Source organism: Novosphingobium percolationis, from assembly GCF_020179425.1.
In the GTDB taxonomy this organism is placed as follows: domain Bacteria; phylum Pseudomonadota; class Alphaproteobacteria; order Sphingomonadales; family Sphingomonadaceae; genus Novosphingobium; species Novosphingobium percolationis.
This window is the reverse complement of sequence record NZ_JAILYM010000004.1, coordinates 219868-274381: the sequence shown is the minus strand read 5'-3', so window position 1 is coordinate 274381 and position 54514 is coordinate 219868. Positions and strand designations below refer to the sequence as shown.

The window sequence follows — 54514 nt, the reverse complement described above, 5'->3', positions numbered from 1 at the left end:
TGGTGGGTTGGTCGATGCAGAGCCGGCAGACCACCGATGTGGTGCTGCAGGCGCTGCATATGGCGGTATGGCGGCGCAAGCCGAAGCAGCGGGTGCTGATCCACTCGGACCAGGGCTCGCAGTTCACCAGCATGGACTGGGCTGCCTTCATCCGGGCTCACAATCTTGAGCACTCGATGAGCCGACGCGGCAACTGCCATGACAATGCCGTCGCCGAGAGCTTCTTCTCCTCGCTCAAGCGTGAGCGCATCCGGCACCGCACCTACAAAACCCGCGAGGAAGCCTGGCAGGACGTGTTCGATTACGTCGAGATGTTCTACAACCCGGTGCGCAAGCAGGTCAGGAACGGGATGCTGTCGCCCGTCGAGTTCGAGCGGCAGCAGATTTTGAAAGCAGAAGGCGTCTAGAAAACTAGGGCTATTCAATCTCAATGGCCGGACTAAGATGCCTGCTTTAGCGGTCAACTTCGAAGCAGTTGTGTTACACGGCTGATGGCGAAGAGGTCGGGGATGCCCGGATTGCATCGCCACAATCCCCTTCGTATGCTGTCGAGATTGGGCATCGAGGGGGATTTTCGTGCTGTTGAGGAAATTGGCTTTGGGCCTTGCTGGCCTTTGCGCTGTGGCAATCGCGGGCGTTGCACATGCTGCCGATCCGGTGATGTATCAGGAGATCACCGAAAATAAGCCTGATCTAGGCGCGAACGCAAAAGCCTATGTGGGCGACAGGATGCTCTACTCGCGGAGTGGTCAGTTCAAGCAGTGCATCACGCCACGGTTCGACGCATTGAAAACGATGCTCGGTGCCAATTTCGTCGTCAAATCTGGTGAGCCGCTCTGCAAAGGCGTTCCTTCAGACGAGAAATATAATCCTGAGAACTACATCAATGGTTCGCTGGGCATCACCTATAAGGTGAATTACAAGGTGAAGCCCGATGGCTCGTTCCAACTATGTGGCAACGGAGGCCTTTGCACCGACGCGAAGCCAGCGGATGCCCTGAGTGTCGGTCCAGCGTTCATCAACAACAAAAATTCAGTCAACCAGTCCATCGAATATGCCGGGAAATCGGGTGGATTTTTGAAATTCATCTATGCGGAAACCGGGCCTCAAGGGGAGAGGATCAGGGAGTTTCAAATTCCCGAGAATAGCGCCGAACTGCAATACCGAGGGGCGATAATCCAGATTGCGAAGGCGGGCGATGGTGAGATTGAGTACAAAGTCGTGAGGTCGTTTCAGTGAGTGGAGTTGCGGCCAAAGTTCCCAAGGCTGTTGAGAAAATTTTGTCAGCAAAGTGCCTGAGCAAGCCGGGAGGGGAAGTCTATCGTACCATTTCCTCACTGCCTGCTGGCGTGACGACAGAGAAGATTATCTCGGCAGCCACAGCGATGGGGTATGGCCACCGGATTATGCATGGGAAAATCCAAGTTTTTGCGCCATCCTGACGTCCGCTACATCCCCGAAACAGTCGTGGCACACGACCAATCGCGAGCAGTCAGAGCAGCTCCACAGCCGCGCTGAGTTGACCCGGGTTCACGTCGATATACCGCTGCGTGACCTGAATGGATGATGACGTGACCCCCTGATTTCCACCAGCGGGGTCACGTCATTGGTATGCCGATCGTCCCACCGGCCTGAAGACGTCGTCGTGCTGCATTCCAGCCAACCCTCGTGGTGGGGACGAGGCGGGCAGCTTCGATCCGTGCCAGCCCGAGATCCGCATCGGGCGCAAGGTGCTGAAAGGCGGCTCACACCTGTGTGCCGAGAACTATTGTGTGCGCTATCGCCCGGCGGCGCGCTACGCGCAGCCCATCGACACGTCGACCTCGCACGTGGGGTTCCGCTGCGTCGTGCGTGAAGCCGCGCCCGTGCGGTGCCAGCATTTTGTGCCGTGAAAGGGTAAACAGTGGCAACGGGAAGTCGCGGAAATGCTAAGGCTGATTTTGGCGGGTTAGACAGTCAAGAGCGGCGGATTTCCTCACTTGTGGTAGTCCCTCCTTCGTTGCCGCGGCAGGCACACAACCTAGCATGGCATGGAGCGCCAAATGGATGAAGGATGGTGGTTTGCGCCATTCCCACTTATACAAATGGCGCTGCCCAAGCTGATGCAGGCTGGGACTAACTGACGCACTCGGCTCACCCTCTGAAACTGGCGGAGGGGGCAGGGTTGCGCTATCGGCATGGAGTGATTTGGGGTCGTTTTTAGGGTCTCACTGACTCGATCCTAGAGATTGTCCTTTTGAAACATATCCTTATGAAATTTCGTGAGACCCCCTCCGTCTCCGCCATCATTTCACCATGCTTCCAATCGCAGGGCAGGCCCCATCCATGAGCGTAATCGGCGTCGGTATCGTCGGCAATGGCATGGCGACGCGGGTGTTCCATGCGCCCTACATCGCCGCGACGCCGGGACTGGATTTGCGCGCTGTCGTGGCGCGCCAGCCGGATGCCGTGGTGCCGCAAGGGGTTGAACGGCGTGGCGATATCGCCGATCTGCTGGCCGATCCCGCCATTGCCGTCGTGGCCATCGCCACGCCCAGCCAGACCCATGCCGCGCTTGCTGCGCAGGCGCTCGAGGCGGGCAGGCATGTCGTCGTCGAAAAGCCGCTGGCGCTGTCTCTGGCCGAGGCGCGCGATCTGATCGCGCTGGCGGAGGCGCGGGGGCTGCTGCTCGTCGCGTTCCACAACCGGCGTTGGGACAGCGATTTTCTGGCCGTGCGACAGGCTATCGCCGCAGGGCGGATCGGTCGCGTGGTTCATTTCGAATCGCATTTCGACCGTTTCCGCCCGCAGGTGCGCGACCGTTGGCGCGAGAATGCCGGGGCGGGGTCGGGCGTGTGGTTCGATCTCGGGCCGCACCTCGTTGACCAGGCGCTTTTGCTGTTCGGGATGCCGCTGGGTGTCAGCGCGGACATTGCGGCCTTGCGCGATGGTGGGCGGACCGACGACTGGGCGCACGTCGTGCTGCGCTATTCCGACAGGCGCGTGGTGCTGCACGCCGGGATGTGCGTGGCGGGCGGTTCGGCGCGTTTCACCGTCCACGGCACGCAAGGGTCGCTGATCAAGCAAGGCCTCGACCGGCAGGAAGCGCAATCGGTCGCCGGGTTGCGGCCGGGCGAGGCGGGGTGGGGCGTCGATCCCGATCCGCTGCGCCTGATCGACGGCGAGGGTGCCGAGGCACTGCTGCCGGTGCCCATCGGCGCGCAGCATCACTTCTACGCCGCGCTGGCCGACGCGATCCGGGGCGAGGGGCCGCCGCCCAACACCGGCGCGGAACTGCTGGCCGTCCACGCCGTGATCGAGGCGGCGCAGATTTCCGCGCGCGAAGGTCGGGTGGTCGATCCCGCGCTATTGTAGCGCGGCATCCTTCACGATCATGCCCACCGCCTTGGTGCCGTCGGCACGCATCGGGTCGTGTTTGACATGGGCGCCGCCCAGTTCGGTGGTCCAGGCCGCGAATTCGAGGCACACGCCGTCGGGATCGAAGAAGTAGACCGAACGCACGAACACGCCGTCCTGCATCTGCGGGGCGACCTGCCATTCCGAATCGTCGTGGTTCAGCACCATCGAGGTCTGCACGCCGCGTTCGTGCAGGCGCGCGACGTATTCGTCGAACTTTTCGGCGGGCACGTTGAAGGCGATGTGGTTCATCGATCCGTGCGCGCTCTTCATGTCGCCCATCGCGGGCAGGCCAGAAGGCGCGGCAATGCCGGGGGCGGCGGGTGGGGCATCGGGGAACCAGAAGAAGGCGATGGCATCGCCATTACCGATGTCGAAGAAGAAGTGCTGCCCCATGCCGCCGGGCAGGTCGATCGTCTTGGTCAGCGGCATTCCGAGGACGTCGCGGTAGAACGCCACCGTTTTCGCCATGTCGCGGCAGACGAGCGCGAGGTGGTTGACCCCGCGGATGTCGAAGACCGTGTTCCCGCTCATGCCTGCGTCTCCTGCTTCTTGCGACTGCCGCCAAGGAAGTCCGCCGCGTCGAAGTCCTCGGGCGCTGCCACTTCCACGATCGGCTCCTCGCGGTCGTCGAATTCCATGCGCAGCGCGCGCGTGATCACGGCGTGCATGTCGTAAAGGCAGGTGATGTAGGTGAATTCGAAGATCTGCTGGTCGTCCCAGAAGGTCTTGAGCTTGTCGATCACCGCCTTGGGCGTGCGGCCACTGGCTTGAGCCAGGCAATCGGCATAGGCGAGCACGGCGCGTTCCTGCTCGTTATAGCAATCGGCCACGGCCCAGTGCGGTACGGCGGCGATCTTCTCCTCGCTGCAGCCGAGGCCGCGCAACGACTTGCAGTGCTGCGAGAACACGAACTGGCTGCCCTTGACCCAGCCCGCGCGGGTCTGGCCCAGTTCGCGCAAGATCGGGTCGATGCGCCGTTCAGGGCTGCGATAGAGCGCGAACCCATTGACTGCGTGGCGGAAGATGTCGGGCGAAAGCGCGAAGACGCTCCACCAGTCGCCGGGCGTGCCGGTGGCGGTGCCGGGCTCCACGGTGGGGTCGCGATCCCCGAACAAGTGCTGGAAGTACGTCAGGATCACCTCGTCGGTAATCTCGCTGCGGGGTACCTGGCGCAACAATGGCATGGGTTCGTTCCCTTTCCGGCAGGACGACCGTTTTCCGGCCCGGCCCTGCGCATCCTCTCGCAATCCTATCAATTGACAGGTTGCCGCGTTCGGTGCGGATTGCCAAGCCCTCTTCGGTTGCCTATCGCTCCTTAGCTAATCAGTTAAAGAAGGAGAGAGTACCATGGCAGCCTACGCGATCTTCATCCGCAACTCCGTCAGCGATCCCGCCACGTTCGCCGAATATGGCCAGAAGGCTGGCGGGACGATGGCGGGGCACAACGTGCAGCCGCTAGTCGTCTACAACCCCTGCGAAACGCCCGAGGGCGAGCCGGCCGAAGGTGTGGTCATGGTGAAGTTCGACACGATGGACGAAGCCAAGGCCTGGTACTTCGGCGATGCCTACCAGGAAGTTGCCAAGCTGCGGAAGGCTTCGTCCGACTACCGCGTGATCCTTACCGAAGGGCTCTGATCCTTCGCCGCGACGGGGCGGTTGCTTGCGCGGTCAGCGGGTTCTATCGCTTGGCGATATGGCCGGGTTCCGCACCGCAATTGCTTTCGTCCTGTCGCTGTTGGCGGCTTTTGCGCCCGCGCTCGCAACAGCGCGGGCGCCGGTCGTTCTGGCCGCCGCCAGCCTTCAGGAAGCGCTGACCGCCGCCGCCGGGCAGTGGGCGGCCAAAGGGCATGGCCGCCCGGTGCTGTCGTTCGCCGCGTCTTCGGCGCTGGCTCGGCAGGTCGAGGCGGGCGCGCCGGCCGACTTGTTCATCTCGGCGGACGAGGCGTGGATGGACCACGTCGCCGCTGCCGGTTTCGTCGCGCCGGGCAGCCGTGCGCCGGTCCTCCTCAACGCTCTAGTCCTGATCGCCCCGGCGTCGAGCCGCTTGGCACTGGCGATCCGCCCCGGCTTCCCGCTGGCGCGCGCGCTGGGCGCGGGGCGGCTGGCGATGGGCGATCCCGATGCGGTGCCCGCCGGGATCTATGGCAAGCAGGCGCTCACGCGGCTGGGCGTCTGGCCGCAGGTCGAAGGCAAGCTCGCGCGCGCCGAAAACGTGCGCGCGGCGCTGGCGCTGGTGGCGCGCGGCGAAGCGCCGCTGGGCGTGGTCTATGCGACCGACGCGCGTGCCGAACCGCGCGTGCGCGTCGTCGGCGTCTTTCCGCCTGCGAGCCATGCGCCGATCGTCTATCCGATCGCGCGGCTGAAGCAGGCGAGCAGTGCCGATGCCGAACCGTTCCGGCGCTTCCTGCTCTCGGGCGAGGGCAAGGCGCTGTTCCGTCGCTTCGGCTTTGGCACACGCTGAGGTCGCGATGCTGTCTCCCGACGACTGGGCGATCGTCGCGCTTTCGCTGAAGGTGGGGCTGGTCGCGGTCCTGCTGACGCTGCCCGTCGCCTTCGCGCTGGCGTGGGTACTGGCGCGCACGCGCTTTCCGGGGCGCTTGCTGCTCGATGCGCTGGTCCACCTGCCGCTGGTGCTGCCGCCGGTGGTGATGGGCTGGCTGCTGCTGCTGGGATTTGGCGCGAACGGCCCGTTCGGGCGGTTCTTTGCCGAACTGGGCGTGACGTTCCTGTTCCGCTGGACCGGCGCGGCGCTGGCCGCGGCGGTGATGGCATTGCCGCTGATGGTGCGCGCGATCCGGCTGTCGCTGGAAGCGGTCGACCCGCGACTTGAGGCCGCTGCGCGCACGCTGGGCGCGGGGCCGTGGCGCGCCTTTGCCACGGTGGCCCTGCCGCTGTCCCTGCCGGGCGTACTTGCCGCGACGGTGCTGGGCCTTGCTCGTTCGCTGGGCGAATTCGGCGCGACGATCACGTTCGTGTCGAACATTCCGGGCGAGACGCGGACGCTGCCGCTGGCGATCTATTCGGCGTTGCAGATGCCGGGCGGCGATGCGCAGGTCGTGCGCCTTGCCGCGATCTCAGTCGCGCTGTCGCTGGGCGCGCTGGTCGCGTCCGAGGCGCTGGCGCGCCGTATGGGTGGCACCCGTGTCGCTTGAAGTCGACGTCGTGATCCAGCGAACCACCCGCCGCATCACCGCGCATTTTGCGACCGGCGCGGGGATCACCGCGCTGTTCGGGCCTTCGGGTGCAGGCAAGTCGAGTGTGATCGAGGCGATTGCCGGGTTGCTGCGCCCGGTCGCGGGCCGCATCGTGCTGGATGGCGACGTGCTGTTCGATGTGGCGCAGGGCTTGGACCGCAAGCCGGAGGCGCGCGGTTGCGGCGTGGTGTTCCAGGACCTGCGCCTGTTCCCGCACCGCTCGGTGCGCGACAACCTGCTCTACGGCTGGCGACTGGCCTCCCCCGACCGCCGTTTCCTGACGCTCGACGATGCCTGTGTCTTCCTCGGCATTGCGTCCCTGCTTGATCGCCGTCCGCGCACGCTGTCGGGCGGCGAGGCGCAGCGCGTGGCGATCGGGCGCGCGCTGCTGTCGGGGCCGCGCCTGCTGCTGCTCGACGAGCCGCTGTCCTCGCTCGATGCCGCGCGGCGCGAGGAGATCATGGGCGTGATCGAGCGCATTCGCGACGATCTGCGCCTGCCGATGGTGCTCGTCAGCCACCGCGCCGACGAGGTCGAGCGGCTGGCCGATTCGGTCGTGGCGCTGGGCGACTGAAGAGGGCGCCGCTTTCGTCCGGCACGCGCCCCGCAATGCCGTAGCGTAAGCCCCGAAAACCGCCGCATCGCGTGCTTTTTTCGGTTGACCGGAGGCGCTCGCAGGCCCTTTTCTGGTGGGGAAGGGGCGAGAAGCCCTGCACCCGATGGGAGAGTTTTCCGATGTCGACGCTGGGCCTGCGTGCCGGAGCCGGACGGGCGGCCGCATGACCGATCGCTTGCTGACGCTGGGCGAACTGTCCTCCACGATGGAACGGCGCGGCGACCGCTTCGTGCTGCACGGCGCGGCGGGGTGGATGCAGGGCCGTACGATGTACGGCGGTGCGTCCTCGTTCATCGCCCACGCCGCCGCGCGCACGGCCTTCCCGGATCTTCCGCCCTTGCGTGGGGGCCAGATCGGCTTCGTGGCCCCGGTGGGCGAGGATGTGGAGATTTCCGCGCGCATTCTGCGAGCTGGCAAGAGCGTGTCGCAGGTAGAGACCGAGATCAGCGCGAACGGCGCATTGCTGCATCGCGCGCTGTGGCTGTTTGGCAGTGGACGAGCGGACAACGGTTCGGTGCCGCAGCGACGGCTGGAGGTCTTCGTGCCCCACGATCAGGCCGCGCCCGCCAAGGCGCATCCCGACCCGACGTTCTTCACCCATCGCATGGAGCTGCGCCACGCGGCGGCCAAGGGCGAAATTCCCACGGGCACGATCCGCCGCTGGGTGCGGCTGAAGGACCGTGCGGGCCTCGATCCGGTGGGCGAACTGATCGGCATCGGCGATACCCTGCCGCCCGGCGCGATGACCGTGATGGAGCGGATGGGACCGATCAGCTCGATCAACTGGTCGCTGACGCTGCTGACCGACACGCCCGAAACCGACGACGGCTGGTGGATGCTCGAAACCAGCTCGAACGCGATGGCGCAGGGCTTTTCCAGCGAAACCCTGCGGATGTGGAACAGCGATGGCGTGCAGGTGATGCACGGGTTGCAGTCGGTCGCGATCTTCGGCTGACAGGAAGGAATAGTCCCATGACGGTTCAGCTTACCGATCCCGCCAGCCTTGGCCTCGATGCCGCCCGCCTCGCGCGGATCGAAACGCTGCTCGACGAACGCTACGTGTCGAAGGGCAAGCTCAAGGGCGTGGACGTGCTGGTCGCGCGCGATGGCAAGGCGGCCTACCGCGCGACGCTCGGCGCCATGCGCGACGACGGGACGCCGGTCGGTCAGGACACGATCTACCGCATCGCCTCGATGACCAAGCCGCTGACCTCGATCGCGGTGATGATGCTGGTGGAAGAAGGCGCGATCGCGCTGGAAGACCCGGTGACCAAGGTGCTGCCCGAATTTGCGGGCCTTGCCGTCTATGCCGGCGGCGGCGGCGAAGCGCCGTTCATGCCGGGCCGCCCGGCGCACGGGATGCGCATCGTCGACCTGCTGACGCATATGTCGGGGCTGACCTATGGCATCCAGAACCGCACCAATGTCGATGCCGCCTATCGCAAGGCGCGGCTCGATGGGCACGCCAGCCTGCCCGGCAACGACCATTTCATCGCCGAACTGGCCAAGCTGCCGCTGGAATTCGCGCCCGCCGAGGGCTGGAACTATTCGGTTTCGACCGACGTGCTGGGCGTGATCGTGGCGCGGCTTTCGGGGATGAGCCTCGGCGAATTCTTCCGCACCCGCATCTTCGATCCGCTGGGCATGGTCGATACCGGCTTTTCCTGCCCGCCCGAAAAGCTGCACCGCCTCGCCGATGCCTGGTCCTATGTGCCGGGCGCTGCGCCGCACCTGCTCGACAAGGCCGAGACCAGCAATCTGGTCCGCGCGCCGAAGTTCGAGAGCGGCGGCGGCGGGCTGCTGTCGACGCTGGCGGACTACCACCGCTTCGCCTCGGCGCTGGTCCATGGCGGCGGGATCGGCGGGGTGCGCCTCGTCAGCCCCAAGACGCTGGCGCTGATGGCCAGCAATTTCCTGCCCGGCGGCGCGGACCTGACGCAGATGTCCAGTTCGCTGTTCAGCGAGGCCAACAACGCCGGGACCGGCTTCGGCCTCGGCTTCGGCGTCACCATCGATCCCACGCGCGCGCTGGTGCCGGGGTCGGTCGGCGAGTTCTTCTGGGGCGGCATCTTCTCGACCGCGTTCTTCGTCGATCCGGTGGAGAAGCTGCACATGGTGTTCATGACCCAGCTCATGCCCTCGTCGGCCTATCCCATCCGCCGCCAGTTGAAGACGCTGATCTATGCAGCGCTGACCGACAGCCGCGCCTGACCTGTCCTTTCTTGCCTCCCCTCCGAAAGCATCCCTCAGCCAGCAGGAGCCAGATACCGATGTCCGACCCCATTCCCGGTGCCAAGGAGCACATCGACGCCGCCCGCATCGCTGCGGCCACCATCGACGACATTCCCGCCGATACACAGTTGTTGCCGGTGGGCCGCGTGGGCGTGATCGGCGCCGGCACCATGGGCGGCGGCATCACCATGAACTTCCTGACCGCCGGGATCCCGGTGACGATCGTGGAAATGACGCAGGAAGCGCTCGACCGCGGCGTCGCCACGATGGCGCGCAACTACGAGAACACCGTCAAGCGCGGCAAGATGGACGCCGCGCTGGCCGAGGCGGCGATGGGCCGTCTCAACCCGACGCTCGATTTCGGCGCGCTGGCCGAGGCCGATCTGATCATCGAAGCCGTCTATGAGAACATGGACGTCAAGAAGGAGGTGTTCGGCCGCATCGACAAGATCGCCAAGCCCGGCGCGATCCTTGCCAGCAACACCAGCTACCTCGATGTCAACGAAATCGCCGCCGCCACCAGCCGCCCGGACTCGGTGCTGGGGATGCACTTCTTCTCGCCCGCCAACGTGATGAAGCTGCTGGAAGTCGTGCGCGGGGCCAAGACCGGCAAGGCGCAACTCGCCACGGTGATGGCGCTGTCGGTGAAGATCGGCAAGGTGCCGGTCGTCTCGGGCGTGTGCCACGGCTTCATCGGCAACCGGATGCTGTCGCCCCGGCAGGCGCAGGCGCACGCGCTGATCATGGAAGGCGCGAACTACTGGGACGTGGACGAGGCGCTGCTCGATTTCGGCTTCCCGATGGGACCGTGGCAGATGGCCGACCTCGCGGGCGTGGACATCGGCTGGCACCGCGATCCGAACCGAATCGAGAGCTTGCGCGATGCGCTCTGCGCTGTGGGCCGCTGGGGGCAGAAGACCAGGAAGGGCTTCTACGATTACGACGACAACCGCCAACGCACCCCGTCCGACGAAGTGAAGGCGATCATCGCCGACTTCGCGAAGAAGGAAGGCAAAGTGCAGCGCGTGATCGACAAGCAGGAGATCGTCGAGCGCCTGCTTTATCCCATGGTCAGCGAAGGCGCGCTGATCCTCGAGGAAGGCATCTCGCAACGGGCGAGCGACATCGATACCGTGTGGCTCAACGGTTATGGCTGGCCCGCGTGGACCGGCGGGCCGATGTTCTGGGCCGACCATATCGGGCTGAAGACGGTGGTTGCGGGGCTGGAAAAGCACGGGCTTCCCGTTGCACCGCTGCTGGCGAAGAAGGCCGCAGCTGGAGAGACGTTCAACTGAGGTGGCGCTTGGCGCTGCCCACCCCCGACCCCTCCCGCTGGCGGGAGGGGGGGAAACGGCGGACTTGCTCCCCTCCCGCCAGCGGGAGGGGCTGGGGGTGGGCCGGGCCTTGCACGACGACAAGAACGAGAAACAACGGAGAGGTTCATGGCCCTGACCATCGAAGAGATCGCGGAAGCCGAGTTCATGCCGCTGACCACGATCCTGCGCGAACACGCCGCGCGGCGGGGCGAGGCCGTGGCGCTGGCGGATGAACACGCCCAGGTCAGCTGGCAGGATCTCGACGCCACGATCGACCGCGTCGCCGCCGCGCTCCAGCGCGAAGGGGTGGAGAAGGACGAGCCGGTTGCCATCGCGGCGATGAACTCGGTCGCCACCGGCTTCGCCTTCCTCGGTGCGATCCGGGCAGGCGCGGTTGCCGCCCCGCTCACCTCGACCGCGACCGCCGAGACGATCCTCGCCATGCTGATCGACAGCGGCAGCCGCGTGCTGTTCCTCGATGCCGAGATCGCGGGAAAGCTGGCGGGGCTTCCGTTCCCTGAAGGCGTCAAGCGCATCGCGCTCGGTGCGGGCGACCACGGCGTGCCCTTCGCCGACTGGATGGCGGAGGACGGCGCCAGGCCGGAAGAACGCCTGCCCGCGCCCGGCGATCCGTTCAACATCATCTATTCCTCGGGCACCACCGGCGCGCCCAAGGGCATCGTGCAGAGCCACAAGATGCGCCACGAATACGCGCGGCGCACGATCGTCGGCGGCTATGACGATGCAACCTGCGTGATCTGTTCGACCCCGCTCTATTCGAACACCACGCTGGTCAGCTTCCTGCCCACGCTGACTGCGGGCGGGAAGGTCGTGCTGATGAAGAAGTTCGACGCACGCGGCTTCCTCGCGCTGTCCGAGCGCGAGCGCGTGACGCACGCCATGCTGGTGCCGGTGCAGTACCGCCGCATCATGGACGTGCCCGATTTCGACAGCTTCGACCTGTCGTCGTACCGGCTCAAGTCCTCGACCAGCGCGCCGTTCCCGGCCTGGCTCAAGGCCGACGTGCTCAAGCGCTGGCCGGGTGGCCTGACCGATGGCTATGGCATGACCGAAGGCGGCGCGACCTCGGTGCTGATCGCCCATGCCAACCCCGACAAGCTGCACACCGTCGGCCAGCCCAGTCCGGGGCACATCATGAAGATCATCGACGAGGACGGCAACGAACTGCCGCAGGGCGAAGTGGGCGAGATCGTCGGCCACTCCCCCATCATGATGAACGGCTACCACGGCAAGGACGACAAGACCCGCGAGGTCGAGTGGCACGACAAGGAGGGCCGCCGCTACATCCGCCACGGCGATGTCGGCAAGTTCGACGAGGATGGCTTCCTGATCCTGATGGACCGCGCCAAGGACATGATCATTTCGGGCGGGTTCAACATCTACCCAAGCGACCTCGAAGCCGAACTGACTCGCCAGCCAGAGGTGCGCGAAGCCGCCGTGGTCGGCGTGCCCAGCGATGCCTGGGGTGAAACCCCGCTGGGCGTGGTGGTGCTGGCCGACAAGAGCGCTGACCCGCAGGCGATCCTTGCCGAAGCCAACCGCAAGCTGGGCAAGACGCAGCGCATTTCCGCGATCGAAGTGGTCGACGAGCTGCCGCGCAGCCCGATCGGCAAAGTGCTCAAGCGCGAATTGCGCGACCGCTTCGGCGGCAACCCGATCGCGCCGCAAGGCTACGAAAAGGCCTGAATTCACCCGTTCGCTCAACCTCCCCGGAAAGCCTTGAAGGAGAAAACCAATGCGTGATGCCGTCATCGTTTCCGTCGCCCGGACCCCCATCGGTCGGGCCTACAAGGGCGCGTTCAACGCAACGCCGGGCGCCACGCTCGGCGCGCTGTCGCTTCAGGCCGCCGTTGCGCGCGCGGGGATCGACCCTGCCGAAGTGGACGACGTGCTGTGGGGCGCCGCGCTCCAGCAGGGCACGCAGGCGGGCAACATCGCGCGGCAGGTCGCGCTGCGCGCCGGGCTTCCCATCACCACGTCGGGCATGAGCATGGACCGCCAGTGCTCGTCGGGCCTGATGTCGATCGCCACCGCCAGCAAGCAGGTGGTGATTGACCGCATGGACGTGGTCGCGGCGGGCGGACAGGATTCGATCAGCCTCGTCCAGACCAAGGAGATGCGGGTGCAGCCCGATCCTTCGTTGAAGGCGATGCATCAGGCGATCTACATGCCGATGCTGCAGACCGCCGAGATCGTCGGCCAGCGCTATGGCATCAGCCGCGAAGCGTGCGACGAATATGCCCTGCAATCGCAGCAGCGCACCGCCGCCGCGCAGGCGGCGGGCAAGTTCGATGACGAAATCGTCGAAGTGACCGCCACGATGGGCGTTCAGGACAAGGCGACGGGCGAGATCTCGATGAAGGAGATCATGCTGAAGAAGGACGAGGGCAACCGGCCCGAAACCACGCTCGAAGGGCTGCAGAGCCTCAAGCCCGTGATCGAGGGCGGCATCGTCACGGCGGGCAACGCCAGCCAGCTGTCCGATGGTTCGGCCGCGGTGGTGGTGATGGAAGCGGCGCTCGCCGCCAGCAAGGGGTTGACCCCGCTGGGCCGCTATGTGGGCATGGCGGTGGCGGGCACCGAGCCCGACGAGATGGGCATCGGCCCGGTCTATGCGATCCCCAAGCTGCTGGGCCGCTTCGGCCTGACCGTGGGCGACATCGGCCTGTGGGAACTGAACGAGGCTTTCGCTGTGCAGGTGCTCTACTGCCGCGACAAGCTGGGCATCCCCAACGACCTGCTCAACGTCAACGGCGGCTCGATCTCGATCGGCCACCCCTATGGCATGACGGGCGCGCGCTGCACCGCGCACGCGCTGGTCGAAGGCAAGCGCCGGGGCGCCAAGTATGCGGTCGTCACGATGTGCGTTGGCGGCGGCATGGGCGCGGCGGGGCTGTTCGAGATCTTCTGATCCCGCCAGCGGAAAGGCCCGGCGCGCCCCGTGGCGCGCCGGGCCGGTCCCGCTTTACAGCACGAGGTCGGCGGCGCTTACGCTGTCGACGCCTGCCAGCACGATCGCCAGTTCGGGCGCGGCATTGGCGTTGATGCTGGCGTAGAGCGTGTGGTTCGCAGCGTTGAACCACACCACGCCCGCCGCGTTGCCATCGACCGGCGCCGTGGCCGAGAAGGTGAAAGCCTGGTCGCCCGGCATCCCCTTGACCGCGTCGATCGCCGACAGGTCGATGCGGTCGGCCGCCGCAAAGTCGCTGATCGTGTCGGCCTTCGCGCCCTGCGAGTCCGAAAGCGCGCCATAGACGAAGGTGTCGTTGCCCGCGCCGCCGGTCAGCAGGTCCGCGCCTGCGCCGCCGATCAGCGTGTCGTCGCCATCGCCGCCGACCAGCTTCTGCGCGCCCTTGCCCGCCGTGATCACGTCGGCGAAGGCGCTGCCGATGACCGTCTCGATGCCCGCGATCTTGTCGACGCCGGTGCCCGAGTCGCCCGACGTAGCCATGGCAAGGCCGGTGATCAGGTCGATCTTCATGGCTGCATCGGCGGCGGAATAATCGACCGTGTCGATGCCGCTGCCACCGTTGAACGCGTCGTTGCCCGCATCCTCGCCCGCAACGAACAGGTCGTCGCCATCGCCGCCGCCCAGCTTGTCGTCGCCGGCATCGCCGTACAGAAGGTCATTGCCGTCTCCGCCCGCGATCATGTCGCGCCCGGCATTGCCGTGGAGCGTGTCGGCCCCGGCGCCGCCATTGAGCGAATCGTCGCCATCGCCGCCCTTGAGATTGTCGTTGCCGTCTTCGCCATAGAGGCTGTCGTTGCCCAGTTCGCCCGACAGGTCGTCATTGCCGAGGCCGCCACGCAAGCCGTCGCCGTCGAGCCCGCCCGCCAGCACATCGTCGCCCGCCTGGCCGAACAGGCGGTCTGCGCCCGCACCGCCCGTCAGATGATCGTTGTCGGCGCCGCCATCGAGCAGGTCGCCGCCAGCGCCGCCGGTGAGGTCGTCGGCGCCATCACCGCCGTACATCTTGTCGGCCCCGTCGTTGCCGTCGAGGATGTCGGCCCCGGTGCCGCCGTCTAGCACGTCGTCACCGCCATCGCCCACCAGCACGTCGTCGCCCGAACCGCCGTCGAGCACATCCTTGCCCGCGCCGCCGAACAGGTCGTCGTTGCCCGCATCGCCGTGGAGCGTGTCGGCCCCGGCATTGCCCGAAAGGTGATCGTCGCCCGCGCCGCCGTGCAGCGTGTTCTTGCCATTGTCGCCGCGTACCACGTCGTCGTTCGAACCGTCGCCGTCCTGGTCGGCGGGCACGCCGTCTTCGCCCGCTTCGCTGGTGGGATCGTTGATCACCTTGCCATCGAGCGTGGTGAAAGTGACTGCGCCACGGTTGTAGAAGGAGGCATCGTCATTGGCATCGGCGGTCTGCACGAAGGCGCGGACCTTGACGAAGCTCTGCTCGGTGGTGGTCAGCGTGACGGTCTGCGTCGCCGCGTCATAGCTCAGCCGCTGGTTCGGGCGGAGTACCTGCAGTTCCAGCGTGGTGCCATCGACTTCGTACATGGCGATCGGATCGACGGTCAGGTCGAACTTGAGAATCTGTTGCATGGCGGTCCCCTTCGCATGGTCGGCGCGCCGGGCCTCCGCCGTGCCGCATGGGGAATCGGTAATTACCGCAACTGACAAACCGAAGACGGGTCCGTTCATCCGGCGTACAGCAAATGCAGCGGTTTTCGTGGTTAATCAGCGCCTTCGGTACTTCCGCTGACCCGGGGCCAGCCTGCCTTTTTTCGCCGTTGTGAACCTGATTTCGCAGCCTACCTTGCGGACAAAGCAACAACAGGATGCCGACCATGCAGGTCAACGCGCTCGATCACGTCAACATCATCTGCGCCGATCTCGACGCGAGCGCGCGCTTCTATGCCGCGTTGCTGGGGCTGGAGCGGCGCGACGGGCCGCCACCTTCGGCGCCGCACCAGATCCAGTGGATGCACGATCGGCGCGGCCATCCGATCCTGCACCTGAACTCGGTCGATTGCCCGCGCGCCTATGATCGCGCGGCGATTTCCGGCGCAGAGACCGGGGCGATCCACCATGTCGCGCTCAATTGCAGCGAGCCCGAGGTGGTGCTGGCGCGGCTGGCCGAGATGGGCCGCGATCGCCAGCGCAACCGCATCGATTCGATCGGGCTGACGCAAGTGTTCACGCTCGATCCCGATGGCGTGCTGCTCGAACTCAACTTCTGGGACGCGCAATAAACGCCGCCCACGCCGGGGCGTGGGGGTTGGTGCTGGATTCGGGCGTCCAGTGCCGCTCCATCAGCGCGCGCGCGTCCGCTTCGGCCATGCCCTGTTCGATGTTCCGGCGATAGAAGAAGGCCGAGACGCGCCAGTTCATGATGCAGTGGACGTGGACCGGGGCCGGGCCCTGTTCCAGCGCTTGCGCAAAGGCGGCGTAGTGCGTCTCGTCTGGCGCATCGAACGGCACGGGGATGTGGGTATAGGTGATCCCGGCGGCAGCGCAGCGGGCTGCTTCGTCGGGCAGCGCCTCGGGATGATCGGCCAGCGCGAGATTGACCACGTGGGCGATGCCGATCGCGGCGAGACGGTCGATATCGTGCGCCTCGATCCGGCCCGAGGTGGTGGTGTCGGGGCCGAGGCGATGGAAGGCCCGGATGGATTCAGGATCGGCGCGCGGATCGGCGGTCATGCCGGGCAGGTTGCCCGCCACGACCGCCGTTAGCAAGACGGGATCAGCCGCCCTTCTTGTCTTCCAGCGCCTTGTCGTCGTTGGCGCGCTTGATCAGGAACTGGCGCAGGTCCTCGGCGTCTTCCGGCTTCAGTGCCGACTTGAACGAGACCATGCCGTTCTGGTGCAGCACGCCGTCGATGACGATCGAGCGGATGGCTTCGTCCGATCCGAGTGCGCCCGAATGGCGCAAGTCGGGCACGAGACCGCCCGCGATGGCCGCGTCACCGTGGCAGACGGTGCAATAGCGGCCATAGAGCGCGCCGCCGCGTGCCACCTGGTCTGCCGTGCCGGTGAAGGGCGGCGGATCGAGCACGGCCTGGTTGTCGGCCTTGGGCGCGGCGGGAAGCTGCGCCTTGCCGCCCAGCTTGAAGACCATCAGGCGGCTGATGTTCTTGTAGGCTCCGCCACTGTGGGCAAGGATGCCCGCCGAAAGATCCCACACGCCGCCCCAGCCCACGAGCACGGCGACATACTGCTCGCCATTGATGGCATAGGTCATCGGCGGCGCGATCACGCCGCTCTGCGTGGCGAAGGACCACAGCTTCTGACCCTTGTCCGCGCTGTAGGCGGCGAATTGCCCTTGCGCGTTGCCCTGGAACACCAGGTTGCCCGCAGTGGAGAGCACGCCGCCGTTCCACGGCGACGGCATCGGCACGCGCCACGCTTCCTTCTTGTTGACCACGTCCCACGCGACGAGCGCGCCGGTGGTCGCTGCCTTGGCCGCGGCGCGGCCTTCTGCCGGAAGCGTGGTCTTGGACGGGTCGATGGCGAACTGGTAGCCGATCGCGCTGGGCTTCCAGTCCTTGGCCGCGACGTAGCCTTGCGCCGCGATGTTGGTGGGGATGTAGAGCAGGCCGGTCTTGGGGTTGAAGCTCTGCGCGTGCCACGAATGCGCGCCGATCGCGCCGGGCAGGCCGACGAAGGCCTTGCCGGTCTTTTCATAGCGCGCTTCGGGGGCGATGGTGGCCTTGCCGGTCTTGGGATCGATGCCGGTCGTCCAGTTGACCGGCACCCACGGCGTGGCCGAAAGGAACTGGCCGGTCTTGACGTCGATCACGTAGACATGGCCGTTTTTGGGCGCGTGGATCGCGACATGGCGCTTCTGACCGTCGATGGTCAGGTCGGCGATCGTGATCTGCGCGTCGGAATCGAAGTCCCAGCGGTCTTCGGGCGTTTCCTGGTAATGCCAGGCGTACTGGCCGGTGTCGGCGTTCACCGCGACGATCGAGGAGGTGTAGAGCGCATCGCCATCGCGGCCCGAAGCGGCCGGGTTCCACGGCTCGGCATTGCCGGTGCCGAACAGCACGAGGTTGGTCGACGGATCGTAGGTAATCGAATCCCACACGGTGCCGCCACCGCCCAGTGTCCACCAGTCGCCGCCCCAGGTCTTGGCGGCGGCTTCCATCGCGGCCTTGTTCAGGCCTTCCTTGTCGAAGCCGTCCTTGGGGTTGCCGGGCACGGTGTTGAAGCGCCAGACTTCTGCCCCGGTGTTGGGATCATAGGCGGCGATATAGCCGCGCGCGCGGTATTCGCCGCCGCCCGCGCCGATCACGATGCGGCCCTTCACCACGCGCGGAGCGCCGGTGATGGTATAGTTCTGCTGGTCGGGCACGACGACCTTGGCGAAGACTTCCTTGCCGCTCTTGGCATCGAGCGCAACGAGGCGGCCGTCGAGCGTGCCGACGTAGATCTTGTCGCCATAGATCGCGACGCCACGGTTTACCGCATCGCAGCAGGCGCGGACGACGGTTTCGCGCGGCACCTTGGGATCATAGGCCCACTTGAGCGCGCCGGTGGTGGCGTCATAAGCCTTGACCATCGACCAGGCGGTGGAGACGTAGATCACCCCGTCGTGCATCAGCGGGGTGGCTTCCTGCCCGCGCGCGGTGTCGAGATCGGCGAACCAGGCGAGGCCCAGCTGGCCCACGTTCTGGTCATTGACCGCCGTCAGTGGCGAGAAGCGCTGCTCGCCATAGTCGCGGCCATAGCTCAGCCATTCGTTGTCGCTGCCTTGCGCGATCATCGTGTCGGTCACGCCCGACATGGCCGCACCCGCCTTGGCCGGATCGCCGCTGCCCATCTGGCAGGCCGCGATCGTCAGCGCGACCGCAGAAATCGCGATTGCCGAAACCTGTTTTACCCGCATCGTTCGGATCCTCTCCATCCGTTCCGGTCGCCCACCCCGTTGAATTGGCGTCCGGTCAAATTGTTCCGCCGCGCCTTTCCGGCGCGATCTGTCACAGCATGTAGTAGTCGCCCGCGCCGCGCACGGTGATCTCGCCGATCGAGACGCCCCACGGCTGGTCGATGGCATGGATCACCGCGTCCGCGATGAAGCGCGGTTCGAGATTGGCGTAGTCGATGTTTTCGGGGTTCAGCCGCGCCGGGTCGATCGAACCGTCGGCCATCTGCGCGAACACCGCGTTGGCTTCGGCAGCGTTGAGGCCGAGGATGCCCGCAAGGCCGTCCATGTTGACGACCGTGCCGGCAAGGCCGGTGCCGGCAACGCCCGTGGGCTTCACCGTCGTGACCTTGATCTTTCCGCGCGATTCCAGCCGCAGCGATTCGCCCAGGATGTTCACCGCCGCCTTGGTCGCGCCATAGACGCCCGCGCCCACGGTGGGAAAATTGCCGTAGATCGACGAGACGTTGATCACCTGGCCCTTTCCGCCCGCGATCATCGGATCATAGGCCGCGACCATGCCGTTGAGCACGCCCTTGAAGTTGATGTCGATGCAGCGGACCCACGCATCGTAGGCCGCACCGTGATCGGCGAAGAACGCCAGCGGCATGACGCCCGCGTTGTTGACCATGACGTCGATCCCGCCGTGGTGGGTGACGGCGGCGGCGACCAGCGCCTTCATCGCGGCGAGGTCCGTCACGTCGGTCACAACGCCTTGCGCCGTGCCGCCTGCGCTGCGAATTTCAGCCACGGTGGCGTCGAGCGCCTCGCCCTGAATGTCGCCCAGCGTCACCTTAGCGCCAAGCGCGGCGGCCTTTTGCGCCACGAGCTTGCCGAAGCCGCCCCCGGCGCCGGTGATGACGATCGATTTTCCGGCGATATGGTCGGCCACGCGCATCCCTCGATTGGTTGTTTAACCTATCAGTTAAAAGGGTTCCGGCGCGGGAGCAAGCGGAACATCGGGGCAGCGTTGCAAGGGGGCGAAGGGGCGCTATCGTGGGCGACGACGGAGCGATGCGAGGAGCGATACCGATGTGCGATGAGCTGACCGAGCGCGATGCGGCAAGCTTCCTGCTGGATCGTCGGCGTTTCGCCGCGCTGGGCGCGGGCGCGGCGGTGCTGGCGGTTTCGCCCGGCTGCGTGGGCCGCGAAGCGCCCGATGCGCTGCCGACGGCGAGCCGGGCCGTGACCATCACGACGCCCGATGGCAAGGCCGATGCCTTCTTCGTGTATCCCAAGGCGGGCAGGCACCCGGCGGTGGTGATGTGGCCCGATATCGCCGGGCTTCGCGATGCCTATCGCACGATGGGCACGCGGCTGGCGGCGGCGGGCTATGCGGTGCTGGTGGTGAACCAGTACTATCGCTCGCAAGCGGCGCCGATCCTGCAAAGCCTGTCCGAATGGCGCACGCCGGCGGGGCAGGAAACGCTCAAGCCGATGATCGCCGCGATCACGCCCGAAGGCACGGTGCGCGATGCGGGCGCGTTCGTCGCGTGGCTTGATGCGCAGGCCGAGGTCGATACCGCGCGCAAGATCGGGTCTGCGGGATACTGCATGGGCGGGCCGTTCACCGTGCGCACCGCCGTGGCCAACCCGGCGCGGGTGGGCGCGGCGGCGAGCTTCCATGGCGCGAACCTCGTGGCCGATACGCCCGACAGCCCGCACAAGCTGCTGGCGCGCACGCAGGCGAGCTACCTGTTCGCCATCGCCCAGAACGACGACGAACGCGCGCCCGGCGACAAGGACGCCCTGCGCGCCGCAGCCAGGGCGGCGGGGCGAGCGGCGGAAGTGGAAGTCTATCCCGCGCAGCACGGCTGGTGCACGATCGATGCGCAGATCTATGACGCGGTGCAGGCGGAAAAGGCGTGGGCGCGGATGCTGGCGCTGTTCAAGGGGCTGTAGCGCACGCCCGATCGTCCGGCGGCCAGCCCGGACGTTTTGCCTTGAGGGAACGGACCTGCGCGACCGGCGCGGGCGCCATTGCATGGCTCCTGCGAGGAAGGGCGGTAACGCGTTGGGCGAGTGGCCGGGCGGGGCGTTGTCTCCGTTCCGGCACAGCCTTGATCAGACATGCGGCTCGATCCCGGGCGGCGGCTCGCTTGCGGCCCGGTCCGTAGCGATATGTTCGTGAAGGGAGAGACCGGGGATGGCAGGGGCGATACTGGCCCCTGCGTTGCCCGGTCGGGGCCTTCGCGAAGCGCATGCACGCGGCTGAACCGCCGCACCACATCCGCACATCCGTTGCTCTGGCCTGGGTTTGCCCGGGGACTTGGGGCTTAACGCCCTGTTCGCTGGAAGATCCAGCGCCCCCGCGAAGCGCAAACCCGCGCCGGTCGCGTCGGGGCCAATCCCATCGGCTTGCGCCCATATGGCTGACCCCGAAGGAGCGAGGGCGAAGCCGGCCATGCCTGCTCCCGGTCCGTGGGCGGGGCGTATAACCTATATGGTTTGTTTTGTCAAGGTTCGGGAAGAAGAAGCAGATGCGAGGGGGCTTGCGTTCCCGGGACATCCAGCCGCGACAGCAGCATAATCATAATGTTATTTATATAGTTTCGCAAAATAAAATATAAATATACCCTAAATTCTAAGTGCAGGCTTCTAAAAACCTATCACCGAAAGGTGTCATCGCTATAACACCTTTTTCAAAAACCACATCTCCCGGTATGTGAAAGCGGCGAAAATCTCTGTATGGGGCATTTTGATATATTTTATCAATTTCAGATTTTAGATCGTCATACAGTTTTTGATCTGCAATTTCTTGCGTCATATCTATTTGTATAAGGCCTTTTGATTGCAGGATAGTAAGGTAGAATGGAATGTTTTCCAAGAAAACAACCTCATCTGGAACTTCAAATATCAAAGGGTGAATTACGCGATATCCACCGTTCTCGGAAAATCTTAGTACATTTATGGTGGGGTGCAAATTTGTTTTTTGTAAATCTTTTATTATAAAGGCTTCGTCTGAAGTCATATTTGCTATGATTGAGATGAAGCTTGGGTGGGCTTTGGAGACTTCATCTGAATTAGAGGCTTTGGCTAAAAGCTCTATAAACATGGATTGAAGATTTTCATCGGAGGTTATGCTAATCTTCTCTAGGAGAGGAATGGCAATATCGGGAACTACTTCGCAGATTTGTTCTATTGGTATCTCGGAAAAGCGCCTAGCTATTCTCTCAAAAGCTTTCACTTCGAATTGTCTGGCTGCCTCATTGGCAAGCCGAAGAGGCAATAGAATTGTCGAGCCAAGGCCTAAAACTGAGCTTATGGCCTTGCCCACCTGTTGGACCCCTGGTTTCGCTAGATCGCCATATATTTCTTTAAGTAGTTCTGGGGATTTCCATGCAGCGGTTGCCAATGCTCCCGCTGACCCAATTGCCGAAATTTGGCTGGCGATATCCATTGAAATCCCCTTGTGGGAGCGCGAGGGGGTAACCCCCTCGCATCAATCCCTTCTCTTCCTGCCTTCCCTTAGCCTCCAGAAGTGGGCCCCCGGATCAAGTCCGGGGTGACGGTGGAGAGGGGGCGCGGGCAGGCGCGCGTGGGACAGGGTGGTGTTTACTCCGCCGCGATCCCCGCCGCGCCGAACATGTCGATGTCGGCTTCTTCGCTGACCGGTTCGTTGGCGGCGGTCTTGGCCTTGCGGCGGCTGTCGAAGCTGGACCAGACGGTGTTCCAGTCGCCGCGGGTGGCGGCCTTGGAATATTCGGTCGCGCGGGTTTCGAAGAAGTTGGCGTGTTCCACGCCGTTCAGCAGCGGGGCGAGCCAAGGGAGGGGGTGGTCCTCGATCATGTAGATCGGCTGGAAGCCCAGCTGGCCGAGGCGCCAGTCGGCGATGTAGCGGATGTAGCGCTTGATTTCCTTCGGGCTCATGCCCGGGACCGGGCCTTGTTCGAAGGCGAGGTCGATGAAGGCGTCTTCCAGTCGCACGGTCTTCTGGCAGCAATCGATGATGTCTTCCTTCACCGCCTTGGTCAGGCAGCCGCGTTCGGCGACGAAGGCGTGGAACAGGCGGGTGATGCCTTCGCAGTGGAGCGATTCATCCCGGACCGACCACGAGACGATCTGGCCCATGCCCTTCATCTTGTTGAAGCGGGGGAAGTTCATCAGCATGGCGAAGCTGGCGAAGAGCTGCAGCCCTTCGGTGAAGCCGCCGAACATGGCGAGGGTGCGGGCGATGTCTTCGTCGGTATCGACGCCGAACTGCTGCAGGTAATCGTGCTTGGCCTTCATCTCCTCGTATTCGAGGAACATGCCGTATTCGCTTTCGGGCATGCCGATGGTGTCAAGCAGGTGGCTGTAGGCGGCGATGTGCACCGTCTCCATGTTGGAGAAGGCAGCGAGCATCATCTTGACCTCGGTCGGCTTGAACACGCGGCCGTACTTTTCGTGGTAGCAATCCTGCACCTCGACATCGGCCTGGGTGAAGAAGCGGAAGATCTGCGTCAGCAGGTTGCGTTCGTGCTCGCTGATCTTCTGCGCCCAGTCGCGGCAATCTTCGCCCAGCGGCACTTCTTCCGGCATCCAGTGGATCTGCTGCTGGCGCTTCCAGAAATCGTAGGCCCAGGGATATTCGAAGGGCTTGTAGGTCTTGCGGGCTTCGAGAAGGGGCATCGGGCTGGTCCTTGGGCGAATCGGTTACAGGGAATGTAGGGGGCGGGGCCGGGCGGCGAAAGCGGCGCTGCCCCGTGGGGAGGCGTGCGGAGGCGGTTTTCCACCGTGTCGTCGACTGCGGCGGGAACGGGCGGTGCCGGGCCGCATTGGTTGGGCAGAGGCGCTGCTGCGCAGGTCAGCGGCGCGCGACCTTTCCCAACGAGGAGAAACGCCATGAGCGAGAACCAGCAGGAACAGTTCCAGTCCTCCGGTGGGGGCCAGCAGGGCGACGGCGCGGCGCATGGCATTGGCGAACAGATCCGCGAGCACATGGAAGTGATCGGCGCCGATGGCGTGCATGTGGGCACGGTCGACCATGTCGATGGACGGCGCATCAAGCTGACCAAGGCCGATGGCGGGATGGGCCGCCACGAAGGCCACCACCATTACATCTCGCTGGGCCTCGTCGCGGGCGTGGAGGGCGACAAGGTGCGCCTCTCGGCCAATGGCGACGTCGCCTATGGCATGGAAGAAGAGGAATGAGGGCCTGGCGCCCTGTGCCAAAGCTCCGTCCCCTTCGGAGCCAGGTCGCGCCATGTCGTAACTGGTGAGGCCGGAAGGCGCCCCGTCGCAAGACGGGGCGTTTTTCTGCGTCCGGTCGCCGGAAGGCAAGCCCCCGACGGATGTCAGGGACACACCTTGAGCAGCGCCTACTTCCAGAACCAGCCGGGCTTGAGTTTGCGGCTCGCGCGGTTGCGCCACATCTGGATGTAGAGCCACAGTCCCGAGAAGCTGAAGAACACCATCGCAAAGCCGGAGAGCGTGGCGATCACCACGCCTGCCGGACCGAAGCTTTCGCCTGAATGCAGGTGATGCAGCGTCCCCACCAGCGCGCGCGGATCGCCCGGCTTGGGCTTGGGCCGGCACATGTAGTCCGGCGGGCAGACGAAGGCGGGCTTGGCCGAAGCCTCGGCAGCGGGCTTCTCCGGCGCGCTGCCCAGCAGCGGCACGATCTGGCTGAGCACGCCGGTGACCGCGATCCACAGCAGGAACACCGAGAAGAACACCGAAAGCCAGCGGTGCCATTTGCGCATGAAGAGATCCCCTTTGATAATGCGAATTGATCGCAGTTGTAGCCGCGCTTGTTGGGATCAGGCAAGCGGGGGTCTTGTCGCCGATTGTCGCGGGCGCGCGCAAGCCGCGAAGTGTCGCGGGGTGTAACGGGGCGGCGGGCACGCGCAGATAGCGCTGGTCCCTCCCCGCCGGGGAGGGGGGAAGGGCTCCGGGCGCCGTATCTTGCAGGGGGGCGGGCGGCATCGTCGTCACTTTTCCGCCAGCGGCAGGAGCGGAGCCAGCAACAGGGCGGCACTGAACAGGATCGCCATCCAGCCCTGTTGGCGGGCCAGCGCGAGCTTTTGGGCGGGGTTGGTCACGGGCTGTCCCAGCTGCAGCGTCCGCATCGGGCGCAACGGCGGCTGGCGCAGGCGCACCTGGCGATACCCCCAGTGCAGCGCGAACAGCTCGGCCGGCAGCATGAACAGATAGGCCATGTTCATGCGCCGCCCCGTGTCAGCGGGCCACGTTTGCCATCACTGGCAAGCGAGGCATTCCTCGTAGTCGGTCGGGCTGGCGGCGAGTTCGATGACGGGCGCGCTGGCGGTGTTGTCCGCTTCGACGCCGCCGGCGAACCCTGCGCGCTGCACCGACTTCGAGCGCAGGTAATAGAGGCTCTTGATGCCCTTTTCCCACGCCTGGAAGTGGAGCATCAGCAGGTCCCACTTGTCGACGTCTGCCGGAATGTAGAGGTTCAGCGACTGCGCCTGGTCGATGTAGGGCGTGCGATCGGCCGCGAATTCGAGCAGCCAGCGCTGGTCGATCTCGAAGCTGGTCTTGAAGATCGCCTTTTCTTCCGGGCTCAGGAAATCGAGGTGCTGGACCGAGCCGCCGCGTTCGAGGATCGAGTTCCACACGTTGGTGGAATCCTTCGACTTCTGCTGCAGCAGCTTTTCGAGGTATTCGTTCTTGACCACGAACGAGCCCGACAGGGTCTTGTGCGTGTAGATGTTGGCCGGGATCGGCTCGATGCAGGCGCTGGTGCCGCCGCAGATGATCGAGATCGACGCGGTGGGCGCGATCGCCATCTTGCAGGAGAAGCGCTGCATCACGCCCATGTCGGCGGCATCGGGGCAAGGCCCGCGTTCCTGCGCCAGCAGCAGCGAGGCTTCGTCCGCCTTGGCGGCGACGTGGCGGAACATCTTGAGGTTCCACGCCTTGGCCATCGCGGATTCAAACGCGATGCCCTTCTTCTGCAGGAAGGAGTGGAAGCCCATCACGCCCATGCCGACGCTGCGTTCGCGCATGGCCGAATACTTGGCGCGGGCCATTTCGGGCGGCGCGCGGTCGATGTAGTCCTGCAGCACGTTGTCGAGGAAGCGTAGCACGTCCTCGATGAACTGCTTGTCGCCGTTCCACTCGTCCCAGGTTTCGAGGTTCAGCGAGGACAGGCAGCACACCGCGGTGCGGTCGTTGCCGAGGTGATCGCGACCCGTGGGCAGGGTGATTTCCGAACACAGGTTCGAGGTCGAGACCTTGAGCCCGAGATCGCGGTGATGCTTGGGCATCGTGCGGTTCACCGTGTCGTTGAACACGATGTAGGGCTCACCCGTGGCGAGGCGGGTTTCGACCAGCTTCTGGAACAGGCTGCGGGCATCGACCTTGCCGCGCACCGAGCCGTCCTTGGGGCTGCGCAGGGCAAATTCGGCGCCGTCGCGCACCGCTTCCATGAACTCGTCGGTGAGCAGCACGCCGTGGTGGAGGTTCAGCGCCTTGCGGTTGAAGTCGCCTGACGGCTTGCGGATTTCGAGGAACTCCTCGATTTCCGGGTGCGAGACGTCGAGGTAGCACGCGGCCGAACCACGGCGCAGCGAGCCCTGGCTGATGGCGAGCGTGAGGCTGTCCATCACGCGGACGAAGGGGATGATGCCGCTGGTCTTGCCGTTGAGGCCGACGCTCTCGCCGATGCCGCGCACCTGGCCCCAATAGGTGCCGATGCCGCCGCCCCGGCTGGCGAGCCAGACGTTCTCGTTCCAGGTGCCGACGATGCCTTCAAGGCTGTCTTCCACCGAGTTCAGGTAGCACGAGATCGGCAGGCCGCGCCCGGTGCCGCCGTTCGAAAGGACCGGCGTTGCGGGCATGAACCACAGCTTCGAGATGTAGTCGTAGAGCCGCTGGGCGTGGTCCTGATCGTCGGCATAGGCGTCGGCCACACGGGCGAACAGGTCCTGGTACTTTTCGCCAGGCAGCAGGTAGCGGTCGTCGAGCGTGTCCTTGCCGAACACGGTCAGCAGCGCATCGCGGCTTTCGTCGGTGACGATCGAGAATCGGCGGGCGTGCACCGATTTGGAATCGTTCTTGGGCGCAACCGCGGCCAAGCTGGCTGCGGCGACGGTCGCCGCCATGCCGGCCAGCAGGTTCTCGCTGCCCTGATCCTTCGCTTCCATCGTCATTGCCTTCGCTTCGCCTGTCTCGGCCATATCGGCCTGTGCGGGGCCTTCGAGACCCAGTTCGTCCTGCGCCGCCACGGAACCGTCCCCAGTCCTGAAATCCATGTGCAACCCCCGTATCGCGGCCCTTGCACGCGCAGCGCGAAGGGCGGTTCCAATCTCCGCTGCGTCGCTGGCCGGATTGCCCCGGCGCGCCGCCCGCGTCTTCGAATCGGAGGCTGGCCCCGATCCTACACTGGGCGGAACGGAAGCGGAACATGAATCCCGCTCAACCGCCTGCGCCCCGGTTTCCCGCGCCCTGCCCTGTTTTCAGGGAAAAGGGCGCAAGGGTCTTGCGCGCGCCTTTCGGTGCGCGTTGGCTCCAAACTAGGTCTAGAGGTCCCCCACCGGCTTAACCACAATCCATAGTGCCTCAATGGGTTTCAGACACAAGAGGGGGGTACCCCCAAGGGCGATTCGGTTCGTCGCACGTGCGATTCGTTTCATCGCAGTGACAGCCATTGTGCAGTGCAGCGACGCGCGGGGCGAGGCCGGGTTCAAGAGCCAATCGACGCCCGTCGATTTTATTTTGCGCGCAGGCATCAGATTGTGGACAAACGAGGGTCAATCGGACCCTTCCAAGGTGTCCACAGGAATGGAGCCTCGTACGCCGTGCTGAATCTCGTCTCGATCCTGATTTCCGGCCTGCTGGTCGGCCTCCTCGCGCGGGTGCTCTATCTCGGCCCGGTCGACATGGGGCTGGGGCAGACCATCCTGCTCGGTATCGGCGGCTCGCTGGTGGCCGGGCTGGCGGCGAGCTGGCGCGACGGGCGGCCATGGAGCGAGGGCTTCAGCCGCGCAGGCTGCCTGGCCTCGGTGGTGGGAGCGATGCTCCTGATCTTCCTGGCCCGGCACTTCTAGGGCGCGGACGGCGTCACCGTGCGGACGAGAGGGCCAGCCTGACGCCGAAGGCTACGAACACCGCGCCGGTCACGCGATCGAGCGCGGCGATCACCGCCGGGCGGCGCAGCCAGCGCGACAGGCCTGCCGTCGCGCCGATCAGAGCCGCGAACCAGAGCACCGACAGCGCAACGTGGATCGAGGCCAGCAGGAACGCGCGGGGGCCGATCGCGACGCCTGCGGGGATGAACTGCGGCAGGAAGGTGACGTAGAAGATCCCCATCTTGGGGTTGAGGGCATTGGTCAGGAAGCCGCGCAGGGCCATGACGAGCGCACCGCTGCGCACAGGCTCGCTCGTGCCGTCGAAGCTTTCGCGCGGGCGCCACAGCAGGCCGGCGGCAAGATAGAGCAGATAGCCCGCGCCCATCCACTTCAGCAGATCGTAGGCAAGCGGCGATGTGCGCAGCAGGGCGGCAAGGCCGAGCGCAACGACCGCGCCCCAGCCAAGGCAGCCCGCGCAGATCCCGGCGGCGGCGGCCATGGCGCTGCGCTTGCCCTCTACCGTAGCGACGCGCAGGACCATGGCGGTATCGACGCCCGGTGTCATGGTAAGCAGCGCGGCGGCGACGATGAAGGCGAGCAGCAGGGCCATGGCCGGACTCTACTTCGCCCGGCCGCCCTCGGGAACGTCCTTGTGCGTGCAGCAGACCTTCACGGCACGAGGATGGTGTCGTGCGGCTCGGCGTCGGTCTGGGGCGTGTCGAGGTTGTAGTGCAGGCCCCGGCTTTCGTGGCGCGCGCGGGCGGAGCGAACGATCAGCTCGGCGCTCTGCAGCAGGTTGCGCAGTTCGATCAGGTCGGTCGAGACGCGGAAGTGGCCGTAGTAGTCGTTGACCTCGTCGAACAGCAGCTTGATGCGGTGCGCGGCGCGTTCGAGGCGCTTGTTGGTGCGCACGATGCCGACGTAGTTCCACATGAAGCGGCGGATCTCGGTCCAGTTCTGCTTGATGACGACTTCCTCGTCCGCCTCGGTCACGCGGCTTTCGTCCCAGGGGCGGACTTCGGGCGGCGCATCGAAGCTGTCCCACCGCGCGAGGATGTCGCGCGCGGCGGCATCGCCGAACACGAAGCATTCGAGCAGCGAGTTGGACGCGAGGCGGTTCGCCCCGTGCAAACCGCTTTCGGTGCATTCGCCGGCGGCATAGAGGCCGGGCAGGTCGGTGCGACCGGCAAGGTCGATGAGAATGCCGCCGCAGGTATAGTGCTGCGCGGGCACCACCGGGATCGGCTGGCGGGTCATGTCGATGCCGAGGCCCAGCAGGCGTTCGTAGATGTTGGGGAAGTGGCCGCGCACGAAATCGGCGGGCATGTGGCTGATGTCGAGATGGACGAAATCGAGGCCGAACTTCTTGATCTCGGAATCGATCGCGCGGGCGACGACGTCGCGCGGGGCCAGCTCCAGCCGCTCGGGGTCGTAGAACTCCATGAAGCGCTTGGCCGTGCGCGGGTTGATCAGTCGCCCGCCTTCGCCGCGCACCGCCTCGGTGATGAGGAAGTTCTTGACTTCGAGGTTGTAGAGGCAGGTCGGGTGGAACTGCATCATCTCCATGTTGGAGACGCGCGCCCCTGCCCGCCAGGCCATGGCGATGCCATCGCCGGTCGCGCCGCGCGGGGCGGTGCTGAACTGGTAGACGCGGCCCGCGCCCCCCGTCGCCAGGATCGTGGCGCGCGCGGTGTAGGCTTCGACCTTGCCGGTGGATTCATCGAGCGCATAGACGCCCCAGACGCGGCCCGAGCCCGAATAGCGCGCGGCTTCGTGGCGGCCCGTGATCAGGTCGATGCAGGCGTGGCCCGGCAGCAGGGTGACGTTGGGGTGATCGTTGGCGGCTTTCAGCAGCGCCTTCTGCACGGCGGCGCCGGTGGCGTCGTCGACGTGGACGATGCGGCGGTGCGAATGGCCGCCTTCGCGGGTGAGGTGGAGCGAGCCCTGCTCAGCATTGAAGGGGACGCCCAGCGCTTCGAGGCGGTGAATCGCCTGCGGGGCGTGCTCGACCACGAATTCGACCGTTTCGCGCCGGTTGAGGCCCGCGCCCGCGATCATCGTGTCGCGGATGTGGTTCTCGAAAGTGTCACCTTCGTCGAGCACGGCGGCGATGCCGCCCTGCGCCCAGTTGGTCGATCCGCCGTCGAGCGCGCCCTTGGCGAGGACAAGCACCTTGCAGCGTTCGGCAAGGACGAGGGCGGCGGTCAGTCCGGCGGCGCCGGAACCAATGATGAGGACGTCGTGTTGGGTCAACCCAGGCGGCTCCCGAATGGCCTCGCGCGGGCGGACGGGCCCGAATGGTGAGCGCGCTCCTTTGCCCGCCACGGCGGCATTTGAAAAGGCGGTTTGATGTCGGATGGCCCGCCACCGCCCTGCAGGGCAGAAGGACGGCCCTTCATTTAAGTATATTCATACGCAGATCATAAGTTAACCATTAAAACTAATTTATGTCTGGTTTTTCATTTCGCGACTGCAGCAGGATACGGTATTGTCCTAAGGATTCCTCAGGGGGAAACGTGGGAATGCTTGGTCGTCTGCTCTGTGTGTTCAACCGCCATCGCCCGCGCCGGGAGCGCATTTCCTGGGACGGGCTCGCCTATGTCTCGCGCTGTCGCCATTGCAACGACGCGATCCGTCGCCGACCGCGTGGCGGGTGGCGCGCCGATCCGCTGCACGGCGAGGAAAAGGCCGCAGACGCGGGCTGACGGATCGGGGCGAGCCGATCAGGCCGCCGTCGTCAGGCTCACGAACACGTCTTCCAGATCGGCCTCGCGCGTGGACACGTCGGCGATGGCGTAGCCCTGGTTCTGGACGAGCGCCAGCACCTGCCCGGCGTTCATCCGGTCCTTGTCGTAGGTGATCTCGACCGTGCGTTCGCCAGTGGCTACGCTCTTGGCGAAGAGTTCGTGTTGCGGTGCAGTAGAGACGTCCCTATCCAAAGTCAGGACGACGATCTTCTCGCGCGCCATGTCGACCAACTCGCGCGTGGGCTTGTTGGCGATCAGCTTGCCGTGGTTGATGATCGCGATGCGGTTGCACAGTTCCTCGGCCTCTTCGAGATAGTGCGTGGTCAGAACGACGGTCACGCCTTCCTCTCGGTTGAGCTTGACCACCAGTTCCCACAGCTGGCGACGCAGTTCGACGTCGACGCCCGCGGTCGGCTCGTCCAGCACCAGCACCGGCGGGCTGTGAACCATCGCCTTGGCCACCAGCAGGCGGCGCTTCATGCCACCGGATAGCGAACGAGCGTAGGCCTGGGCCTTGTCCTCCAGATGCACCGCGCGGAGCAGGTCCATCGAACGGCGCAGTTCCTTGGGCACGCCATAGAGGCCGGCCTGGATGTCCAGCACCTCGACGGGCGTGAAGAAGGGATCGAACACGATTTCCTGCGGCACGATGCCGATCGAGGCCTTGGCGTTGCGCTGGTCGCGATCGATGTCGTGGCCCCAGATCTCGACATGGCCCGAGGTTTTCATGACGAGCCCGGCGAGCGTGTTGATCAGCGTGGACTTGCCCGCGCCGTTGGGGCCGAGCAGGCCGAAGATCTCGCCCTGCGGCACGTCGAAGCTGACGCCGTCGAGCGCGAGCTTGCCCGGGCTCTTCCCGGCGGGGGCATAACGCTTGACGAGGTCGCGGATCAGGATGGCGGGGGGCGTGCTCATGCCGCCATCCCTGCCGCCTCATGTGCGCCACGTAAAGGGCGATCTACGCGAAGCGCCGACTTGTCGGCTTCGCGCGGTTTTGCTAGCGCGCGGCCCCATGATCAAGGCTCCCGAGACGATCCTCACCGACTCCACCCGCGTGTGGTGCGACGGCGCGACCGACATCCGCGGCGGCAGCGCGCTGGGCCATCCGCGCGTCTACATGGAAATCGACGAGAAGGGCTATGCCGAGTGCGGCTATTGCGACCGCCGCTTCGTGCTCAAGGGCGGGCCTGCGGACAAGGCCTGATCCGGTGAGGTAGCGCGCGGCATCGATCGCGCCTATATCGGGGCGATGGATACCCGCTCGCTGCTCTATCGCCCCGGACTGCTTACCCCCGATGACGCGCTGCGCCTTGCACGCGACACGTTGAAAGCTTGCGACGACGGCGAGCTGTACCTCCAGTTCATCGCCTCCGAGAGCTTCGGCTTCGACGACGGGCGGCTGAAGATGGCCGACTATTCGCGCGACGCGGGCTTCGGCCTGCGCGGCGTGTCGGGCGAGATGACCGGCTTTGCCCACGCCAACGAGATTTCCGCCGCCGCCATCGCGCGGGCAGGCGAGACGCTCCAGCTGCTCGATCCGGCCAAGGGCCAGCCCGCCCCGCCGCCGCGCAGCAGCAACCGCCACCTCTATACCGATGCCTCGCCGCTCGATGCTGTGCCGTTCGAGGCCAAGGTCAAGCTGCTCGAGACGATCGACGCCGCCGCCCGCGCGCGCGATCCGCGCGTGGCGCAGGTCTCGGCCTCGCTTTCGGCCAGCTGGTCGGTGGTCGAGATCGTGCGCGCCGATGGCTTCGTGGCGCACGATGTACGCCCGCTGGTCCGGCTGAACGTATCGATCGTGGCCGAACACGAAGGGCGGCGCGAAACCGGCAGCTTCGGCATCGGCGGGCGCAGGCTCTACGACGACCTGTTCGCGCCCGAAACGTGGAACCGCGCGATTGACAGCGCGCTGGCGCAGGCGCTGGTCAATCTCGAATCGGTGGCCGCGCCCGCGGGCGAGATGACCGTACTGCTCGGCCCCGGCTGGCCCGGCGTGCTGCTGCACGAAGCGGTTGGCCATGGGCTGGAAGGCGATTTCAACCGCAAGGGCACCAGCGCCTTTTCGGGCCGCATCGGCCAGCGCGTGGCAGCGCCCGGCGTGACCGTGATCGACGATGGGTCGCTGCTGGGCGTGAACGGGCAGGGGCGGCGCGGTTCGCTGTCGATCGACGACGAAGGCACGCCGACGCAGGAAAACGTGCTGATCGAGGACGGCATCCTGAAGGGCTATATCCAGGACCGTCTCAACGCGCGGCTGATGGGCGTTGAGCCGACCGGCAACGGACGGCGCGAATCCTATGCCCATGCACCGATGCCGCGCATGACCAACACCTTCATGCGCGGCGGCAACGACGATCCGGCCGAGCTGCTGAGCCGCATCAAGAACGGGATCTTCGCCAAGAGCTTCGGCGGCGGGCAGGTGGACATCACCAGCGGCAAGTTCGTGTTTTCCTGCACCGAGGCCTACCGCGTCGAAAACGGCAAGCTGGGCGCCCCGATCAAGGGTGCGACGCTGATCGGCGACGGGCCGACCGTGCTGACGCGCGTGACCGGCATCGGCAACGACATGGCGCTCGACGAAGGCGTGGGCATCTGCGGCAAGGGCGGCCAATCGGTGCCGGCGGGCGTGGGCCAGCCGACGTTGCTGGTCGAAGGCCTGACCGTGGGCGGGACTGGCTGAGGCCGCGATGGCGCGGGGCGATGTGATCACGGGTGGATGTGGGTGTGGCGCGGTACGCTACACCGCCATCGACGCCGGGCTTCGCCCCTATGCCTGCCATTGCAGCGGCTGCCAGACGCGGCAGGGATCGGCCTTTGCGCTGAACCAGCAGGTTCCTGTCGAAGGCTTGGTGATCGAGGGCGAGACGATCACGGGTGCGGTGCTCTCGGTCAGCGGGGCGCGGGTGACGCACCATGCCTGCCCGCTGTGCCTGACCCGGCTCTACACCGTCAACGACCGCCGCCCGGAATGGCCGACGATCCGTGCGGGCACGCGCGACGACAGCACGGAGCTGGTCCCGGCCTTCCATGTCTGGACGAAGCACAAGCAGCCCTGGATCGTGCTGCCGTCCGGCGTGCCCGCCTTCGAAACCCAGCCCGACGAAGCGCAATGGATGGCGCTGGCGCGTGGCGAAGGGTCGGCCCGGCTGGTGCGTTAGAACCGTGGCGGACCGGAGCGACAATCTGGCGAAGGCAACGACGTGGCGAGTCAGGGCCGGTTCACCGGGGATGAGGTAGCGATTCCGCAGGGATCGAAGCGAAAGGATACCCGAGTCATGGCGAAGACGGCACGCAAGACGGGGCTTGCCCTTGCGGCAGGCGCGATGGTTCTGACAGGCGGAATTCTGGCGGGCGGCACGGCCGATGCCAAACCGAAGCTCACCGGCGAACAACAGCTGGCCAAGATGCTCGAGGGCCGCGTCGCGGGTGAGCCGGTGGACTGCATCAACATGCCCACGGTCAGCTCCACGCGGGTGATCGACAAGACCGCGATCGTCTATGACGCGGGCAGCACGCTTTATGTCCAGCGCCCGCGCACCGGGGCCGAATCGCTCGATGACGACGATGTGCTGGTGACCAAGCTGACCGGCTCGCAGCTGTGCAGCGTGGACACGGTCCAGCTCCACGATCGCAGCGGCGGTTTCTGGCGCGGCTTCGTGGGGCTGGACAAGTTCGTGCCGTACAAAAGGGTCAATGCCTCTGGCGGCAAGTGAGCCGCGCGCGGGGTGGAAACCGGCAGGCGTCGGCGCTAGGGTTGCGGCCATGATCCTGCGACTTGCCACGCCCGCCGACACCGCCGCCCTTGCCGACCTCGGCCGCCGCGCGCTGACCGCCAAGTTCGAGCATCTCTACCGGCCCGAGGACTTCGCCCTGTTTCTGGGCGAAGCGCACAGCGATGCCAAGATCGCCTCGGAACTGGCCGATCCGGGGATGCGGATCGCGGTGATCGAGGAGGACGGCAGGCTTGTCGCCTTCTGCAAGCTGGTGCTGGAAAGCACGCTGCCCGGCGGCCACAGCGATGCCGCGCGCCCGCTGGAGCTGAAGCAGCTCTACACCGATCCCGATCGGCTTGGCGGCGGCCTTGGCAGCAAGCTGATGGACTGGGCCATGGCGCAGGCGCAGGCGCACGGCGCCGATGAGGTCCAGCTTTCGGTCTATAGCGAAAACCCCGAGGCGCAGCGGTTCTACCACCGCTATGGCTTCGCCAAGATCGCGGACATCGAGTTCTGGGTGGGCACGCATTGCGATCCCGAGTTGCTCTATGCCCGAAAGATGCTTCCTGCCGACGGTAGCGTTGCCGCCGTGGCGCAGGTATAGGCCCCCCATGTCCTCGATCCGTCCCTGGCGCGATATCGCGCGTCGCAAGAGCCGCCAGATCATGGTCGGCGCGGTTCCCGTTGGCGGCGACGCCCCGATCACCGTGCAGACCATGACCAACACGCCCACCAGCGACGCCGTGGCGACGATCGACCAGATCCGTCGTTGCGAGGAAGCGGGCGCGGACCTGATCCGCGTGTCCTGCCCCGACGAGGCGAGCACCGCGGCTTTCGGCAAGATCGTCAAGGCGGCGCGCGTCCCGCTGATCGCGGACATCCACTTCCACTACAAGCGCGCGCTGGAAGCAGCCGACGCGGGCGCGGCTTGCCTGCGCATCAATCCCGGCAACATCGGCTCCAGCCAGCGCGTGGCCGAAGTGGTGCGCGCGGCCAAGGCCAATGGTTGCGCCATCCGCATCGGCGTGAACGCGGGCAGCCTTGAGAAGGACTTGCTCGAAAAGTACGGCGAGCCGTGTCCCGAAGCACTGGTGGAATCGGCGCTCGATCACATCAAGCTGCTGCAGGACCACGATTTCCACGAATACAAGGTGGCGGTGAAGGCCAGCGACGTGTTCCTCGCGGTCAGTGCCTACATGGGCCTGGCCGAAGCGGTCGACTGCCCGCTGCACCTTGGCATCACCGAGGCGGGCGGGCTGATCGGCGGCACGGTCAAGTCCTCGATCGGCATCGGCAACCTGCTGTGGGCGGGCATCGGCGACACGCTGCGCGTCTCGCTGTCGGCCGAACCCGAAGAGGAAGTGCGCGTCGGCTTCGAAATCCTCAAGGCGCTGGGCCTGCGCACGCGCGGCGTTCGCGTCGTGTCGTGCCCGAGCTGCGCGCGGCAGGGTTTCGACGTGATCCGCACGGTCGAGGCGCTGGAGAAGCGGCTGACCCACATCAAGACGCCGATTTCGCTGTCGGTGCTGGGCTGCGTCGTTAACGGCCCCGGCGAAGCGCGCGAGACCGACATCGGCGTGACCGGCGGCGGCAACGGCAAGCACATGGTCTACCTTTCGGGCGTGACCGACCACCACGTGCAGTCGGCTGAAATGCTCGACCACATCGTCGCGCTGGTGGAAGCCAAGGCGGCGGAAATCGAGGCGGCGACCTCCGACGCGGGCAAGGCGACCGAGGCGGCGGAGTAAGTTGTCCGCGCGTTCCCACGGACTGCCCGCGCTCCATCTCCTGCTCGCCATCGCCATCATGGCGGTGTGGGGGACCAATTTCGTCGTCATCAAGCTGGCGCTGGCGCATCTGCCGCCGCTGACGCTGGCGTTGCTGCGCTTCGTCTTCGTGTTCTTCCCCCTGGCGCTGGTGCTGCCGCGCCCGAAAGTGCCGTGGCGCAACCTTGCCGCCTATGGCGTGCTGATCGGCGCAGGGCAGTTCGGGCTGCTGTTCACCGCGATGCGGGGGGACATCACGCCGGGGCTCGCGAGCCTTGTGGTGCAGGTGCAGGTGTTCTTCACCATCGGCCTGTCGATGCGGCTGACGGGCGAGCGCATGGCAGCCTATCAGATCGCCGCGCTGCTGCTCGCGACGGCGGGGCTGGCGGTGATCCTGACGCATACCGACGGCAGCGCCACGCCGTTGGGCCTTGCGCTGGTGCTGGCCGCGGCACTCAGCTGGTCGGGTGGCAACATGGTGGCCCGCGCCGCCGGACAGCATGATCCGAAGCTCAACATGCTGGCCTATGTCGTGTGGTCGGGGCTGTTCGCGGTGCCGCCGCTGCTGGGCTTTGCGCTGCTGCTCGAAGGGCCGCAGGCGATGGCGCGCGGGATCGCGGCTGCGGACGGCGGGACGTGGGCGGCAGTCGCATGGCAGTCGGTCGGCAACACGATGTTCGGCTATGCCGCGTGGGGCTGGCTGCTGGGGCGGCATCCCGCCGCGCAGGTCGCGCCGATGGCGTTGATGGTGCCGGTGTTCGGCCTGGGCGCGTCCGCGCTGCTGCTGGGCGAGCCGTTGCAGACATGGAAACTGGCGGCCTTCGCGCTCGTCATGGCGGGCCTTGCGCTGGGGATGCTCTGGCCGCGCTTTATCAGGAGAACCACACGATGAGCCTGTCCATCCGTTCTGCCACCCGTGTCGACATCGGCCTGATCGCCGAGCTGATCCGCGCGCTGGCGGATTACGAGAAGCTGCTGGACGAGGTCCGCTTCGACGAGGCGGTGCTGGGCGAAAAGCTGTTCGGCGCGCGCCCCTATGCCGAAGTCGTGATCGGCGAGATCGACGGCGTGGCGCAGGGCTTTGCCTTGTTCTTCCACAATTTCTCGACCTTCGAAGGCAAGCCGGGGATCTATCTCGAAGACCTGTTCGTGCGGCCCGAGGCGCGCGGGTCGGGCCTTGGCAAGGCGTTGCTCGCGCATCTCGCCGCGCTGGCGGTGGAACGCGATTGCGCGCGACTGGAATGGTCGGTGCTCGACTGGAACGAACCATCGATCGGCTTCTACAAGGCGCTGGGCGCGCGGTTCATGGACGAATGGACGGTCATGCGCGTCGATGGCGCGGCGCTGGCGCAACTGGGCGCAGGGGCTGCAATGTCTGCCGAAAAGGTATAGGATACGCGTTCAGGCCGCGGCAGGGTTGCCCGTGGCAGGATGAAAACCATGAAGCGCGAAATCGACAGACGTGATGTTCTGAAGGGCGCTGGCGCTGCGGCGCTGGGGGTAGCGTTGCCCACGCGCGTGTTCGCGCAGGCCTCGTCCGTCAGCGAGGCGCACCGCCGTATCCTGGGCGTGGCCAAGGACCGGATGGAGCAATACCGCCCCTCGCTGTGGCGCACCGATCTGGTGGGCGTGGCCGATTTCGGGCTGCCCTCGAACCTGCCGCGCTTCCATTTCGCCGATCTGGACAAGGGCGAGGTGCGCTCGTTCCTCGTCGCGCATGGTCGCGGGTCGGACCCCGATCACGAGGGCGTGCTCAAGTGGTTCTCGAACGAGCCCAACAGCCTCGCCACCTCGCGCGGGGCCTACATCACCTATGAATGGTACAACGGGAAGTACGGCACCTCGATCCGCCTCGGCGGCATGGATGCCGACAATTCCAATGTCCTGGGCCGCGCGATCGTGCTGCATCCGGCGTGGTACGCCAACGCCTCGGTGATCGAGAAGTGGGGCAAGCTCGGCCGCAGCGACGGCTGCTTCGCCATGGGCGAGGCCGACTTCAATGAAGCGCTGTGGCACCTTTCGGGCGGGCGCCTGATCTTCGCGGACCGGCTGGGCATTTATTGAGGGGCGGGTTTCCCCGCCCGCTCCTTACAGCGGGTTGTCCAGCTTGATCACGGCTTCGTTGCTCTTGCGCTGGCTGGTGTGCAGCTGGCGGGCTTGCGCGAAGCTGGCGATCACCGGGGCATCGCGGCCATAGAGGTCGGTGAAGCTGCGCATCATGCCGTTCACGTCGCGCGCAACGGTGAAGTAGGTGACATAGACCGCCCAGGGCTTGAGCATCGGCACCTTGGTGTACTTGCCCGACAGGTTGTATTCGACCGCCGTTTCGGGCGGCAGGTCCGCGCCGAGGATGGCCATGGTCATGGCCAGCTCGGTCGCGCGTTCGGCGCGGATGCAGCCGTGGCTCAGCGCGCGCTGGGGCTGCGCGAACAGCTGGCGGCTGGGCGTGTCGTGGATGTAGATCGCGTGCTCGTTGGGCATGTCGAGCTTCACGCGGCCGAGCGCGTTGTTCTCGCCCGGCTGCTGGACGACGTTGATCGTGCCGTCGGCGCTCTTGGTCGCGACATAGCCTTCGCGCAGCGCCTGCTTGGGATTGCCGATCAGCCGCGCGCCGAGCCCTTCGCCCACGACAATCGACTGCGGCACCGTCCAGGTGGGGTTGAACACCACGTTCTTGACCTGCTCGGCCAGCTGCGGCGTCGCGGTCTTGCCCGGCTTGCCCACGATGGCGCGATAGCTGCGGATGACCTGGTTGTTGACCGTCAGCCGCAGTTCCTGCTCGGGCACGTTGATGATCAGGTATTGCAGGCCGAGATCCTGCCCCAGCCAGCGCCAGCGATCCATGTTGGCGCGGATCATCGCGATCTGCTTGGGATCCTTGGTCTTGCCCAGCATGTCCTTGAGCAGCGCATAGTCGGGATGCTTCGGCGCGAGGCTGGCCAGCACGCCCTTGATGTCGTGCGTCTCGGTCGCCTGCGCCAGAAGCTGGGCATTGGGGTGGTTGTCCTGATCGGGGTCGATCGCGAACCACTGCACGCGCGCGGGCATCGGGGTGCGGCCATCGCGCAGGTCTTCGGCGAGCCACACGAACAGGCGGCTGGCGAGCTGGTCGAGCGGCTCGCCTTCGCCCGCCTTGATCGCGGCGGAAAGCGCGGCGGGTTCGTAGTCGCGCGCGAACAGGCCTTCGGTGCCGATGCCGCGGATCGCCGCCAGCAGGGCCTGCGCATCGGCCTGCGTCCAGTGGGCGACGGGCAGCGCTTCGGGCGCTTCGATCACCGGCGTGGCGGTGCCGGTCGGCACGGCGGCGGTAACGGGAACGGAGGGGGCAGCGGGAACGGGGGTGGCCGTCGGGGCTGCGGTGGGAGCGGGCGTCGGCATGGGGGCCGGAGCGGGCTTTGCCGGACGCGCCTGCGCGGTCAGGTCGATCGGGCCTTCCTGCTGCTGGCGCGCCACGACCGGCGTGGCGGCGAGCGCCCCCGCGACGAGGCCCGCGCCGACAAGACCGGAAAGGCAGGTTCGATCGAAAAGGCGCATCATGTCGTTCCCTGTTGGCGAGGCGCTAAAAGGCGGCGGCGCGGCTCGCAAGGCGTTGCGATTCCCTGCCCCATGCCATGGGCGCAATCAAGCAGCGCGCCTGACTGAACGCTGAATCATCGTGGCGGTGGCGGGTTCCCACCACACAAGTTTCATCCGGGACTTTCTCCCGTCACCGGCCCCGGCTATGCCCCCGCGATGCGCCGTCATCCCAATTTCGTGCCGATCCTCATTACCCTGCTCGGCCTGTCGTTCTTCGGGGCGATGGACGGGGTGATGAAGGCTGCCTCGATCGCGGTCGGCCCCTATGGCGCGATGTTCTGGCGCGGGCTGGTCGGCGCCGCGATGATGGCGCCGTTGTGGTGGCACCAGCGTCGGCGCGCGGGGACGAAAGGCTGGCCTTCGCGCGCGGTGATGCGCGTCCACCTGATCCGCGGCGCGGTCGCGGTGGTGATGGCGGTGACGTTCTTCTACGGTCTCGTCCGCACGCCGATGGCCGAGGCGATGGCGCTGTCGTTCATCGCGCCGCTGATCGCGCTCTATCTGGCGGCGGTGATGCTGGGCGAGACGGTCAGTCGCAAGGCGGTGGGTGGCTCGGTGCTGGCGCTGGCGGGCGTGGGGGTGATCGCGGCGGGCAAGTTCGGGGGCAATTACAGCCATGACGGCGTGGTCGGGCTGGTGGCGATCCTCGCTTCGGCGGTGCTCTATGCCTGGAACCTGGTGCTGCAGCGGCGGCAGGCGCAGATGGCCTCGCCCGAGGAGATCGCCTTCTTCCAGGCGGCGCTCGGCTTCGTGTTCCTTGCTCCCGGCGCGGTCTTCCTTGCGCCATGGCCGGACCTTGCCACCTGGGGCGTGATCGCGGCGGCGGCGGCGCTGGCGATGATGTCGCTGATGCTGCTCGGCTGGGCCTACGCCCGGGCTGAAGCGCAAGTGCTGGTGCCGCTGGAATATACCGCGTTCATCTGGGCCGCGCTGGTCGGCTGGCTGGCCTTTGCCGAGCCGGTCACGCTGCGCACGCTGGCGGGGGTGACGCTGATCGTCGCGGGCTGCCTGTTCGCCTCCCGCCGCGACGAGCCGCATCTGGAGCCGACCTGAAGCCCCCCGGAAGGACTGACCTGTCAGCCGACGAGCTGTTCCAGCCCGGCCCACGCAACCGCCGCGATGAGCGCCGCAGAAATCGCCAGGAAGACCCAGGCTCCGGTACGGTCGGTCGCCGGGACATGCGCCGGTGCGTGCAGCGAGCTGAACGGCGTGTCGTAAGGATGGTGACGGCGGTGACGTCCGACGGCGGTGGAGCGACCGGTGCGTGTGGTCATGGCGTGAGCCCTTTCTGTCTGTCCTCTTCCATCCGGTGCTTGCGCCGGAGAGACAGAATAAGACGATTGGGTTACATATCCATGTAAAGATTCCTCCGTCATGTAACAGTCAGGGATCATCCCGGGCTGGGTGGGCGGAGGGCTCGTTCCGATAAATGGCGGCGCTGGTATCGGAGGCGTGGAAGGGCGTTGGCGGGGCTGTGAATTGCCCTTGTTGATATTGACATGCAGCATCATAAATTTAGCATCGTTGAACCCCGATATAGGACTTCTGCGCCCCTTGACGCAGGCGCGCGAAGGGCGCAGGGCGCATGCGTTTTCCGGCTGCCCTGTCCGCCGTTCGCGCCGCCTCATCGCAGGTGGCCGGTTCCCCAGCGGACGGCAGGAAGGCCATCCACAACGAGGGATCACGACTCGCCATGACTCAGGTCGGACAGGACACGCTCGGCACCCGCTCCACGCTCAGCGTCGGCGGCAAGGACTACGCCTACTATTCGCTCAACAAGGCTGCGGCCAAGTTCGGCGACGTTTCGCGCCTGCCCTTCTCGATGAAGGTGCTGCTCGAAAACCTGCTGCGCTTCGAGGACGGCGGCTTCACCGTCTCGACCGACGACGTCAAGGCGGTGGTCGACTGGCAGAAGAACCCGGCCGAATCGAGCCAGGAAATCCAGTATCGCCCGGCCCGCGTGCTGCTGCAGGACTTCACCGGCGTGCCCTGCGTGGTCGACCTTGCCGCGATGCGCGATGCCATCGCCAAGCTCGGCGGCGATACCAGCAAGATCAACCCACTGGTCCCCGTTAACCTCGTCATCGACCACTCGGTGATGGTGGACGAATTCGGTCATCCCAAGGCGTTCGAAGAGAACATGGAGATCGAATACCAGCGCAACATGGAGCGCTACGACTTCCTCAAGTGGGGCTCCAAGTCGCTCAACAACTTCTATGCCGTGCCCCCGGGCACCGGCATCTGCCACCAGGTCAACCTTGAGAACATCGCGCAGGCGGTGTGGACCAGCGTCGACCAGAACGGGCAGGCCGTCGCCTATCCCGACACTTGCGTTGGCACCGATAGCCACACCACCATGGTCAACGGCTTGGGCGTGCTCGGCTGGGGCGTCGGCGGGATCGAGGCAGAAGCCGCGATGCTCGGCCAGCCGGTCTCGATGCTGATCCCCGAAGTGGTCGGCTTCAAGTTCACCGGCCAGCTCAACGAAGGTGTCACCGCGACCGACCTCGTGCTGACCTGCACCAACCTGCTGCGCAAGCACGGCGTGGTCGGCCGCTTCGTCGAATACTACGGTCCGGGCCTCGCCGCGCTGACGCTGGCCGACCGCGCCACGCTCGCCAACATGGCGCCCGAATACGGCGCCACCTGCGGCTTCTTCGGCATCGACGACAAGACGCTCGACTACATGCGCCTGACCGGCCGTGAAGAAGCGCAGATCGCGCTCGTCGAAGCCTATGCCAAGGAGCAGGGCTTCTGGATCGACCCCTCGGTCGAACCGATCTTCTCCTCGACGCTGGAACTCGACCTCTCGACCGTCGTGCCCTCGCTCGCCGGCCCGAAGCGCCCGCAGGACCGCGTCTCGCTTCCCGAAGTCGACGACGTGTTCAACGCCGACATGGCCAACACCTACAAGAAGGCGCCCGCGCGCGTTCCGGTCGAAGGCAAGGACTTCGACCTGGGTGACGGCGACGTGGTGATTGCGGCGATCACCAGCTGCACCAACACCTCGAACCCCGGCGTGCTGGTTGCCGCCGGTCTCGTCGCCAAGAAGGCGAACGAGCTGGGCCTCAAGCCCAAGCCGTGGGTCAAGACCTCGCTCGCCCCCGGTAGCCAAGTCGTCACCGACTACCTCAACCGCGCCGGGCTGCAGGAACACCTCGATGCGGTGGGCTTCAACCTCGTCGGCTATGGCTGCACCACCTGCATCGGCAACTCGGGCCCGCTGGCAGAGCCCATCAGCAAGGCGATCAACGAGAACGGCCTCGTCGCCTCGGCGGTCATCTCGGGGAACCGCAACTTCGAAGGCCGCGTGTCGCCTGACGTGCGCGCCAACTTCCTGGCCTCGCCGCCGCTGGTCGTCGCCTACGCGCTCAAGGGCACGGTGATCGAGGACTTCGTCACCACGCCGATCGGCAAGGGCAAGGACGGCCAGGACGTGTTCCTCAAGGACATCTGGCCGACCAACGACGAAGTCTACACCACCATGGCCGGCTGCATGGATCGCGCCATGTTCCAGGCCCGCTATGCCGACGTCTACAAGGGCGACGCGCACTGGCAGGCGATCAACGTGACGGGTTCGGAAACCTATTCGTGGCGCGCCGGGTCGACGTACGTCGCCAATCCGCCGTACTTCGAAGGCCTGACCATGACCCCGCCGCCGGTCAGCGACATCATCGAGGCAAAGCCGCTGCTGATCCTCGGCGATTCGATCACCACCGACCACATCTCGCCCGCCGGGTCGATCAAGGCCGACAGCCCCGCCGGGCAGTGGCTGATGGAGCACCAGGTCGCCAAGGCGGACTTCAACTCCTACGGCGCGCGCCGTGGCCACCATGACGTGATGATGCGCGGCACCTTTGCCAACATCCGCATCAAGAACGAGATGGTTCCGGGCGTCGAAGGCGGCTTCTCGCGCTATGGCGATGAAGTGGGCGCGGTCTATGACGTTGCCATGAAGCACAAGGCCGATGGCGTTCCGACCGTGGTCATCGCGGGCAAGGAATACGGCACCGGCTCGTCGCGCGACTGGGCGGCCAAGGGCACCAACCTGCTCGGCGTGCGCGCGGTGATCGTCGAGAGCTTCGAGCGCATCCACCGCTCGAACCTCGTCGGCATGGGCGTGCTGCCGCTGCAGTTCAAGGACGGCGAGAGCCGCACCTCGCTGGGCCTGACGGGCGATGACACCTACACGATCAAGGGCGTTGCCAACCTCAAGCCGCGTCAGGACGTGGAAGTCGAAGTCACCCGCAAGGATGGCTCGAAGTTCAGCTTCACCGCGCTGTGCCGCATCGATACCGCCAACGAAGTCGAGTACTTCATGAACGGCGGCATCCTGCACTACGTGCTGCGCAAGCTCGCCGCGTAAGCGGCAGGCGTCAGGCTGAAACGAAAAGGGGCGGTCCGGCAACGGGCCGCCCCTTTTGTTGATGAAGTGCATGCGTGCAGCCTTGCACGAGCGGTATCAACCAGCGCGCATTGTGGCGGAAGTCGTTGTGCAAGGCTTTGATGTAAAAGAAAAAGGGCGGCTCCCCCCGAAGCCGCCCTTTCCCGATGCCCACTGGAGAAGGGCCGGTATTCCGAATTTTGTGTCAGGCAGTGCGCAGCGCAGCCCGCATGGCATAGCGCCGCCGCCCGACCAGCGCCGCCGCGGCGAGGCCGAACAGCACCACCATCGACGGTTCGGGCACTTCGGTGCCGCTGCTGGTCGACCCGTTGGTGCCGCTCGACCCATTGGTGCCGCTCGACGTTGCGCCCGACGACGACGAGGTCGATGAGGACGAAGACGAGGAGGTCGAACTGGACGTCGAGGTGCTCGAACTCGTGCCGGTCGCGCCTGAGGACGTTGCGCCTGACGACGTGGCCCCCGATGAGGTCGACGTCGTGCTGCTGATATTGCCCGACGTGGTCGAGAGATTCCCCGACGAGGTCGACGTGCTGATGTTGCCGCTCGTGCTCGACAGGTTGCCAGACGACGTCGAGGTCGAGGTCGCGCCGCCCGACGTCGAGCTGGAACTGGAACTGGACGACGAGCCCGAGGTCGAACTGGACCCGGACGTGGAAGTGGAGGTGGAGGTCGAGCCGCCAGACGTGGAGCTGGACGTGGAGCCGGTGCTGGTCGAGGACACGACCACGCTGCCGCCGCCGCCGCTGGCGCCGAAGAAGCCACCGAAGAAGCCGCCGCCAAAACCGCCGCCCGAATTGCTGCTGCTCGAAACCACGGGGACCATGCCGCCGCCACTGGAACTGGCTGCCACCGCTGCCGCCGGGGGCAGGGGCGCCATGTAGGGCACGGGCGCGACGGCCAGCGCTTCGACCGCAGCGGCGTCGGGCTTTACCGAGGTGGACTTGATCAGCTTGCGCGGGCGATGCGTCTTGCGCGGGATCATCCGGCGCGACTTGCGGTGCTTGTTCGCCGCGACCTTGTGCGACTTGATCGGCTTGATGTGGTGGATCTCGGCCGAAGACGGGGCTTCCGCGACGTGGACCGCGCCCCCGCCCAGAACCGCGCCGCCTGCCGCGCAGGCCGCCAGTTTCGCCAATGCCAACCGAACCGACATGCTACCCGCCTTCGTTGCGGTCTTGCCGGGGCGGCCCTCGCCCCAAGCCGACCTTCTATCCGGACAATGCAGATCGCCCGCATTCAAGCAAGGTGGTTAACCCTGATTCACAGCGAAAACCAAGAAAAGCCGCGTCAGTCGGCGTGTTGTCATTAACTGTGTCCCGCTTTGGAACCAGTTTCGGGTTAACGTGAAGGCTCCCCTTTGATCGACGCCGTCAATCGCCGGTATCGAACAGGCCGGGCAATTGTCCCGAGGGCGGGGTGAGTCCGAGGTGCTGCCAGCCGCGATCGTTGAGGCAGCGCCCGCGTGCGGTGCGCGCGACGAGGCCCAACTGGATCAGGTAGGGCTCGATCACTTCCTCGATCGTGTCGCGCGGTTCGGACAGGCCTGCCGCCAGCGTTTCGACGCCGACGGGGCCGCCCTTGTAGATGTCGGCGATCATCATGAGGTAGCGCCGGTCCTGAAGATCCAGCCCCAGTGAATCGACTTCGAGCCGGGTCAGCGCATTGTCGGCGATGGCGTGCGTGATGGTTTCGGCCCCCGCCACTTGCGCAAAGTCGCGCACGCGGCGCAGCAGGCGGCCCGCCACGCGCGGGGTGCCGCGTGCGCGCCGCGCGATCTCGGTCGCGCCGCCCTTGTCGATGCCGATGCCCATCAATCCCGCGCCGCGGCTCACCACGCGCTCCAGTTCGGGCACGGTGTAGAATTGCAGCCGCACGGGGATGCCGAAGCGGTCGCGCAAGGGGGTCTGGAGCAGCCCCTGCCGCGTGGTCGCGCCGATCAGCGTGAACGGCGGCAGGTCGATCCGCACCGAGCGCGCCGATGGCCCCTCGCCGATGATGAGGTCGAGCGCGCGGTCCTCCATCGCCGGGTAGAGCACTTCCTCGACCACGGGATTGAGCCGGTGGATCTCGTCGATGAACAGCACGTCGCCGGATTCGAGATTGGTCAGCAGCGCAGCAAGATCGCCCGCCTTGGCGATCACCGGCCCGCTGGTGGCGCGGAAATTGACGCCGAGTTCGCGCGCGATGATCTGCGCCAGCGTGGTCTTGCCAAGGCCGGGCGGCCCGAAGAACAGCACGTGGTCCATCGCCTCGCGCCGCATCTTGGCGCTTTCGATGAACACCCGCAGGTTGTCCTTCGCGGCGGCCTGCCCGGTGAAATCGTCGAGCGACTTGGGCCGCAGCGCCGCGTCGGGGTCTTCGGCCATGCGCTGGGCGGAAAGCAGGGGGTTTTCGGTCGACATGTCAGGCGGTCGCCCTCTTCAGCGCCACGCGCACCAGATCGTTCAGGCCCGCGTCCTCGCCCAGTTCCTCCACCGCGCGCGCGACGGCCATGCTGGCGACGGGGGGCTTGAAGCCGAGGTTCTGCAGGGCCGAGACGGCATCGGCGCTGGCCGAGCCTGCCGGGACGGCCACGCCGATGTCGCCGCCCATGCCCGCAGGGCCGGAGAGGCCCGCAAGGCCGCCCGCCTTGTCCTTCAGTTCGTTGACGATGCGGCTGGCGAGCTTGGGCCCGACGCCGTTGGCGCGGGCAACCATGGCGCTGTCGCCGTTGGCGCAGGCGCGTTGCAGTTCTTCGACCGAGAGTGCCGAGAGGATCGCCAGCGCCACCTTGCTGCCGACGCCCTGCACCGCCGTCAGCAGGCGGAACCATGCGCGTTCACCCGCGCTGGCAAAGCCGATCAGGCGCTGGTCGGTCTCCGACACCTGCATCTCGGTGTGGACCACCACCTTGTCGCCCGCGATGCCGAGGTGGGTCAGCGTCTTCGCCGAGCAGTGCACGAGGTAGCCGACGCCGTTCACGTCGATGATCGCCCAGTCCGGGCCGGTGTCGTCGAGAATGCCGGTGAGCTTTGCGATCATGCTTTGTTCCTATGCACGGCGACGCGCGCGGCGACAAGGGGCGTTGAATGGGGGCGTGCCACGCCGGATGACAGCGCGCGCGCCATCGCCTATCCCTGTCGCCATGACGGGGGACGACAGGCAGGCGGGGGCGTCGCGGCTGGGGCCGGGCTGGATCGCGGCGATAGCGGGCGTGGTGCTGCTGGGGCTGGCCTTGCGCATCGCTGGTTTCTCGCTGTTCGACCTGCGCTATGCCGATGAATTCATGCAGTATCTGGAGCAGGCCAACCGGCTGGCGACGGGGCAGGGCATCCGGCCGTGGGAGTGGCGCCTTGGCCTGCGCAATGCGCTGATCCCGCAAGCTCTGGCAGGTCCGTTCGCGCTGGGCCATGCGCTGGCGCCGGGCACGTTGCTGGGGCTGGAACTGGCGCGGGCCGCGTTTCTGGCATTGGCCTGCCTCGCGCTGCCAGCCGCGTGGGCGCTGGGCGCGCAGAGTGGGCGGGCGCACGCGCTCGTGGCGCTGTTCGTGGTGGCGGTCTGGTGGGAAAGCGTGCTCTACGCCAACCTGATCCTGTCGGAGAGCCTTGCGGTCACGCTGCTGCTGCTGGCGGCGGGGCCGGTGCTGGCGGATCGGCCTTCGCGCAAGGCACTGGTGCTGGCAGGGCTGCTGGCGGGCTTGGGCGTGCTGGTGCGTTTCCAGTACGGACTGTTCGCCGCCGTGCTGGTGGCGGGCGCGCTGCGGCTGGACCGCGCCCGCTGGACGGCGTTCCTGACGGGCGCAGTGCTGGCCGCTCTGCTCGGCGCGCTCAGCGATCTGGCGGTCGGGCTGACGCCGTTCGGGTGGATCTGGACCAACCTGACGATGAACGTAGGGCAGGACCGCGCGAGCCAGTTCGGCACCGCGCCGCCGCTCGAATACGTGATCCAGCTGGGCCGGCATTTCTGGCCGCTGTTTCCGATCGTGCTGGCCGCCGCCTATGGCGCGGGGACGCGTTACCGCCCGCTGTTCTGGGCGGCGACGGCCAATGTCGCGGCGCACAGCCTGATTGCGCACAAGGAATACCGCTTCATCTGGGTGTCGGTGCTGGCGTGGCTGGTGCTGGCGGCGATCGGCTCGGTGCACGCGGCCGAACGCTGGCGCGCGCGCCGGGGCGAGGGCCTGTCGCCATTGGTGCTGGCGCTGCTGATCGCCGGTTGGGCGACGGCGTCTGCCTTCGCGGCCAAGGCCAATGGCGGGGTGATCGCCCAGCGCGTCGGCGCGGCAGTGCCCTTGCTGGCCAATCGCGCCCTGGCTGATCCGCAGGTCTGCGCGCTCGCCATGGCCTACGAGGACCGCGCGCATCTCGTCCCCGCGCTGCTGGTCCGACCCGTGCCGATCCTGCTCGCGCCCGGTTCGGTGGTGCCGCTACCCGCCGATCTGGCCGAAGGTGCCAATGCATTGCTGCTGGCGAAGGCACCGGGCGATCCGCGCTATGTCAGGCAGGAGTGCGCGCCCTTTGCCGATGGACAGGTGTGCCTGTGGCGCAGGCCCGGACCTTGCGCGCCTGCACCGCGCCGGACCTATCAGGCGATGCTCGAGGCCAACGGCCTGTGATGCGCTAGCCGAGCAGGTTGCTCAGCACGTCGGGATGGAAGGCCAGCCCGAGGAAGCCGCACAGCCCCATGAACACGCCGAACGCGCCAAAGGCCCAGGCGGCGGCGAGGACCGCGCCGCTTTCCACCAGCGCGGCGACCGCGGCGATCGAGATCGCGGTGGAAATGGCCGCTTCGCTCGCGTCGAACTGGTCGTCGTGGACGTTGAGCGCATCGTAGAGATCGGCTTGCGCCTTGGCCTTCGCCGCCAGCACGGGCGCTTCGGCCTGATAGCGTAGGCGATCGCGGTCAAAGCTGGCGAGCGCGGCGGTGGCCTTGCCCGGCGATGCAAGCGCGGCGACTTGCGCGCGCGCGGTTTCGACGAGGTGCTGCTTGGTGCGCGTCGCCTGGTATTCGTTCCAAAGGTCGACCGAGCTGGATTGCGCTGCCTGCATCGCCTGGACGATGTTGCCGTCCTTGATGCCGCACAGGCCGGTGAACACCGACAGCACCACCACCGTGATCGCCACGGCGCGGTTCAGGCGCTTGTTCTTGGCTTCTGCGCTGACTTCTACTTCCATGGCAGCGATGGTGGCACCTGCCGCCTGACCGCCACATGGCCGCAATCCTACCGATCGGCAATCAGCGGTGGCTGCCCAGCATGTTGGCGTGGGTGATCGCCACCGCCAGCGCGTCCGAGGCATCCTCGCCCGCCAGCTTGACGCCAGGCAGCAGGATCTTGAGCATGTGCTGGATCTGCTGCTTTTCGGCGCCGCCGGTGCCGACCAGCGCCTTCTTGATCACTTTGGTCGGGTATTCGGCCACGGGGATCCCCGCGCGCGCGACCGACAGCATGGCAACGCCGCGGGCCTGCCCCAGCTTCAGCGTCGATTGCGGGTTCACGTTGACGAAGACTTCCTCCACCGCGCCGGTATCGGGCTTGTAGAGGTCGATCACGGTGGCCAGCGCCGCGTCGAGTTCGACCAGTCGTTCGGCCATGCTGGCCTTGGCGTCGGTGCGGATCTGGCCGTTGGCGATGTGCGACAGGCGGCTGCCCGCCTTGGCCACCACGCCCCAGCCGGTGCAGGTCAGGCCGGGGTCGATGCCGATGATGATCATCTCAGAGCTTCAGCCCGAACCGGGGGCCGATGTGCATCATGCCGAGATAGAGCGCGACCGTCAGCGCGCATCCGGCGGCCAGTGCCAGCCAGAACGGCACGCCGTGGCGTAGCATGGCAGGGATGGCGAGGAACATCGGCAGGCTGGGCAGCACGTACCAGAAGGTCGCCTCGGCATGGACGGCCATGTTTTCCGCATCGGGCCGGGCGTGCCACAGGAACACCATGCCCAGCACCGAGACCAGCGGCAGCGAGGCGACCAGCGCGCCCAATGCGGGCAGGCGCTTGCCGATCTCGGCAATGGCCGCGATCAGCACGCCCGAGAGCAGCGCCTTCGCGGCCAGTTGCCACATTCGAATTAGCCCAGCGTTTCCATGACGTCGTCGGGGATGTCGTAATTGCCCCAGACGGTCTGGACGTCGTCGTCGTCTTCCAGCACGTCGATCAGCTTGAGCAGCGTGGCGGCGTTGTCGGCATCGACCGTGGTCTTGAGGCTGGGCTTCCACGCCAGCTTCACGCCTTCGGCTTCGCCCAGCGTCTTTTCGAGTTCGCGCGCCACTTCATGCAGCGATTCGACCGCGACCCAGATCTGGTGGCTGCCGGGGTTTTCGTCGCCATCGCCCAGGTCGCTCTCGACGTCGTCGGCACCGGCTTCGATGGCGGCTTCGAGGACCTTTTCCTCGTCGCCGACCTTGCCGGGATATTCGATCAGGCCGAGCCGTTCGAAGCCGTGGCTGACCGCGCCGCTGGCGCCCAGGTTGCCGCCGTTCTTGGCAAAGGCGGTGCGCACGTTGGTGGCGGTGCGGTTGCGGTTGTCGGTCAGCGCCTCGACGATGATCGCCACGCCGCCGGGGCCGTAGCCCTCGTAGCGCACTTCTTCATAGTTCTCGGCATCGCCCTTGCTCGCCTTGTCGATCGCGCGCTGGATGTTGTCCTTGGGCATCGACTGCGCCTTGGCCGCGTTGACGGCGGCGCGCAGGCGCGGGTTCATGTCCGGATCGGGCATGCCCATCTTGGCCGCGACGGTGATTTCGCGGCTGAGCTTGGAGAACTGCGCCGAGCGCTTCTTGTCCTGCGCGCCCTTGCGGTGCATGATGTTCTTGAATTTGGAATGGCCTGCCATGATCGTGCTTCTTGCGGCTCTGAATGGAGTGGATCTGGCGCGGCCCTAGCCGGTTCGGCGCATCCGGGCAATCTTTGGCGGCTCTGTCGACCTGCTAGGCGCGTATTAACGCGTAAGGGCGCATAAACAGCGCATGACCGGCCCGATCCCAGAAGCCCTTGCCGCCTTCCGCGCCTTCCTGCGCCGTCCCGTGCTGCTGGAGCCTTCGGGACTGCGTCCGCCCGAAGCACGGCGGCTGTGGCTGGGCATGGCGGGTCTGCATCTGTCGGTGCTGCTGCTGGTGCTGCTGCCGTTCCTGCGCCTGTGGCAACAGGCCTTCGCGCTGCCCGCGCCCGATGCCTATGGCAAGCTGGCGCCGCAGGTGATGATCCCCGTGGTCGTGATGGCAGCGCCGGTGCTGGAAGAGGCGATCTTTCGCGGCTGGCTGACCGGGCGACCGCGCGCGCTGTGGCTGCTGGGGTGCCTGTTCGCGCTGGCGGGGCTGGGTCTTGCCGCGAACGCCGATCCGGGTTCGATGGCTGTCAGCATGGCGCTGCTGGCCCTGCTTGTGGGCGCTCCGCTCGGCTGGTTCGCGCTGCGCCGCCGCGCGGCGTTGCGGGTCTTTGCCACGCGGCAGGCGATGTTCTTCTACGGCAGCGCAGGCGTGTTCGCGCTGTCGCACCTCGCCAACTACCCCCGCGCCAGCCTCGTCGCCGTGCCGCTGGTATTGCCGCAGCTGTGGACGGGGCTGACCGCAGGATTCGTGCGGATGCGGATGGGCCTGCTCGCCTCGATCGCCCTGCACATGACGTCGAACGCACTGGCGCTGGGCCTGGCGTTCGCGCTGTCGCGGCTGGGATAGAGGGGCTCTGGGTTGCCCCTCGCACCAGCGCGCTCAGTCGATGCCGAGCGCGTTCTTGTAGGTTTCCAGCACGGCTTCCATCTCGCGACGGTCGTCGGGCTTCATCTTCCGCAGGCGGACGATCTGGCGCATGATCTTGGCGTCATAGCCGGTGGCCTTGGCCTCGCCGTAGACGTCCTTGATGTCGTCGCCGATGCCCTTCTTTTCTTCTTCCAGGCGCTCGATGCGCTCGATCAGGAGGCGCAGGCGGTCGTCGGCGGATTCGGCCATCGGGGATACTCCGGGAAAGGCTGGAAACGAAAGGAAGCGGGGCCTTTAGGGCCAGCGATGCGATTCGCGCAAAACCCCGCCTGTGGAAATGTCAGGCCGGCGCGTCGGTATCTGTCGGTTCAGGTTCGGCCCGGCCCTTGAAGCCTTGCGCGATCACGTACCATTCGGACGAATCCTTGCGGCTGGAAGGCGGCTTGGCGTGCTTCACCGTGCGGAAGTTCTTCTTCAGGATCTGCAGCAGGTCGCCATCGGTGCCGCCGGCAAAGACCTTGGCCACGAAGGCGCCACCGGGCGCGAGCGTGGTGATGGCGAAGTCCACCGCCGTTTCGACGAGGCCCATCGTGCGCAAGTGGTCGGTCTGCTTGTGGCCCACGGTATTGGCGGCCATGTCCGACAGCACGAGGTCGGGCGCGCCATCCAGCGCGCCTTCGAGCGCGGCGGGGGCTTCATCGGCCATGAAGTCCATCTCGAAGATGGTGACGCCCTCGATCGGGTCGGTCGGCAGCAGGTCGATGCCCACCACCGCGGCCTGCGGCGCCTTCTTGCGCACCACCTGGCTCCAGCCGCCGGGCGCGATGCCGAGGTCGACCACCCGCTTTGCGCCTTTGAGCAGGGCGAACTTCTCGTCCAGCTCGATCAGCTTGAACGCGGCGCGGCTGCGCCAGCCTTCGGCCTTGGCCTGCTTGACGTAAGGGTCGTTCAACTGGCGCGAGAGCCAGCGCACCGAGGATTGCGTGCGGCCCTTGCCCGTCTTCAAGCGTTCGCGCGGATCGCGCCCGGATCGGCTCACGCCGCGGTTCCTTTCTTCAGGGTGCGCAGCGCGTCGCGGCTGCGTTCGGCGTCGCTGCCCGCTGCCATCAGGCTGCGCAGGATGCCTTCGCGGATGCCCCGGTCGGCGATGCCCAGTCGGTCGGCCGGCCAGATGTCGAAGATCGATTCGAGGATTGCGCAGCCCGCCACGACCAGGTCGGAGCGTTCGCGTCCGATGCAGGGCACGGCGATGCGCTCGGCATAGGACATCATGGCAAGGCCCCGGCTGATCGCGCGCATCGAATCGGTCGGCACGATCAGCCCGTCCACTGCCCGCCGGTCATATTGCGGCAGGCCCAGATGCAGGCTGGCAAGCGTGGTCACCGTGCCGCTGGTGCCCAGCAGCCGGATCGCGCCACGCGCCACGGCGCGCGCGCGTGCTTCGGCGATGCGTTCGGAAAAGGGGGCGAAGCCTTCGTCCACGCGGCGGCGCATCTCGGCATAGGCGGCGGCGCGCGCTTGCGTGCTGTCGGCCACCGGGCCCACGCCTTCGGTCAGCGAGACCACGCCCCAGGGCACCGATTGCCAATCGAGGATGCGCGGCACGGTATCGGCGGTATCGACCAGCACGACTTCGGTCGATCCGCCGCCAATGTCGAAGATCATCGCCGGGCCATCCCCGCGTTCCAGCAGGATGTGGCAGCCCAGCACGGCAAGGCGGGCTTCTTCCTGCGCGGTGATGATATTCAGCCGGATGCCGGTTTCGGCATGGACGCGTTCGATGAAGTCGGCGCCGTTGGTCGCACGGCGGCACGCCTCGGTCGCGACCGAGCGGGCGAGGTGGACGTTGCGCTTCTTCAGCTTTTCCGCGCAGATGTGCAGCGCGCCCAGTGCCCGGTCCATCGCCGCGTCGGACAGGCGGCCCGATTGCGCGAGGCCTTCGCCCAGCCGCACTACGCGGCTGAACGCGTCGATCACCACGAAATGCTCGCCCGACGGCCGCGCGATCAGCAAACGGCAGTTGTTGGTGCCGAGGTCGATCGCGGCATAGGCCTGGCGGTGGAAAGGTGCGGGCTTGGTCCAGGTGCTTGCGCGCGCGGGCAGCGCGGAGGGCGCAGGTTCGGCCCCGGCTTGCGGGCGCGGGGAGCCCTTGGTTGCACCGGCCTTGGGCGGGGAGGGCACGCCCCCCTTAGAGGCCGCAGCCTGCCGCAGGCCGGGCGCCTTGCCCCGTTTCCTGCCGCTGCGTTGCCCCCGCCGCTTTTTCGCCGGCGGATCGAAGTCCGCCATCTTGATCGTATCGCTTTATGTTTTCCCGCGCGGGAACCGCCGCCGGGTACTTGAACGTCATGGTAGCGATGCGGCGGGCGCGGCACAAGGTATGGCTCGGGCTATCGCTCTGGGCATGGCCAGGGGCATGGCCGGGGACCGCCCGTCGCGATCGCGATTTCACCCGCTTGACAGCATCCGGAGCGCCGTCTAGTTGCGCGCCTCGCGTTGCCCCGTCGTCTAATGGTAAGACACCGGATTCTGATTCCGTTTATCGAGGTTCGAATCCTCGCGGGGCATCCACCTTCCTGAAAATCGACGGAATATGGCGTTCTGGTGCTTGTGCGCCCGTGGCAGGCTTCACGTGTCCGCCCCTTCCTCGAACAGCGCCTGCAGCCAGACCACGCCGCGCACGATCTCGCCCACCTGGGGAGCGGGGCCGGGCCAGATCTCGCTGGTGATGGTCACTTCAAGGTCGATTTCGAAGTCCCCTTGCGTGGAAATCGCGACCGCGATCGTCAGCACGTGCAGCTTGCGGCCCATCAGCACGGGGCCGGGGCGCACCGCCTTCACCGGGCCGTTGATTTCGTGCACTGGCGCGCCATTGGCGTCGCGGGCGATCAGGGCGCGCAGCTCGTTGGTGCGGATCTCCAGCTGGCCATCGCGCGCGAAGGTGTCCGCGAATGCAGCCAGCAGGC

General features: G+C 66.3%; 56 protein-coding genes, 1 tRNA gene and 3 pseudogenes (2 of these 60 running past the window's edge). 33 read left to right on the top strand and 27 right to left on the bottom strand.

All coding sequences use genetic code 11. The features are described 5' to 3' along the window. The 4 genes and pseudogenes from K3A84_RS12680 to K3A84_RS12665 all read left to right on the top strand — a co-directional run. Window positions 1-407: pseudogene (locus tag K3A84_RS12680) on the top strand (IS3 family transposase); it begins 714 nt to the left of the window's first position. A gap of 169 nt (window positions 408-576) precedes the next feature. Next, window positions 577-1239 carry a hypothetical protein gene (locus K3A84_RS12675; protein ID WP_225009713.1) on the top strand — a complete coding sequence of 221 codons (663 nt, stop codon included), beginning with the start codon at window positions 577-579 and terminating at the stop codon, window positions 1237-1239. A gap of 368 nt (window positions 1240-1607) precedes the next feature. Then, a pseudogene (locus tag K3A84_RS12670) lies at window positions 1608-1892 on the top strand (SUMF1/EgtB/PvdO family nonheme iron enzyme); the annotation flags it as partial. Between the two features lie 433 nt (window positions 1893-2325). Continuing rightward, the gene (locus tag K3A84_RS12665) at window positions 2326-3354 is read left to right on the top strand and encodes an oxidoreductase (RefSeq protein WP_225009712.1); all 1029 of its coding nucleotides are present in this window, start codon (window positions 2326-2328) and stop codon (window positions 3352-3354) included. Here the strand turns inward: K3A84_RS12665 and K3A84_RS12660 are convergent. After that, a complete protein-coding gene (locus tag K3A84_RS12660) occupies window positions 3346-3930 on the bottom strand; it encodes a VOC family protein (protein WP_225009711.1) in 585 nt (194 codons plus the stop codon). The genes K3A84_RS12665 and K3A84_RS12660 overlap by 9 nt on opposite strands. Then, a complete protein-coding gene (locus K3A84_RS12655) occupies window positions 3927-4583 on the bottom strand; it encodes a carboxymuconolactone decarboxylase family protein (RefSeq protein WP_225009710.1) in 657 nt (218 codons plus the stop codon). Before K3A84_RS12655 ends, K3A84_RS12660 begins: the two co-directional genes overlap by 4 nt. Before the next feature lie 163 nt (window positions 4584-4746). Here K3A84_RS12655 and K3A84_RS12650 point away from each other — a divergent pair, with 163 nt between their 5' ends. The 9 genes and pseudogenes from K3A84_RS12650 (at window position 4747) to K3A84_RS12610 (ending at window position 13689) form a co-directional block, all read left to right on the top strand. Beyond that, a complete protein-coding gene (locus K3A84_RS12650) occupies window positions 4747-5034 on the top strand; it encodes a DUF1330 domain-containing protein (RefSeq protein ID WP_225009709.1) in 288 nt (95 codons plus the stop codon). Window positions 5035-5092: 58 nt separating this feature from the next. After that, window positions 5093-5860, top strand: coding sequence for a molybdate ABC transporter substrate-binding protein (gene modA / locus K3A84_RS12645; RefSeq protein WP_225009708.1), 768 nt, complete (start codon window positions 5093-5095; stop codon window positions 5858-5860). 7 nt (window positions 5861-5867) lie between these two features. After that, complete coding sequence (gene modB / locus K3A84_RS12640; RefSeq protein WP_225009707.1) at window positions 5868-6551, top strand: molybdate ABC transporter permease subunit; 684 nt, start codon at window positions 5868-5870, stop codon at window positions 6549-6551. Then, entirely contained in the window at window positions 6541-7167 is a 627-nt protein-coding gene (locus tag K3A84_RS12635; RefSeq protein WP_225009706.1) for an ATP-binding cassette domain-containing protein, read from the top strand. Before modB ends, K3A84_RS12635 begins: the two co-directional genes overlap by 11 nt. A 205-nt stretch (window positions 7168-7372) precedes the next feature. Further along, window positions 7373-8164 (top strand): thioesterase family protein, encoded by a 792-nt coding sequence (locus tag K3A84_RS12630; protein ID WP_225009705.1) that lies wholly within the window; start codon window positions 7373-7375, stop codon window positions 8162-8164. 17 nt (window positions 8165-8181) lie between these two features. Then, window positions 8182-9420, top strand: coding sequence for a serine hydrolase domain-containing protein (locus K3A84_RS12625; protein WP_225009704.1), 1239 nt, complete (start codon window positions 8182-8184; stop codon window positions 9418-9420). Between the two features lie 80 nt (window positions 9421-9500). Then, window positions 9501-10736, top strand: a pseudogene (locus K3A84_RS12620) (3-hydroxyacyl-CoA dehydrogenase NAD-binding domain-containing protein); the annotation flags it as partial. Window positions 10737-10889: 153 nt separating this feature from the next. Then, a complete protein-coding gene (locus tag K3A84_RS12615) occupies window positions 10890-12464 on the top strand; it encodes a class I adenylate-forming enzyme family protein (protein ID WP_404823161.1) in 1575 nt (524 codons plus the stop codon). 49 nt (window positions 12465-12513) lie between these two features. Next, a complete protein-coding gene (locus K3A84_RS12610; RefSeq protein ID WP_225009702.1) occupies window positions 12514-13689 on the top strand; it encodes an acetyl-CoA C-acyltransferase in 1176 nt (391 codons plus the stop codon). 54 nt (window positions 13690-13743) lie between these two features. Here the strand turns inward: K3A84_RS12610 and K3A84_RS12605 are convergent, their stop codons facing one another. Further along, window positions 13744-15330 carry a calcium-binding protein gene (locus tag K3A84_RS12605; RefSeq protein WP_225009701.1) on the bottom strand — a complete coding sequence of 529 codons (1587 nt, stop codon included), beginning with the start codon at window positions 15328-15330 and terminating at the stop codon, window positions 13744-13746. A 236-nt stretch (window positions 15331-15566) separates the two neighbouring features. On the opposite strand from K3A84_RS12605, the gene K3A84_RS12600 reads away from it, so the two are divergent. Further along, the gene (locus K3A84_RS12600) at window positions 15567-15980 is read left to right on the top strand and encodes a VOC family protein (RefSeq protein ID WP_225009700.1); all 414 of its coding nucleotides are present in this window, start codon (window positions 15567-15569) and stop codon (window positions 15978-15980) included. On the opposite strand, the gene K3A84_RS12595 is transcribed toward K3A84_RS12600, so the two are convergent. The 3 genes from K3A84_RS12595 to K3A84_RS12585 all read right to left on the bottom strand — a co-directional run bounded on the left by K3A84_RS12595 (window position 15958) and on the right by K3A84_RS12585 (window position 19553). Next, window positions 15958-16431 (bottom strand): beta-lactamase hydrolase domain-containing protein, encoded by a 474-nt coding sequence (locus K3A84_RS12595; protein ID WP_225009699.1) that lies wholly within the window; start codon window positions 16429-16431, stop codon window positions 15958-15960. The two genes, K3A84_RS12600 and K3A84_RS12595, sit on opposite strands and share 23 nt — an antisense overlap. A gap of 43 nt (window positions 16432-16474) precedes the next feature. Beyond that, window positions 16475-18619: a PQQ-dependent dehydrogenase, methanol/ethanol family gene (locus K3A84_RS12590; RefSeq protein ID WP_225009698.1), complete on the bottom strand. Its 2145-nt coding sequence runs from the start codon at window positions 18617-18619 to the stop codon at window positions 16475-16477. 91 nt (window positions 18620-18710) lie between these two features. Further along, window positions 18711-19553 carry an SDR family oxidoreductase gene (locus tag K3A84_RS12585; RefSeq protein WP_225009697.1) on the bottom strand — a complete coding sequence of 281 codons (843 nt, stop codon included), beginning with the start codon at window positions 19551-19553 and terminating at the stop codon, window positions 18711-18713. A 134-nt stretch (window positions 19554-19687) separates the two neighbouring features. On the opposite strand from K3A84_RS12585, the gene K3A84_RS12580 reads away from it, so the two are divergent. Continuing rightward, on the top strand, window positions 19688-20557 hold the full coding sequence (locus K3A84_RS12580) for a dienelactone hydrolase family protein (protein WP_225009696.1): 870 nt from the start codon (window positions 19688-19690) through the stop codon (window positions 20555-20557). 682 nt (window positions 20558-21239) lie between these two features. Here the strand turns inward: K3A84_RS12580 and K3A84_RS12575 are convergent. After that, on the bottom strand, window positions 21240-22055 hold the full coding sequence (locus K3A84_RS12575) for a DUF4393 domain-containing protein (RefSeq protein ID WP_225009695.1): 816 nt from the start codon (window positions 22053-22055) through the stop codon (window positions 21240-21242). A 155-nt stretch (window positions 22056-22210) separates the two neighbouring features. Next, complete coding sequence (locus K3A84_RS12570; protein ID WP_225009694.1) at window positions 22211-23266, bottom strand: ribonucleotide-diphosphate reductase subunit beta; 1056 nt, start codon at window positions 23264-23266, stop codon at window positions 22211-22213. Window positions 23267-23575: 309 nt separating this feature from the next. Here K3A84_RS12570 and K3A84_RS12565 point away from each other — a divergent pair, with 309 nt between their 5' ends. Next, window positions 23576-23788, top strand: coding sequence for a DUF2171 domain-containing protein (locus tag K3A84_RS12565; protein ID WP_225009868.1), 213 nt, complete (start codon window positions 23576-23578; stop codon window positions 23786-23788). Between the two features lie 167 nt (window positions 23789-23955). On the opposite strand, the gene K3A84_RS12560 is transcribed toward K3A84_RS12565, so the two are convergent. From K3A84_RS12560 to K3A84_RS12550, 3 genes are all read right to left on the bottom strand, one after another. Continuing rightward, complete coding sequence (locus tag K3A84_RS12560; protein WP_225009693.1) at window positions 23956-24339, bottom strand: PepSY domain-containing protein; 384 nt, start codon at window positions 24337-24339, stop codon at window positions 23956-23958. A gap of 228 nt (window positions 24340-24567) precedes the next feature. After that, complete coding sequence (locus K3A84_RS12555) at window positions 24568-24801, bottom strand: hypothetical protein (RefSeq protein ID WP_225009692.1); 234 nt, start codon at window positions 24799-24801, stop codon at window positions 24568-24570. 33 nt (window positions 24802-24834) lie between these two features. Beyond that, window positions 24835-26853, bottom strand: a complete 2019-nt coding sequence (locus K3A84_RS12550) for a ribonucleoside-diphosphate reductase subunit alpha (RefSeq protein ID WP_225009691.1) — start codon at window positions 26851-26853, stop codon at window positions 24835-24837. A gap of 546 nt (window positions 26854-27399) precedes the next feature. On the opposite strand from K3A84_RS12550, the gene K3A84_RS12545 reads away from it, so the two are divergent. Continuing rightward, window positions 27400-27648 (top strand): GlsB/YeaQ/YmgE family stress response membrane protein, encoded by a 249-nt coding sequence (locus K3A84_RS12545; RefSeq protein WP_225009690.1) that lies wholly within the window; start codon window positions 27400-27402, stop codon window positions 27646-27648. A gap of 13 nt (window positions 27649-27661) precedes the next feature. Here the strand turns inward: K3A84_RS12545 and K3A84_RS12540 are convergent, their stop codons facing one another. Then, window positions 27662-28279, bottom strand: coding sequence for a LysE family translocator (locus K3A84_RS12540; RefSeq protein ID WP_225009689.1), 618 nt, complete (start codon window positions 28277-28279; stop codon window positions 27662-27664). A gap of 59 nt (window positions 28280-28338) precedes the next feature. After that, window positions 28339-29922, bottom strand: a complete 1584-nt coding sequence (gene nadB / locus K3A84_RS12535) for an L-aspartate oxidase (RefSeq protein ID WP_225009688.1) — start codon at window positions 29920-29922, stop codon at window positions 28339-28341. A gap of 269 nt (window positions 29923-30191) precedes the next feature. On the opposite strand from nadB, the gene K3A84_RS12530 reads away from it, so the two are divergent. After that, window positions 30192-30374 carry a hypothetical protein gene (locus tag K3A84_RS12530; protein ID WP_225009687.1) on the top strand — a complete coding sequence of 61 codons (183 nt, stop codon included), beginning with the start codon at window positions 30192-30194 and terminating at the stop codon, window positions 30372-30374. An 18-nt stretch (window positions 30375-30392) separates the two neighbouring features. Here the strand turns inward: K3A84_RS12530 and K3A84_RS12525 are convergent, their stop codons facing one another. Beyond that, window positions 30393-31331 (bottom strand): ABC transporter ATP-binding protein, encoded by a 939-nt coding sequence (locus K3A84_RS12525; RefSeq protein WP_225009686.1) that lies wholly within the window; start codon window positions 31329-31331, stop codon window positions 30393-30395. Between the two features lie 97 nt (window positions 31332-31428). Here K3A84_RS12525 and K3A84_RS12520 point away from each other — a divergent pair, with 97 nt between their 5' ends. The 9 genes from K3A84_RS12520 to K3A84_RS12480 all read left to right on the top strand — a co-directional run bounded on the left by K3A84_RS12520 (window position 31429) and on the right by K3A84_RS12480 (window position 37959). After that, window positions 31429-31620: a zinc-finger domain-containing protein gene (locus K3A84_RS12520; RefSeq protein ID WP_225009685.1), complete on the top strand. Its 192-nt coding sequence runs from the start codon at window positions 31429-31431 to the stop codon at window positions 31618-31620. Window positions 31621-31665: 45 nt separating this feature from the next. Then, window positions 31666-33096, top strand: coding sequence for a metalloprotease TldD (gene tldD, locus K3A84_RS12515; RefSeq protein WP_225009684.1), 1431 nt, complete (start codon window positions 31666-31668; stop codon window positions 33094-33096). A 7-nt stretch (window positions 33097-33103) separates the two neighbouring features. Beyond that, window positions 33104-33574 (top strand): GFA family protein, encoded by a 471-nt coding sequence (locus tag K3A84_RS12510; RefSeq protein WP_225009683.1) that lies wholly within the window; start codon window positions 33104-33106, stop codon window positions 33572-33574. 117 nt (window positions 33575-33691) lie between these two features. Continuing rightward, window positions 33692-34129 (top strand): hypothetical protein, encoded by a 438-nt coding sequence (locus K3A84_RS12505; protein WP_404823150.1) that lies wholly within the window; start codon window positions 33692-33694, stop codon window positions 34127-34129. Between the two features lie 49 nt (window positions 34130-34178). Then, window positions 34179-34733: a GNAT family N-acetyltransferase gene (locus K3A84_RS12500; protein WP_225009682.1), complete on the top strand. Its 555-nt coding sequence runs from the start codon at window positions 34179-34181 to the stop codon at window positions 34731-34733. A gap of 7 nt (window positions 34734-34740) precedes the next feature. Next, complete coding sequence (gene ispG / locus K3A84_RS12495) at window positions 34741-35877, top strand: flavodoxin-dependent (E)-4-hydroxy-3-methylbut-2-enyl-diphosphate synthase (protein ID WP_225009681.1); 1137 nt, start codon at window positions 34741-34743, stop codon at window positions 35875-35877. Window position 35878: 1 nt separating this feature from the next. Continuing rightward, the gene (locus K3A84_RS12490; protein WP_225009680.1) at window positions 35879-36787 is read left to right on the top strand and encodes an EamA family transporter; all 909 of its coding nucleotides are present in this window, start codon (window positions 35879-35881) and stop codon (window positions 36785-36787) included. After that, complete coding sequence (locus K3A84_RS12485) at window positions 36784-37287, top strand: GNAT family N-acetyltransferase (protein ID WP_225009679.1); 504 nt, start codon at window positions 36784-36786, stop codon at window positions 37285-37287. The genes K3A84_RS12490 and K3A84_RS12485 overlap by 4 nt, the downstream gene beginning before the upstream one ends. A gap of 48 nt (window positions 37288-37335) precedes the next feature. After that, window positions 37336-37959 (top strand): murein L,D-transpeptidase catalytic domain-containing protein, encoded by a 624-nt coding sequence (locus tag K3A84_RS12480; protein WP_225009678.1) that lies wholly within the window; start codon window positions 37336-37338, stop codon window positions 37957-37959. A gap of 24 nt (window positions 37960-37983) precedes the next feature. On the opposite strand, the gene K3A84_RS12475 is transcribed toward K3A84_RS12480, so the two are convergent. After that, window positions 37984-39429: a L,D-transpeptidase family protein gene (locus K3A84_RS12475; RefSeq protein WP_404823160.1), complete on the bottom strand. Its 1446-nt coding sequence runs from the start codon at window positions 39427-39429 to the stop codon at window positions 37984-37986. 198 nt (window positions 39430-39627) lie between these two features. Here K3A84_RS12475 and K3A84_RS12470 point away from each other — a divergent pair, with 198 nt between their 5' ends. Continuing rightward, window positions 39628-40524: a DMT family transporter gene (locus K3A84_RS12470; protein WP_225009676.1), complete on the top strand. Its 897-nt coding sequence runs from the start codon at window positions 39628-39630 to the stop codon at window positions 40522-40524. 23 nt (window positions 40525-40547) lie between these two features. On the opposite strand, the gene K3A84_RS12465 is transcribed toward K3A84_RS12470, so the two are convergent. Beyond that, window positions 40548-40745 carry a hypothetical protein gene (locus tag K3A84_RS12465; RefSeq protein ID WP_225009675.1) on the bottom strand — a complete coding sequence of 66 codons (198 nt, stop codon included), beginning with the start codon at window positions 40743-40745 and terminating at the stop codon, window positions 40548-40550. Window positions 40746-41164: 419 nt separating this feature from the next. Here K3A84_RS12465 and acnA point away from each other — a divergent pair, with 419 nt between their 5' ends. Further along, window positions 41165-43837 carry an aconitate hydratase AcnA gene (acnA, locus tag K3A84_RS12460; RefSeq protein ID WP_225009674.1) on the top strand — a complete coding sequence of 891 codons (2673 nt, stop codon included), beginning with the start codon at window positions 41165-41167 and terminating at the stop codon, window positions 43835-43837. Window positions 43838-44060: 223 nt separating this feature from the next. On the opposite strand, the gene K3A84_RS12455 is transcribed toward acnA, so the two are convergent. After that, window positions 44061-44159, bottom strand: coding sequence for a PEP-CTERM sorting domain-containing protein (locus K3A84_RS12455; RefSeq protein WP_225009673.1), 99 nt, complete (start codon window positions 44157-44159; stop codon window positions 44061-44063). Between the two features lie 4 nt (window positions 44160-44163). Between K3A84_RS12455 and K3A84_RS12450 the strand changes: the two genes are divergently transcribed. Next, on the top strand, window positions 44164-44757 hold the full coding sequence (locus tag K3A84_RS12450; RefSeq protein ID WP_225009672.1) for a hypothetical protein: 594 nt from the start codon (window positions 44164-44166) through the stop codon (window positions 44755-44757). A 489-nt stretch (window positions 44758-45246) separates the two neighbouring features. On the opposite strand, the gene ruvB is transcribed toward K3A84_RS12450, so the two are convergent. Then, on the bottom strand, window positions 45247-46278 hold the full coding sequence (ruvB, locus tag K3A84_RS12445) for a Holliday junction branch migration DNA helicase RuvB (RefSeq protein ID WP_225009671.1): 1032 nt from the start codon (window positions 46276-46278) through the stop codon (window positions 45247-45249). A 1-nt stretch (window position 46279) separates the two neighbouring features. Then, a complete protein-coding gene (gene ruvA / locus K3A84_RS12440) occupies window positions 46280-46897 on the bottom strand; it encodes a Holliday junction branch migration protein RuvA (RefSeq protein ID WP_225009670.1) in 618 nt (205 codons plus the stop codon). A gap of 103 nt (window positions 46898-47000) precedes the next feature. Here ruvA and K3A84_RS12435 point away from each other — a divergent pair, with 103 nt between their 5' ends. Further along, entirely contained in the window at window positions 47001-48470 is a 1470-nt protein-coding gene (locus K3A84_RS12435; RefSeq protein ID WP_225009669.1) for a hypothetical protein, read from the top strand. Window positions 48471-48474: 4 nt separating this feature from the next. Here K3A84_RS12435 and K3A84_RS12430 read toward each other — a convergent pair whose 3' ends face one another. From K3A84_RS12430 to K3A84_RS12415, 4 genes are all read right to left on the bottom strand, one after another. Beyond that, window positions 48475-49029, bottom strand: a complete 555-nt coding sequence (locus tag K3A84_RS12430) for a DUF4337 domain-containing protein (protein ID WP_225009668.1) — start codon at window positions 49027-49029, stop codon at window positions 48475-48477. A gap of 61 nt (window positions 49030-49090) precedes the next feature. Continuing rightward, the gene (gene ruvC, locus K3A84_RS12425) at window positions 49091-49567 is read right to left on the bottom strand and encodes a crossover junction endodeoxyribonuclease RuvC (RefSeq protein WP_225009667.1); all 477 of its coding nucleotides are present in this window, start codon (window positions 49565-49567) and stop codon (window positions 49091-49093) included. Window position 49568: 1 nt separating this feature from the next. After that, entirely contained in the window at window positions 49569-49919 is a 351-nt protein-coding gene (locus tag K3A84_RS12420) for a DUF3147 family protein (protein ID WP_225009666.1), read from the bottom strand. Window positions 49920-49924: 5 nt separating this feature from the next. Next, the gene (locus K3A84_RS12415; protein WP_225009665.1) at window positions 49925-50689 is read right to left on the bottom strand and encodes a YebC/PmpR family DNA-binding transcriptional regulator; all 765 of its coding nucleotides are present in this window, start codon (window positions 50687-50689) and stop codon (window positions 49925-49927) included. Window positions 50690-50822: 133 nt separating this feature from the next. Between K3A84_RS12415 and K3A84_RS12410 the strand changes: the two genes are divergently transcribed. Next, on the top strand, window positions 50823-51530 hold the full coding sequence (locus K3A84_RS12410) for a CPBP family glutamic-type intramembrane protease (protein ID WP_225009664.1): 708 nt from the start codon (window positions 50823-50825) through the stop codon (window positions 51528-51530). A 33-nt stretch (window positions 51531-51563) separates the two neighbouring features. On the opposite strand, the gene K3A84_RS12405 is transcribed toward K3A84_RS12410, so the two are convergent. The 3 genes from K3A84_RS12405 to K3A84_RS12395 all read right to left on the bottom strand — a co-directional run bounded on the left by K3A84_RS12405 (window position 51564) and on the right by K3A84_RS12395 (window position 53837). After that, window positions 51564-51800: a DUF2312 domain-containing protein gene (locus K3A84_RS12405; RefSeq protein ID WP_225009663.1), complete on the bottom strand. Its 237-nt coding sequence runs from the start codon at window positions 51798-51800 to the stop codon at window positions 51564-51566. Between the two features lie 91 nt (window positions 51801-51891). After that, window positions 51892-52590, bottom strand: coding sequence for an RlmE family RNA methyltransferase (locus K3A84_RS12400; RefSeq protein ID WP_225009662.1), 699 nt, complete (start codon window positions 52588-52590; stop codon window positions 51892-51894). After that, entirely contained in the window at window positions 52587-53837 is a 1251-nt protein-coding gene (locus tag K3A84_RS12395) for a Ppx/GppA phosphatase family protein (protein ID WP_225009661.1), read from the bottom strand. Before K3A84_RS12395 ends, K3A84_RS12400 begins: the two co-directional genes overlap by 4 nt. Window positions 53838-54045: 208 nt before the next feature. Here K3A84_RS12395 and K3A84_RS12390 point away from each other — a divergent pair. Then, window positions 54046-54119, top strand: a tRNA-Gln gene (locus tag K3A84_RS12390). A gap of 57 nt (window positions 54120-54176) precedes the next feature. On the opposite strand, the gene K3A84_RS12385 is transcribed toward K3A84_RS12390, so the two are convergent. Beyond that, on the bottom strand, window positions 54177-54514 hold the 3' end of the coding sequence (locus K3A84_RS12385; protein WP_225009660.1) for a hypothetical protein. It continues 490 nt past the right edge of the window; only the last 338 of its 828 coding nucleotides appear in the window; its start codon lies beyond the right edge, outside the window — the gene reads right to left on this strand; the stop codon is at window positions 54177-54179.

Excerpts from the sequence above, each read along its gene's own strand:
- K3A84_RS12665 (WP_225009712.1), top strand. The coding sequence starts at position 2,326 with ATGAGCGTAATCGGCGTCGGTATCGTCGGCAATGGCATGGCGACGCGG.
- K3A84_RS12660 (WP_225009711.1), bottom strand. The coding sequence starts at position 3,930 with ATGAGCGGGAACACGGTCTTCGACATCCGCGGGGTCAACCACCTCGCG.
- K3A84_RS12655 (WP_225009710.1), bottom strand. The coding sequence starts at position 4,583 with ATGCCATTGTTGCGCCAGGTACCCCGCAGCGAGATTACCGACGAGGTG.
- K3A84_RS12650 (WP_225009709.1), top strand. The coding sequence starts at position 4,747 with ATGGCAGCCTACGCGATCTTCATCCGCAACTCCGTCAGCGATCCCGCC.
- modA (WP_225009708.1), top strand. The coding sequence starts at position 5,093 with ATGGCCGGGTTCCGCACCGCAATTGCTTTCGTCCTGTCGCTGTTGGCG.
- modB (WP_225009707.1), top strand. The coding sequence starts at position 5,868 with ATGCTGTCTCCCGACGACTGGGCGATCGTCGCGCTTTCGCTGAAGGTG.
- K3A84_RS12630 (WP_225009705.1), top strand. The coding sequence starts at position 7,373 with ATGACCGATCGCTTGCTGACGCTGGGCGAACTGTCCTCCACGATGGAA.
- K3A84_RS12625 (WP_225009704.1), top strand. The coding sequence starts at position 8,182 with ATGACGGTTCAGCTTACCGATCCCGCCAGCCTTGGCCTCGATGCCGCC.
- K3A84_RS12610 (WP_225009702.1), top strand. The coding sequence starts at position 12,514 with ATGCGTGATGCCGTCATCGTTTCCGTCGCCCGGACCCCCATCGGTCGG.
- K3A84_RS12605 (WP_225009701.1), bottom strand. The coding sequence starts at position 15,330 with ATGCAACAGATTCTCAAGTTCGACCTGACCGTCGATCCGATCGCCATG.
- K3A84_RS12600 (WP_225009700.1), top strand. The coding sequence starts at position 15,567 with ATGCCGACCATGCAGGTCAACGCGCTCGATCACGTCAACATCATCTGC.
- K3A84_RS12595 (WP_225009699.1), bottom strand. The coding sequence starts at position 16,431 with ATGACCGCCGATCCGCGCGCCGATCCTGAATCCATCCGGGCCTTCCAT.
- K3A84_RS12590 (WP_225009698.1), bottom strand. The coding sequence starts at position 18,619 with ATGCGGGTAAAACAGGTTTCGGCAATCGCGATTTCTGCGGTCGCGCTG.
- K3A84_RS12585 (WP_225009697.1), bottom strand. The coding sequence starts at position 19,553 with ATGCGCGTGGCCGACCATATCGCCGGAAAATCGATCGTCATCACCGGC.
- K3A84_RS12580 (WP_225009696.1), top strand. The coding sequence starts at position 19,688 with ATGTGCGATGAGCTGACCGAGCGCGATGCGGCAAGCTTCCTGCTGGAT.
- K3A84_RS12575 (WP_225009695.1), bottom strand. The coding sequence starts at position 22,055 with ATGGATATCGCCAGCCAAATTTCGGCAATTGGGTCAGCGGGAGCATTG.
- K3A84_RS12570 (WP_225009694.1), bottom strand. The coding sequence starts at position 23,266 with ATGCCCCTTCTCGAAGCCCGCAAGACCTACAAGCCCTTCGAATATCCC.
- K3A84_RS12565 (WP_225009868.1), top strand. The coding sequence starts at position 23,576 with ATGGAAGTGATCGGCGCCGATGGCGTGCATGTGGGCACGGTCGACCAT.
- K3A84_RS12560 (WP_225009693.1), bottom strand. The coding sequence starts at position 24,339 with ATGCGCAAATGGCACCGCTGGCTTTCGGTGTTCTTCTCGGTGTTCCTG.
- K3A84_RS12555 (WP_225009692.1), bottom strand. The coding sequence starts at position 24,801 with ATGAACATGGCCTATCTGTTCATGCTGCCGGCCGAGCTGTTCGCGCTG.
- K3A84_RS12550 (WP_225009691.1), bottom strand. The coding sequence starts at position 26,853 with ATGGATTTCAGGACTGGGGACGGTTCCGTGGCGGCGCAGGACGAACTG.
- K3A84_RS12540 (WP_225009689.1), bottom strand. The coding sequence starts at position 28,279 with ATGGCCCTGCTGCTCGCCTTCATCGTCGCCGCCGCGCTGCTTACCATG.
- K3A84_RS12530 (WP_225009687.1), top strand. The coding sequence starts at position 30,192 with ATGCTTGGTCGTCTGCTCTGTGTGTTCAACCGCCATCGCCCGCGCCGG.
- K3A84_RS12525 (WP_225009686.1), bottom strand. The coding sequence starts at position 31,331 with ATGAGCACGCCCCCCGCCATCCTGATCCGCGACCTCGTCAAGCGTTAT.
- K3A84_RS12520 (WP_225009685.1), top strand. The coding sequence starts at position 31,429 with ATGATCAAGGCTCCCGAGACGATCCTCACCGACTCCACCCGCGTGTGG.
- tldD (WP_225009684.1), top strand. The coding sequence starts at position 31,666 with ATGGATACCCGCTCGCTGCTCTATCGCCCCGGACTGCTTACCCCCGAT.
- K3A84_RS12510 (WP_225009683.1), top strand. The coding sequence starts at position 33,104 with ATGGCGCGGGGCGATGTGATCACGGGTGGATGTGGGTGTGGCGCGGTA.
- K3A84_RS12505 (WP_404823150.1), top strand. The coding sequence starts at position 33,692 with ATGGCGAAGACGGCACGCAAGACGGGGCTTGCCCTTGCGGCAGGCGCG.
- K3A84_RS12500 (WP_225009682.1), top strand. The coding sequence starts at position 34,179 with ATGATCCTGCGACTTGCCACGCCCGCCGACACCGCCGCCCTTGCCGAC.
- ispG (WP_225009681.1), top strand. The coding sequence starts at position 34,741 with ATGTCCTCGATCCGTCCCTGGCGCGATATCGCGCGTCGCAAGAGCCGC.
- K3A84_RS12485 (WP_225009679.1), top strand. The coding sequence starts at position 36,784 with ATGAGCCTGTCCATCCGTTCTGCCACCCGTGTCGACATCGGCCTGATC.
- K3A84_RS12480 (WP_225009678.1), top strand. The coding sequence starts at position 37,336 with ATGAAGCGCGAAATCGACAGACGTGATGTTCTGAAGGGCGCTGGCGCT.
- K3A84_RS12475 (WP_404823160.1), bottom strand. The coding sequence starts at position 39,429 with ATGCGCCTTTTCGATCGAACCTGCCTTTCCGGTCTTGTCGGCGCGGGC.
- K3A84_RS12470 (WP_225009676.1), top strand. The coding sequence starts at position 39,628 with ATGCGCCGTCATCCCAATTTCGTGCCGATCCTCATTACCCTGCTCGGC.
- K3A84_RS12465 (WP_225009675.1), bottom strand. The coding sequence starts at position 40,745 with ATGACCACACGCACCGGTCGCTCCACCGCCGTCGGACGTCACCGCCGT.
- acnA (WP_225009674.1), top strand. The coding sequence starts at position 41,165 with ATGACTCAGGTCGGACAGGACACGCTCGGCACCCGCTCCACGCTCAGC.
- ruvB (WP_225009671.1), bottom strand. The coding sequence starts at position 46,278 with ATGTCGACCGAAAACCCCCTGCTTTCCGCCCAGCGCATGGCCGAAGAC.
- ruvA (WP_225009670.1), bottom strand. The coding sequence starts at position 46,897 with ATGATCGCAAAGCTCACCGGCATTCTCGACGACACCGGCCCGGACTGG.
- K3A84_RS12435 (WP_225009669.1), top strand. The coding sequence starts at position 47,001 with ATGACGGGGGACGACAGGCAGGCGGGGGCGTCGCGGCTGGGGCCGGGC.
- K3A84_RS12430 (WP_225009668.1), bottom strand. The coding sequence starts at position 49,029 with ATGGAAGTAGAAGTCAGCGCAGAAGCCAAGAACAAGCGCCTGAACCGC.
- ruvC (WP_225009667.1), bottom strand. The coding sequence starts at position 49,567 with ATGATCATCATCGGCATCGACCCCGGCCTGACCTGCACCGGCTGGGGC.
- K3A84_RS12420 (WP_225009666.1), bottom strand. The coding sequence starts at position 49,919 with ATGTGGCAACTGGCCGCGAAGGCGCTGCTCTCGGGCGTGCTGATCGCG.
- K3A84_RS12415 (WP_225009665.1), bottom strand. The coding sequence starts at position 50,689 with ATGGCAGGCCATTCCAAATTCAAGAACATCATGCACCGCAAGGGCGCG.
- K3A84_RS12410 (WP_225009664.1), top strand. The coding sequence starts at position 50,823 with ATGACCGGCCCGATCCCAGAAGCCCTTGCCGCCTTCCGCGCCTTCCTG.
- K3A84_RS12405 (WP_225009663.1), bottom strand. The coding sequence starts at position 51,800 with ATGGCCGAATCCGCCGACGACCGCCTGCGCCTCCTGATCGAGCGCATC.
- K3A84_RS12395 (WP_225009661.1), bottom strand. The coding sequence starts at position 53,837 with ATGGCGGACTTCGATCCGCCGGCGAAAAAGCGGCGGGGGCAACGCAGC.